This is a genomic window from Streptomyces sp. NPDC089915, assembly GCF_040684675.1.
GTDB lineage: Bacteria > Actinomycetota > Actinomycetes > Streptomycetales > Streptomycetaceae > Streptomyces.
On sequence record NZ_JBFBGN010000017.1, the window covers coordinates 1 to 56,106 of the forward strand.

Here is a 56,106-nt window from a genome sequence, read left to right on the forward strand (position 1 = left end):
CCTCGGCCGACATGTCGGGACCGTCGGCCGAGGACCCCTCGGGGGCGCCCGGGGTGCCGTCCGCCCGCCCGGACTCCGCCGGCTCCTCGGCGGGACGCCGGGCGGCGGCCCAGTCCGCCGCGCGGCGGACCAGGGGTTCCGCAGCGCCCTGCAGGGCGGCTCCGGCGACCTCGCCGAACAGGGCCCCGACCGCGCCGACGGCAGCGCCGCCCAGGATCTCGGCGAGCAGCCGCCGCCAGCTCCCGCCGCCGGCCCCGGCCGGAGCTCCCGGCCCGGCCGCGGAGCCGGGCCACCGCTCGTCCGCCGTTCCGGCGGTCGGGGCGGTGGGGCCGTAGGGGATCGCGGTGGCCGTGAGCTCGTCGATCGCCGTGCCGAACGCGTCGTCGAGTTCCTCGAACCCGTCCAGCCACCCCGGCGCGGACGGCCCGGGATCGAACAGGCGGCCGGTCGCCCAGGCGCACGCGGAGATCACGGACGTGTCTTCGAGCGGTCGGCCCTCGTCGTCCAGGACCAGCGCGAACATCGCGCTCTGGCCCGACAGCACCAGCTCGGTCTGCGGCACGCCGGGGTCGGGATCGGTCCCCGCGGGCAGGACGGAGATCATTGCCTGGCGGAGCAGCTCCAGGTCAAAGACCCCGCAGTAGACCTCGTGCCGCCACATACGTCCGTGGGGTGCCCGCCGCGCCCCCGTCTCCGGGTGCTCCGGAGCCCACGGCAGGAGCGGTGGCACCCGGCCCGGCTCCGGAGTCAGGTCGACCACGTACTCGTCCCTCGGCCCGGAGCGCGCGGCGGGGCGCCGGCGGGGCAGTGCCGGGATGGTCGGCGGACTGAACAGTTCGATCGCGCGCCAGCACTCCAGCAGGGCCTTCCGCCGATGGTCCTGCGCGTGTCCGCTCCGCACCCACTGCCCCCGTGTCGCACGCGCGGCGTGTTGCCGCTCCCCTGAAGATCAGCCGTATCGCTGAATCTACCGGACCGTCAGCAGGGCGTGCCCGGCGCCGGAACGCCTGGACCCTCAGGGCCGGTTCGGGCGACTTGGGCACCGGGCGGGAGGGCTCCCGGGGTGCGGTGGAACTCTCCGGTGGTGCGAGTCGTCGTCCCAGCGGAAGGGGCCGTCAGCGGGCCGGTCCGGTGAGGTGCGCCTTGGCGTCCGGGAAGGAGACGGACGCCTGGAACCGGGCCTTGCGGGCCGCGCGGCGGAAGACCGTGAGGACGGCCGGGCCGGCCAGGCAGACGCAGACGAAATTGGTGACGGCGCGGCCGGTGTCCCAGCCGAGGGAGGTCGCCAGGTCGAAGGCCAGGTAGCGGTGGAACTGCTCGGTGAAGGGGAGGCCCGGGAGGTAGGCGATCGAGCTGTTCGGGTCGAGGGAGAAGGGCCAGAAGGAGAGGTTGAGGAGGAAGCCGAAGAGGTAGCCGGAGGCCGAGCCGTAGGCGGCGAGGAGGGCGACCTCCTTGCGGCCGGTGGCCTTGGGGAGGAAGCCGGCGAGCATGCCGACGAAGGCGCAGCCGAACATCTGGTACGGCATCCAGGGCCCGACCCCGCCGGTGATGAGAGCGGAGGCGAACAGCGAGGTGCAGCCCAGGGTGAAGCCGAAGCCCGGGCCGTAGACCCGGCCGGCCAGGACGAGGATGAAGAACACCGTCTCGATGCCCGCCGTGCCCGCGCCGAGGGGGCGGATGGCGGCGTTGACGGCCGACAGGACCCCCAGCATGGCCAGGGCCTTGGAGTTGATGCCGCCCTCGGCGATCTCGGAGATCACCACGCACAGGACGATCACGAGGAGGACGCCGAAGATGAGCGGCGGGGCGTAGTTCGAACCGAACTTGCCCGGGGCGACGAGGAAGGGCCAGAAGAAGGCGACGACGCCGAGGAAGCCCGCCATGGCGATGACGGTCCCGGCGCGCGCGTTGATGCGGATGGCGGTGGTGCGTGCGGTGGCGGCGGTGGTCATGGGCGCGGGTCCGTCCCGTCGTCGGGGAGGGTGGCCGTCACCTGGGCGACCGTGAGGTAGGGGAGCGGAGCGAGGATCTTCGCGGTCTGGGGGGCGAAGACGGGTGAGGCGACGATGACTTCGGTCGTGGGGCCGTCGGCGACGATGTCGCCCTCGGCCATGACGACCACCCGGTCGGCGGCGCGGGCGACGAACTCCACGTCGTGGGTGGAGATCACCACGGCGCGGCCCTCCGCCGCGAGGCCGTCGACGATGCGGACCAGCTCGCTCTTGGCGCGGTAGTCCAGGCCGCGGGTGGGCTCGTCGAGGAGCAGGACGCGCGGGGCGGCCGAGAGCTGGATGGCGAGGACGAGGGCGAGTTTCTGGCCTTCGGAGAGGTCGCGGGGGTGGGTGGTGTCGGGGATGCCGGGGGCGAGCCGGTCGAGGATGGCGCGGGCGCCGTCTCCGGTGGTGCCGGACTCGGTGTCGGCCTGGTCGAGTTCCTGCTTGACCGATTCGAGGTAGAGGAGGTCGGTGGGCGTCTGAGGGACCAGGCCCACCCGCCGCCGGGCCTCGGCGGCCGGGAGCTTCTTCGGGTCCGCGGGCTTCGTGTCGCCGTCCGCCGGCGCGACGGCCACGGTGCCGGCCTTGCGCGGGCCCGAGCCCTGGAGCGCCCAGAGGAGGGAGGACTTGCCGGAGCCGTTGCGGCCCATGAGCGCGGTGATCTCCCCACCCCGCAGGCCGAGGTCGACCTCCCGTACGGCCGGGACGCCGTGGTACGTCACCGTGACGCCGCGCGCGGTGAGCAGGTGCGGACGGCCGGCCGCCGGAGCGGGTCGTACCGGTGGGGGAGTGACGCCGGCCAGACGGGTGCGCAGGGGCGCGGCGGTGCGGCGGGCGTCGCGGATCGAGAGGGGGAGCGGGGTCCAGCCGGCGGCGCGGCCCAGTTCCACGATGGGGGGTGCGATCGAGGACGTACGGAAGACGTCCGCGGGCGGGCCGGACACCACGCGGCCGTCGCCGGGGAGGTGGATGACGCGGTCGGCGTACTGGACGACGCGCTCCAGCCGGTGTTCGGCGAGGAGGACGGTGACGCCGAGGTCGTGGACGAGGCGGGTGACGGCGGCCAGGACCTCCTCGGCGGCGGTCGGGTCGAGGGCGGAGGTGGGCTCGTCCAGGACCAGGATGCGGGGGTGGGCGGTCAGGACGGAGCCGATGGCCACGCGCTGCTGCTGTCCGCCGGAGAGTTCGTGCAGGGCGCGGTGGCGCAGGTCGGCGAGGCCGAGCAGGTCGAGGGTCTCCTCCACGCGCTTGCGCATGGTGGCGGGCGGGACCGCCAGTTGCTCCATGGCGTAGGCGAGTTCCTCCTCGACCGTGTCGGTGACGAAGCCGTCGAGGGGGTCCTGGCCGACGACGCCGACGACGTCGGCGAGTTCGCGGGGCGGGTGGTCTGCGGTGTCCCGGCCGTCGACCAGGACCCGGCCGTAGAGGGTGCCGCCGGTGAAGTGCGGGACGAGGCCGTTGACGGCGCCGAGGAGGGTGGACTTGCCGACGCCGGTGTGGCCGACGACCAGGCAGAGTTCGCCTTCCTCGACGGTGAGGTCCACGTCGCGCAGGACCGGTTCGGCCGTGTCCTCGTACTGGACGGTGACCTGGTCGAAGTGGATCACTTGGGTTCCTCGGTGCGCTGGGCGGGGGCGGGGGCGGGGAGAGGGGCGGCGGGTCGGGCGGGTGGCGCGGGCGGTGGGGCCAGGAATCCGGCGGTCCCGGCCAGGAGGACGGCCGCGGCCGGTACCAGGGGCAGGGTCGGCCAGCTGAGCGGGTAGATGGACGGGTTGAGCTCGGCGGCGTTGAACCCGACGTTGGCGAAGAGGAGGACGGCGGAGAGGACCCCGCAGCCGGCGACGGCCCATTCGGCGAGGTGCCAGGGGTCGGGCCGGTAGCTGGTCCGGGTGATGCGGCGGCCGCCGAGGCGGAGCCCGGCGAAGCACAGCAGCGCGCCCGCGCCCATCGCGGGCAGGCCGAGCAGCTTGGGGGCGGTGGCGTCGAGGAGTCCGTACGCCCCGGCGCACAGGCCGCACATGCCGAGCAGCATCAGGGCGCCCGTGGCCCGGCGCGAGCGGCGGGTGGCGGTGCCGGCGCGGCCGTAGCCGCGCGAGTCCATGGCCGCGGCCAGGCGAAGGGAGCGCTCCAGGGCGTCTTCGAGGACGGGCACGATGATGCCGCGCAGGGCGCGCAGGCCCTTGGAGCGGCCGGCGCGGAGCCGGCGGGCGCGGTGGACGCGTTGCACGCTCTGGACGAGCTGGGGGGCGACGCTGATGGAGACGGTGACGGCGACGCCGAGTTCGTAGAGGGCGCCGGGCAGGACGCGCAGGGCGCGTTTGGGGTTGGCGAGGGTGTTGGCGGCGCCGATGCAGCACAGCATGCAGGCCAGGCGCAGGCCGTCGGTCGCCGCGGAGAGCAGGGCCTCCAGGGAGACGGGGCCGCCCAGTCGGATGCCGGCGTACCAGTCGGGGGTGGGGATGTGGGGCAGGGAGAAGAGGAAGTGGTCGCGGGGGGTGATGCCGGTGGCGAAGACCGCGCGGAACAGCACCCGGATGGTCACCACGGTGAGGGCCAGGTAGAGGTAGTACTTGAAGCCGCGGGCCCAGGGGGCCTCGGTGCGGCGCATGGTGATGACGTGGCCGAGGACCGCGAGGACGAGGAACAGCAGCAGCGGGTTGTTGGTGCGGCTGACCGCGGTGGCCAGGGCGAGGGCCCAGATCCACCAGGCGACCGGGTGCAGGGTGCGGGGCAGACGGCGGCCGCCCGCGTCCGGCGCGGGGCCGGACGCGGGCGGCTTCACCGGTGCCGCGGGGAGGGTACGGGCCATGCGGCTACTCCGTACGGCGGCGGCGCTTGGCCGCGTACACGGCCGCGCCACCGATCAGGAGGACGAGCGCCCCGGTGGCGACGGCGGGCAGGTACGAGCCCGCGTCGTGTTCGGCGTCGGCGGCGGGAGCCGCCTCCACGACCTGGGGGCCGGGAGCCGGAGCCGCTGCCGCGGGAGCGCCGGCCGGCGGGGTCGGGGCGATGCTCTCGGAGGGGCTCACCGAGGGAGAGGGGCTTCCCGGGGCCGTGGGGCTGGCCGCCGGAGGCAGCGGCGGGGGTGGCGGTGTCGTCGCCGGAGCGGCCGGGGGCGGGTTCTCGGGTTTGGGACCGGTGTTGACGTTCGGCGGGGGCGGCTTGGCGGTGCGGGTGTCCTGCGGTGCGGGCCCGCCGGTGGGCTGCGTGTTGTGGGCGCGCAGCTGGTCGGGGGTGACGGCGGGCTTGCCCTCGGTGCCCTCGACGTTCGTGGCGCCGAAGATCCACAGGTCGACGCCGCCCGGCTCGGGCTTGTAGAGCATGGCGCCGAGCTGGCTGTACTGCCAGGTGTTCTGGCCGGGGTCGGCGTGCCAGTACGACCAGTACGCGGAGGCGGGCGGGGTCAGTACGCAGTCGTCCTGCTGCGGCGTCGGGAACTGCCTGCCGCCCTGGTACCCGCTGTAGCCGATCCGGCAGATGAAGGCGGGGCCGTCGTGGCCGGTGCCGGTGGTGGCCCAGCCGCCCTGGTTGAGGAGCTCGTAGCCCGTGGTGGGGGTGGTGCCGCAGGCACGGTAGACGGGGCCGCCCCAGTGGCTGAAGTCCACGGCCAGGACCACGCCGGACGAGGTGGTGCACTGGCCCATCGGCTGCGGCGCGGCCCCGGCCGGGGCCGCGGTGGCGGCGAAGGCCGCCACCGTCAGCCCCAGCGCGGCGGCCGTGCGTGCCAGTGCCCGCACGATGCGCTCGCGGCTCATGCCCGGCTCCCCGGGGTCGTGCGGCGGCGCTTGGTGGCGCGGGTGAGACCCCAGCCGCCCAGGGTCAGGGCCAGAGCCGCGGCGGCGAGGCCGCCGACCCGGGTTCCGGTGGAGGCGAGAGGGCCGCCACCGGCCGACCCGGACCCGGAGCCGCCCGCGGAGCCCGTGCCGCCGCCGTTCTCGCCCGGCGTCACGATGACGGGCGAGCCGTTGCCGCCGGACGTACCGCCCGAGGTGCCCCCGGACGTGCTGGGGACCGGCTCGGGGGTCGTACCGGTCAGGTCGCGGGCCAGGGTGCCGAAGGAGATCCCGGTGGCACCGCCGACGGCCTGGGTGGAGGCGCGCAGGTCGGAGCCGGCCTGGGCGTCCTTGGCGACGTTGAAGCCGCCGTCGGCGTTCTGCTGGCTGGCCAGGAACTTCCGTGCCTTGGCGATCTGGGCGCCGTACCTGGGCGCGTCCAGGGAGAGCCCCTGGACGGCGAGGGCCGCGGAGTTGACGGAGTTACCGGAGGCGCCGGGGAAGCCGCCGTCCTCCTTCTGCTGGGCCGCGAGCCAGGCGAGCGCCTTGTCGACCGCCGCCCGGGATCCGGCGTCGGGGAGCAGGCCCACGGTCATGGCGGCCATGGCGGTGGAGTCCACCTCGGGGCCGCTGGGCTCGCCGATCAGGCTGACCCAGGCACCCGAGGGGGTCTGGAGGCTCTTGAGGTAGGCGGCGGGCTCGGCCGCGGCGGCCTTCTCGCCGGCGCGCAGCTGGGCCATGACACCGAGGGACTGCTTGAAGACGGAGGTGGCGTATGCGTAGTTGCCCTTGGCCGCGCACTCCTGCGGGGTCGAGGTCTTCGCCTGGCAGACGATCTTGCCGAGCGCGGCGATCAGGTCCTGGCCGCCGAAACTCCGGGGGTCGCGGCCGACGGTCTCGGCGAGCACGGCCGCCTTGCCGATGGAGCCCCCGTTCGCGTACTTCGTGCCGACGAGGGTCCACTCGTGGATCCCGCGCTTCTGGCCGTCCCTGCCGCCCTTGTCCATGAAGTCGACGATGCGGCGCAGGGCGGCGTTGTCCTCGCCGGTGGCGGCGAGGGAGTACGCGCCGTCGATGGTCAGGCCGTAGTCGGCGAAGCCGCTGCCGGGCCGGCTCTCGTAGAAACGGCCCTGCACCAGCCGGGACGGGGCGGTCAGGTACGCGACGCCCTTCTTCGTGTCGGGCCCCTCACCGGCCGGCGGCGTGGTCGGGGGGTCGGTCGGGGCCGGCGGTGCGGCCGGCTTGGCGGTCAGGGCGGCGAGATCGCTGCCGGCGCCCGCGATCGAGGCCGTCGCCGTGGGGTACAGGCGGGATTCGGTGTCGTCCTCGGCGAAGCCGAATCCGCCGGTCGGGAGCTGGCGCTTGGAGAGCCAGGAGACGCCGGCGTCCGCGAAGGCCTCGTCACCGAGGGCGCGCAGCGCCTGCGCGGCCCAGCCGGTGGCGGCCGGGTTGCCGGTCGTCTCGTAGTACACGGAGGGCCATGCCCCGGTCGCCAGCTGGGACCTCTTGAGGTGGTTGCGGGCCTTCTGGAGCACCGTTTCGTGGCCGCCGGCCCGTTCCAGGGCCAGGGCGATCAGGCCGGTGGCACCGGCCTCGCTCTCGCACCCCGGGCTGCCGGGCCGGATGAGGACACTGGTGAATCCACCGTCCTCGCACTGGAGGAGGGTCAGCCGGGCCACGGAGCCGGCCGGGGGCGTCATACCGGCGTTGACCAGGGCGAGGACGGCCATGGCCTGCCCGTCGGCCTGCCCGGTCGTGCGGAAGTCGCCCTTAGTGAAGCAGCCTTCGACCGTCTCGCCGTCGCCGATGTCGCGGGGGCAGGCGTACTTCACCAGGTCGCCGAGCAGGTCGTGGCCGCCGAACGCGCGGGGGTCCTTGCCGGTGGCCTCGGCGACGAGGGCGAGGCGGGCAGCGGCGGTGGCGTCGGGGATGCGGTCCTTCCCGGCCGGGTAGGCGTACGCGTCGGTCTGCGCGGGCGTGGCGAGGAAGTCGGCGATCTTCTTCGCAGCCGGGCTCTTGCGGTCGGCCGCCGCGAGGGCGAACACCGCTTCGGTGGTGAGGAAGTGGTTGGGGGTGGTGGAGCCCTCGTCGACGACGCGTTCCCCGTCCGTCAGCGTCCCGGTGACCCAGCGGGTGGCCGCGGGCACGTCGACCCGGCCGGCCGGGACCTTGGGCGGTGCCGTCGGAACGGTGGGGTCGGGGGTGGTGAAGCCACGGACGTCGTCCGGAGTGAAGGACGGCTTGCCCTTCGTGCCGGCGACGTCGGTGCCGCCGTAGACCCAGGCCTCCACATCACCGGGCTTCGGGTGCCGGGCCATGGCCCCCTGCTGGCTGTAGGACCACTTCCGCTGGCCGGGCGAGGCGGTCCAGTACGACCAGTAGGCGGTCGCCTGCGGAGTGAGGACGCAGGGTTCCCTCTCGGGCGTGGGGTACTGCGTGCCGGTGCCCTTGCCGATGCGGCAGATGAAGGCGGGGCCGTCGTGGACGGTGCCCTCCATGGTGAACCCGGCGGTCCGCAGCAGCTCGTAGCCGGTGGTGGGGGTGGTGTCGCAGCCCTTCTCCAGCTTGCCGCCGAACGGGCCGAAGTCCACGGCGACGAGGGCGCCGGTGGTGGCCGTGCACCGCTCGACCGGGTCGGCCGACGCGGGCACGGCCCCGCCCACGAAGGTCACGCCCGCGGCGAAGGTCAGCAGCGCCGCCGCTGTGAGCGACAACAGCCCCTTGTGCCGCATGCGTTGCTCTGCTTGCTGTGCGGTCCCCACCACGGCCCCTCGTGTCGGCCGGGCGGACCTGTGCGTGGCAAAAGGACTCCCGCGGCCGGCATGGCGGCAGGGAAGGCCGTTTCGAACCACGCCGTAGTCCGCGACGGCGTTTCTCGCTGCAAAAAACCTGGCTCCAGGCATTCCGACTCGCCCGGGCGGTGCCGGGCCTACGGTTGCGGGTCAGCGCCGGATTTCGACCGGCTTCCCCTGGAGCTGAGTGCTTATCAGTCGGAGTGGAACACGCGGATAAAGACACCGTCAAGGTGGTCTGCGTCTCACGCGGAACGGGCTCCCGGCCCCTCGATCGGGGCCGCTCACGGTGGCTGGCGGACCGTTGATCACTCGGGTAGCGTCCTGGGCTGCCACATGGGGGAACCCGGTGCGAATCCGGGGCTGACGCGCAGCGGTGTGGAACGGCAGGGGGCCGTTCCGAGCCCGAATGCCCGTGCGGCATGGCACATCACAAGCCGTACCACGCGTTCGGACGGCCGCCACCGAGCTCCGGGCCGTCCGCCCGCACGAGCTCCGGTCAGGTCGGCGTCCCTCATTCCAGGAGCAGGCCATGTCCCGTCCCCGTACCGCCCGCCGCCTCACGCTCGCGGTGCCCGCCGCGCTCGGCGCCCTCGCCCTCACCACGCTGCCGGCCTTCGCCACCTCCTCGCCCGCACAGATCGCCACGTCCAAGACGAACGGTGTGACCTATCTCAAGTCCCTCCAGGCCGCGGACGGTTCGTACGCCGGGGCCGGACTGTCCAACGAATGGGCGTTCACCGCCTTCGCGGCCACCGGCACGGCGGTCGTCGACGTCCACCCCGGCGGCGACACCACGAAGAACGCGCGCACCGTCTACCGCAACCTGCTCTCGACGGCGGGCTGGCCGCAGGCCTCCCCGGTCGTGACGGACTACGAGCGAGGCACCCTCAACGCCTACGCCGCCGGCATCGACCCGGCCCGCGTCTCCGCCTCCCGCAACCTCATCGCGAACGTCTACTCCTACTGGCAGACCGCCGAGACCGGCTACTTCGGTCCGTCCGGGAACTTCAACGGCACGGTCTTCGCGGCCCTTTCGCTGGGCGGGGCCAAGACCCAGGCCGGCGGTGCGCGCGTGCCGCAGGCGCTGACCGACGCGATGGTCACCCGCATCCGGGCCAACCAGCACGTCGACGGCGGCTGGACCTACAACAAGGCCGAGGGCAACCCGACCGTCCTCAACTCCGCGGGCGACGTGGACATGACCGGCGCGGCCATGGCGGCCCTGTGCGTCTCCGGCGTCGCGAACACCGACACCGACGTCGTCGAGGCGAAGAACTTCCTGAAGAGCAAGCTCGTTTCCGGAAGCGGCGCCTTCAACTCCCTCTACGGAGTCAACACCAGCTCGAACGGCTGGGGCGTGGCCGGCCTCAACGCCTGCGGATTCAACCCGCAGACCGGTGACTTCCTCACCGGCAGCGGCAAGACGCCGATCGACTTCCTCATCGCCAACCAGTACAACCCGGCGGGCGGCTTCAAGTACAAGCCCTCCGACACCAGCGCCAGCGCGTACGCCTCCATCGACGCCCTGCGCGCGGTCGCCGGCGGAGGCTTCACCACCGCCCCGCCCGTCCCCGTCACCCCCGGCGCCCCGCAGTGGGTCGCCCAGTCCACCTTCACCGCCGGCACGGCCACGAAACTGGCACTGACCGTCGACGACGGCGCCGGCGGCCTCAAGGTCTGCTCGGTGGCCTTCACCCCGACCGGGACGACCACCACCCTCGGCGACGTGCTGGCCGCCGCGACAGGCGGCGCCACCCCGTCCGGTTGCGTCACGAGCGTGACCCCCTCGTCGGGGACCGGCACGATCACCGACGTCAACGGCAAGGCCAACAGCGGCTCGAACACCTGGAAGGTCAGCGTCGACGGCTCGGCCTTCGCCGGGGCCCTGCGCGAGAAGGTCATCAGCGTGGGCGACACCATCGCACTGCGGTGGGGTGCCTGACCTGCTCACACCGGCGCGGGGTACGGGCCTTGGGCCCGTACCCCGCCGAAGGGCCTGGCAACGGCCCTTCGGGCCGGATTAGAAAGAGGTCCAGGTGAAGGCGACCTGGTCACCCGCAGCGATCTTGAACTGGCATCCGCCGACCGGGGTCGGGGTGCCGTTGACGGAGATGCTCCAGTAGGCGGAGCCGCCACCGTTCACGTTCTTGATCGTGTCGACGGAGAAATCGTCGAAGGACGCGTACCAGGTGCCGTCCCAGCCGAAGTAGTTGAGGCGGGCGGCGTCGTCGAGGGCGGCGGTCGGGGTGGGCACCTTGGTCGCGTTGGCGCCGCCGTTGGTTCCGTCGCACTTGTGGGTGCCGCCGGTGGCGGTGGTGACGTCGTGGCCCTTGGTCGTGATCTTGCCCTTGAACAGCAGCCCATCGGGGCCCTGGACGGTGAGGTTGACCTTGACGGGCGCGTTCGTGTGGGGCTGGGGGGCGGCCTCGGCGACGGCGGGAGCGCCGGCGAGCGCCAGGCCGAGGGCGACCGTGGTGATCACGGAGCGGCGGGCGGGTATCTGACGCATGGCGCCTTCTTCCTGAGAGGGACGACGGGCCTGCCGCCGACGATCCCCTCAGCCCCACGCGCCCGTCCCCTGCTCGTTCCGCGGGGAACGAGCAGGGGACACCGGCCCGGGGTCGGGGCTTCGCGCTGCAGACCATGACAGTGAGAAGCAGTACGCATCGCACCCCGGGTACTCCGACTCACGGCGCCCTCGGCCCCGTTCACGGTTGCAGGTCAGCGCCGGATTCCCACCGGCTTCCCCCAGCTGTGCACGCATTCGGTTGTGGGCCCCGGTCCTTGAGGGGCCGGAGCAGAACGCATCGTACGGTCTGGAAGGCCGGTGCCGGAAGCCGGTCACGCGAGCGGCTTGCGGTAACGGACGTACTCGTTGCGCCTCCGGAACCCCACGCTCTCGTAAAGATCGTAGGACCGGTGCGGATTCGCCGTGCCCGTGTACAGCCTGGCCGTCGTCGCACCCTGTTCGCGAAGGCTTCGTAGCCCTTCCAGCAGCAGGATCCGGCCGATTCCGAGGCGTCGCCGGTCCGTTCGGACGCTCAGCTCTTCCACCTCGCCCACGGTGGGGTCGTGGCCGCGGAGGGAGCAGAGGGCCACGCCGAGCATGTCCTGCCCGTTCCACGCGGCCCTCCAGCATGCCGGGTCGGCGGCGTCGACGAAGTCCTGGAAGGGCCACTTCTGCGTGAAACCGGTGTCCGCGTACGAATCGACGACCGTCCTCCAGGCCGCGCGGTAGTGGCCGCTCCCGACCGGGCCCGTCCGTATCCCGGCAGGGAGTTCGCCGCCCGGCTCGGGCAACTGCCGCAGATCGCCCAGCTCCAGCTCGACCAGAGTGAAGACGCGCCGGTAGCCGGCTGCGAGCAGAAGCGCCGTGGCGTCCCGCTCGGAGACCATGGCGTTCGCACCGATCACCGCCGCCCGCGCCGTGCCGTGTTCTTCGACGAGCCGGCGGATCCGCCCTTCGGCCCAGCTCAGCATGGCTGAGCCGATGCCCTGGCCGCGATGCTCGGGCAAGAGGTGACCGCGGTGCAGGTACAGCCACGTATCGTCCCGCTCCTGCCACCACCGGATCGTCGAGTAGCCGACGACGCTCCCGTCGCGTACCACCAGGACCTGGTTTTCGGACGGCTCGTCCAGCTTGGCGGAGGCCTCGGCGATCTCGGCCGCTGTCGGGAGCCCTTCCACGACCGAACGGACGTCGACCCCGTCCCGTTCGGCACATCCCAGCCGCACCGCGGCCATGGGGCCGTGGTCCTCGTCGCCCCGATAGGGCCGGAACCCGAAGCCGGCCGGGAGGTCCTGTCCTGGCGTGTCATCCGACATGACCGGAGCATCTCGGACTCCGTCGCCGCGCGCCACCGTCCCACCTCGCGGGCCGGACCGGCTCATTCCCGGCAGCGGTACTTCACCGGGCTCGTCGGCATCAGGTCGTCCGGGGTTGCCGGAGTCCCTGGAGGAGGAGGGCGATCAGGCGTCGGGGGTCGTAGCGGGGGTCGTCGTCGCGTCCGATGCAGAGGTTGCCGATGCCGCGCATCAGCTCGTAGGGCTGCGTGCCGGGCCTGATGTCGCCGGCCGCGACGGCGGCGTCGAGCAGTTGGGCGCAGACGGGCAGCAGGCGGTCGAGGAAGTAGGCGTGCAGCGCGGCGAAGCGGTCGCTGTCGGACTGGAGGGCGTCGGCGAGGCCGTGCTTGGTGACCAGGAAGTCGACGAAGAGGTCGATCCATTGGCGCAGTGCGTCGAGCGGGGAACCGGCATCGGCCGCCAGCTTCGGGCCGGCTTCGGCGCATGCCTCGATCTGGTGCTGGTACACGGCGGTGACGAGGTCCGCCCGGGTCGGGAAGTGGCGGTAGATCGTGGCCATCCCCACTCCCGCCCGGGTCGCGATCCGGCGGATCGGCGCGTCGACGCCGGAGGTGACGAACACCTCGGCGGCGGCAGCGAGCACCGTCTCCCGGTTGCGCTGGGCATCGGCCCGCTTGCCGCGGACCGGCGCATCCCCTCCAGGACCCTCGGCGGCCATCACGTCCTCCTTCGAAACCGGTTGACAAAACGGAGCAGCGCTCCGGATAGTAAGTGGAGCAGTGTTCCGTTTAATCCTAGCCGAAGCCGAACACTCCTGACCGCCTTGCCCGCCAGTCGACGGCAGGAGGCCGGCGGGTGCCCGGCGCCACCGAAGGGGAACCCACCGTGAGCACATCCACCACCGCCGATGCCTTGGGCGCGCCCGTCCCGGTGCTGTCCTTCAGTCCCGTGGTCCTGTCCGTGCCCGGACGTCCCGTGGATCTCCAGGTGCGTGTCTCCGCACCCTCTACCGGCACCAGCCTCCCCGTCATCCTCCTCTCCCACGGCCATGGCCCCTCGAACAACCTCTCCTCGCTCAACGGCTACGCGCCGCTCGCCGACTTCTGGGCGGCACACGGATTCGTCGTCGTCCAGCCCACCCACCTCACCTCCAGGACACTGGCCGGCCTGGTCGCGGACGCCCCCGGAGCGCCCGACTTCTGGCGCTCCCGCGCCGAGGACATGAGCCACGTCCTCGACCGGCTCGACGTGATCGAGAACGCCGTGCCGCAGCTCGCCGGGCGGATCGACCGCACCGAGGTCGCCCTCGCCGGACACTCGCTCGGCGGTTTCACCGCCGCCCTCCTGCTGGGCGCCGGACTCACCGACCCCGAAACGGGCGACCTGGTGCACCTCGTCGAGCCGCGGATCAAGGCGGGCGTACTGCTCGCCCCGCCCGGCAGGGGCGGCGATGTCTTCAACGGACCCATGGCCGCGCAGTGGCCGATCATCGGGGCCGTCGACTTCTCCACCATGACCGCACCCGCGCTGGTCGTCACCGGAGACGAGGACGACCCCCGGCACTTCACGGACATGGGGCCGGACTGGCACGCCGACCCCTACACCCTCGCCCCCGGCCCCAAGACCCTGCTCACCCTCTTCGGCGCGGAGCACGGACTCGGCGGGATCGCCGGATACGACGCCGCCGAGACCACCGACGAAAGCCCCGAGCGGGTCGCCGCCCTCGCCCGGCTCACCACGGCATACCTCCGCACCCGGCTCCACCCCGGCGACCACGCCTGGCAGGCCGCCTGCGAGACACTGACGACCGGACCCGACCCGGTAGGACGAGTCGAATCCAAGTGAGTCCGCTGCCGCGTCGGCCCGAGGGGGCGAAGGGGGCGCCTTACCGGTTGCTCACGAGACCCGGGGAGGGCCGCTTCCCCCCGTCCGCCATCAGAGGGTGGCGGCGCGCAGCACGATCAGGGCGACGGAGGCCACGGTGAGGACCGCCGCCGGAGACGCGCCCTTGTGGTCGCCGACGCGCAGGTGGACGGCGACCGCCCCGGCGAAGTAGAGCGTGAGGCCCATCGCGGCGGCGATTCCGACGGGTCCCCACCAGAGTCCGGCCATCGCACCGGCCGCGCCCGCGATCTGAGCGCCGATCAGGAGAGCCATCACGCTCTGCGGCACTCCGAGGTGGGACATCTGCTCGGTGATGTGCCGGGTGCGCAGAGACTTGGCTCCGGCCGATATCAGGAGAACCGCCGACATGAACACGGTGACGACGGCAAGGGAGACGAACATGGCGGGAACCTCAATCATGCGAGATGCGAGTAAGGAGCGTGCGCACGTCGACGACGATAGGCGGCCGTCAGGTACCTCCAGGTAACCTTCGGGGCATGAGCCTGCGACCTGGAATCGCCTTCCTCGCGGACTGTCCCGCCCTCCTGGCCATGGAGGTCATCTCCAGCAAGTGGTCCGTGGTCACGCTCTTCGCCCTGACCGATGGCCCTTTGCGCCATGGCGAGTTGGTCGAGCTGAGCGGTGGCATCTCGCGGAAGGTGCTGACCCAGACGCTGCGCCGGCTCCAGGCCAACGGGCTCGTCGAGCGGCACGCGTACGCCGAGGCGCCGCCGCGCGTGGAGTACGGCCTGACCGATCTCGGGCGAACCCTGGAGGAGCCCATCAGGATGCTCACCGCATGGGCGCGGGAGAACGGCGAGGCGGTCGTCACCTTCCGGGAGGCGGCCGAGGCGGCCGAGGCGGCCGGGGCCGCCCGGTGACGCCGTACCGTGCGGCCGCCGATCCACGCCCGGCCGCCGCCGTCCGCCGCCTCAGCGACCGCCACGCGCCACTGTCGGCCGCCGGCCCGGACCTCGGCTGATCCGCGCGAAGTCTTCCCCCCCTGATCCCCGTCTGACCGTCCGCCCTCCCCGCCCCGGCCTCGTTGGTGCCGTGACCGGGCACATGACAAGGTGGGGGCGTGAGTGAGGGACGGTCGAGGACACCCCTGTACCTGAAGGTCGCCGCGGACCTGCGCGCGGCCATCGCGGCGGGAGAGTACGGCTCCGGGGCGAAACTGCCCGCGGAGGACGAACTCGGCCGCCGCTACGGTGTGTCCAGGGGGACGGTGCGCCAGGCGCTCGCCGCGCTGCGCGCCGACGGGCTGGTCACCTCCCGGCGCGGTACCCGGCGCGTCGTACTGGGAGCGCCCCGCCTGCACGGCTTCGGCGAGCTGCGCAGCTTCACCCGCTGGGCGCGGTCCCTGGGCGAGGAGCCCGGCGGCCGGGTGGTCGCGCTGAACCGGGTGGAGGCGGACGAGGAGGAGGCGGAGCGGCTCCGGCTGGAATCCGGCGCGTTCGTCTACCGCGTACGGCGGCTGCGCACGCTGTCGGGGACGCCGGTGATGGTGGAGCGGACCACCTACCCGCAGCGGATCGGCGAGCTGGTCGCCGCCATGCCGCTCGACACGGTCTCGCACTCCGAGCAACTGGAGCTCCACGGCGTCCTCTTCGCGGACGCCCGGCACACCATCGACCTCGCGCGGGCGGACGAGGACGACGCGGAGCTCCTCGGGTGCGGGATGGGTGAGGCCCTGCTGCGGGAGCGGCGGCTGTCGACCGACCCGGCCGGGTCGCCGGTCGAATGGTCCCAGGACCGCTACCTGCCCGGCACGGTCGCGTTCACCGTGCAGAGCTCGACGGCGACCTCGGCGCTGGGGCGGCGGCTCGGCCCCTGAGCCCCTCCGCCCCAGCGGCCGACGGCTCAGCGCGCCGGCACCGCTCCGGGGCGCAGCAGGACCTCCAGCAGCGGGCGGAAGTGGGCGAAGTCCGGGGTCGGGAGTTCCGGGTCCTTCGCCTGCTCGTCCCAGCGGCGTACGGCCACGGCGTCCCGTGAGCCCGGGTGGGCCGCGAAGGCGCGCGCCTGTTCCTCCGTCATCGGGCCGCCCTGGACGCGCAGGGTGTGGACGGACGCCTCGGAGAGCAGGTCGAAGTAGCCGGGTTCGACGGTGCAGAGATAGCGCTTCGCGGCGACGTGCAGCCGGACGGGCCCGGTCACCTCGGGGCCGAACCACTGGCCGAGCCAGTCGGCACCGGTGTGGCTGTGCCGGTTGTCGGTCCCGTTCTCCATCAGGTCGCGGCCGGTGACCGCGCCCTGGAAGTGCCCCACGTCGTGCAGCAGTGCCGCGGCCACCAGGTGCGGCGGGGCACCGGCGGCCTCGGCGAGGGCGGCGGCCTGGAGCATGTGCTGGGCCTGGGTGACGGCCTCGCCGAAGTACTCGGCACGGCCCTCGCCCTCGAACAGCCGGGCCAGGACGTCGACGGGGTGCGGGGCGGGAGCGGCGCTCATGCGGTGACCGCCTTCCTGCGGAGTACGGCGAGGGTGGAGGCGAGTCCGTCGATGTCGGCGTAGGTGCCCTGGAGGTGGCGGTCGCCCGATTCGGCGAAGGCCGTACGGGCGTGCAGCAGCCGGGTGTTGTCGAAGATCAGGCAGTCGCCCGGGGCGAGCCGGAACTCCAGCTGGAGCTCCGGGCGCGACAGCAGCTCGCCGAAGCGCCGGTAGGCGGCGTAGAAGGCGTCGAGCTCCTCGGCCGGCCGGCGCAGGGTGCCGATGGAGCGGTTGTTGAAGCGGATCTCCCGGATCCGGCCGGCCGGATCGGTTCCGATCAGCGGCCGGTGGGCGACCAGTGCGGTGCGGTCGTCGGCGAAGGTGAACGGGACCGGTACCCGGGTGAGGACCTCGTACGCCTGCGGGTCCTCGGCCCGGAGCAGGGCGGCGGCGTGGAACCCGTCGACGAGGCCGGAGTCGCCTTCCCGGGCCGCGTTGGACAGGCAGTGCAGCAGCTGGAGGGTGGGGACCGGGTCGCGGTAGGGGTTGTCCGTGTGCGGGGTGATGCGGGCGCCGGTGAAGGCGAGGTTGTTGGGGTCGGCCTCGACGCGGACCTCGAACAGCTCGCCGTAGTTCGTCTCCCGCACGAACCCGAAGGTCCGGGCGACCTCAAGGACCTGCCGGTCGCGGACGGGAACCCCGCGCAGCAGGACGAAGCCGAACCTCATCACGCTCTCCAGCGCGCCGGCGGCGACGGCGGGATCGGCGGTGTACGCGGACCACTCGGCCTCGGGGAACCGGCCCGCGAGCCCCGCCGCGTCCCACAACTCCTTGTCGTCCTCGCCGCGGCCGTCGCCGGGGCCCGCGGGGGAGCCCGGCAGGTGGGCGTCGAGCCAGGTGTCGGCGTAGACGGAGCGGTGGCCGTCGGGGGTCCAGACGACCTCTCGCGCGGGCGCGCCGTCCGCGGTGAGGGTGTCGAGGACGGCGTCCACGGCGAGCCCGGCGGGCAGGTCGGTGATCTGGAACAGCTTCTGGCCGTTGCGGGGGTCCCGGCATTCGGCGCAGGGGCAGTTGTCACGCAGCCACAGCGGTGGCGCGGACGAGAGGGTCGACATGAGCGCGGCTCCATGTTGTACAGACAACTTCTTCCGATGCCGGGGAGCCTCACAAAGCGGGATGACGTCACGGTTACGGGTAGATGGCCTCCCTCCGCTCCGCGCGCGCGGAACCACCGGCCACCTGCCACGGCCGCGCCGGCTCAGGGCAGGGAGGTGCGGTGGAGGCTGATGAGCAGGCGCCAGACACGGCCCGCGATCTCGGCGGGGGAGGCCTCGATGAGGCCGTGCAGCCAGTCGGCGAGCACCCCGGCGAAGGCGGAGGCCACGGCCGAGGCGACCAGGTCGGGCTCCGGCGCGCCGGCCAGGGCCCGTTCGGTCCGGCTCCGCTCGCGCAGGTCCCGGTGGAGGGCGTGGCCGAGCGGTCCGCCGCCGCCGGGGCGGAGCAGTTCCCGGTAGAGCCCGGCGTGCCGGGGGAGGCGGTCGAAGAAGTCGAGCAGGGCGGGCGGCGGGCTCGCCGGGTCGGGGACGCCGCGCCAGGCGTGCAGGGCGTCGACCGCCTCGCGGACGATGTCGGCGCAGGTGTCGACGGCGAGCGCCTCCAGGTCGGCGTAGTGGAGGTAGAACGTGGCCCGGCCGACGCCGGCCCGGCGCGCGACGGCGGAGACGCCGACCTTGTCCAGCGGGCGGTCCGCGCACTCCTCCAGGAGGGCCTGGCGCAGCCTGTCGGGGTGCGTTCGGTGCGGGGGTCCTCCGGCACGCCCGTCACCCGGCCAGCAGGACGGCGCCGAGCGCCAGGGCGCCGGGCAGGGCCTGGGCGATCAGGATGCGCCGGTTGGCGGTGATGCCGCCGTAGACCCCGGCGACCACCACGCAGACGAGGAAGAAGACCCGCGCCCCGAAGCCCGTCGGGTCCCCGGCGCACAGGCCCCACACCAGCCCGGCGGCCAGGAAGCCGTTGTACAGGCCCTGGTTCGCCGCGAGGGGGGCGGTGGCGCGGGCGAGGTCCGCGTCGAACCCGGAGAGCTTCCGGCCGGGCGGCCGCTCCCACAGGAACATCTCCAGCACCAGGAAGTACGCGTGCAGCGCGGCCACCAGGCCCACCAGCACGGTCGCGGTCGTCTCCATCAGCGCAGCCCCACCCTCTCGTCCTGGCGATCGCGCCGTCCGTACGGGGCGCGCCGACCGGGGAAATTTTCTGAACAGGTGACCATAATTTATGGACAGCTGTCCAGGAAGTCAACCGGCCGGTCCGGGAGGTCGGGTGCGCTCAGAGGGTCACTGCAAGCCGGAGACCTTGAAGACCGTGTGGGCCGTCTCCCCGTCGATGTGCCGGGCCAGCTCCCGCAGGGCGGTCGTGCCCTCCCGGAGGGTGCCGCTTCGGGCCGCCGCGCGGCCGTCCGCGTCCAGGAGGTGCCACATCGCCGGATTGCGGGTCAGGACCGCCGGGTCGATCTCGACCCGGTTCCCCCGTGCGTCCCGGAGGACCAGCCGCTGCGCCACCCCGTCGGTCCAGTGGACCGAGACGAGGGAGTCGGTGCGGACCGTGTCCGTGGTCAGCATCCGCCGTGCGCTCAGCTGTCCCGGGCGGACGGAGACCCGCTGCGGCAGCATGATGGCGAAGAGGAGGAAGGCCAGGCCGGTCCACAGGGCGCCGCGCGTCGGATCGAGCCTTCCGGAGGCCGCGTCCACGGCGAACAGGGCCGTGCCCAGGAGGGACGCGACACCGAGGGCCGAGCGCATCTCTCCGGCCCAGTGGAGGTCGTGCGCGCAGGGTCCGGAACGCGCGGCGGCGGAGTCCCGGGCGCCGGGCGCGGCAGGTGTGAAACGTCGTCCCATGAGGACGACGTTAGGGCTGGTGGCGGCGTTGCGGTCGGACCCTGACGCGCCTCTGATGTGCCGGCTACGCCATGTTGACGGGCCGTGCCGGGCGGGGCGGGATGCCGCCGGGGTCAAGCGGTCAGAGCCGCCCGGCGGCCGCATCGGCGTCGACGGGCAGGGACAGGACCATGGTCAGGCCTCCGCCGGGGGTGTCCTCGGCGGTGAGCGTGCCGTCCATCGCCTCGGTGAGTCCTCGGGCCAGGGCCAGGCCGAGGCCGAGTCCGGCGGTGTTGTCCCGGTCGCCGAGGCGCTGGAAGGGCTCGAAGGCGCGTTCGCGGTCGTCGGGGGCGATCCCGGGGCCCCGGTCGGCGATCCTGATCTCGACGCGGCCGGCCAGGGAACTCGCCGTCACCAGCACGGGGCGGTCGGCGGGGGCGTGGCGGACCGCGTTGCCGACCAGGTTCGCCAGTACGCGTTCGAGGAGAGGGGGATCCGCCCGCAGCGCCGGTACCGTCTCCAGGTTCTGCACGTCGACGGCGGGAGCTGCCGCGGGCGGCAGCTCCAGAGACTCCAGGGCGGCCGGCAGGACCTCCTCCAGGGTGGTGGCGCGCAGGGCGAGGGTGAGGGCGCCGGCCTGCAGGCGGCTGAGGTCGAGCAGGTTCTCCACCAGGCGGTTCAGCCGGTTCAGGGACGTCTCGGCGGATTCGAGCAGCTCCGCCCGGTCGCCTTCGGAGAATTCCACGTCCGGGGCGCGCAGTGAGCTGACCGCGGCCAGCGCCCCCGCCAGCGGGGTCCGCAGGTCGTGGCTGACGGCGCGGAGCAGGGCGGTGCGCAGGCGGTCGGCGGCCTTGATGGGTTCGACCTCGGCGGCGGCCTCGGCCAGGCGGGCCCGCTCGACCGCGGCGCCGACGTGCGCGGCGAACGCGGTCAGTACGCGGCGTTCGGAGGAGGGCGGCGTACGGCCGCGCAGGACGAGGAAGGACCCGGATCCGGCGCGGACCACCAGGCCGGGGCCGGCCTCCGTCCGGGTGCCGTCCGTTCCCGGTCCCGTGTCCGGGGGCTCCGACGTCAGATCGACGGTGTCCATGCCGAAGGTCTCCCGGGCACGTTCCAGCAGCGCCGGCACCGCCTGGTCGCCCCGGACGATGCTGCCGGCCAGCGCGGACATGGTCTCCGCCTCGGCGGTGGCCCGGGCGGCGCGGCGCGAGAGCCGCAGGGACCGGTCCGCCGCTGCGGCCACGGTGGCGGCGACGACGGCGAAGACCACCAGTGCCAGCACGCTGTCCGGGTCGCTCATCGTGAACTCGCCTATGGGCGGCATGAACCAGTAGTTGAGGAGCAGCGCGGCGGTCAGCGCCGCGACGAGGGCGGAGGCCACTCCGCCGATGCAGGCCACCCCGACGACGGTCACGAGGAAGAGCAGTGCTTCGCTGGTGAGGTTGAACGTGCCGCGTATCCGGTCGAGGGCGAGGGTGAGCAGCACCGGGAGCACCACACCGGCCACGGGCCCGGCGACGAGCCGGGAGGTGGGGAGCGTGCGGCGGCGGGAGGGCAGCAGCCGGCCGTGGCCCGCCCGTTCGTGCGTGACCATGTGGACGTCGATGTCCCCGGACAGCGCGACCACGGTCTCGCCGATTCCCCGGCCGGTGAGGAAACGTTCAAGCCTGCGGCGCCGGCTGGTACCGAGGACCAGCTGGGTGGCGTTCTCAGCCAGGGCGAACTCCGACAGCGCCGTGGGGACTCCGTCGCCCACGACCGAGTGGTAGCTGCCGCCCAGGTCCTCGACGAGGGCCCGCTGCGCGGCGAGCGCCGCGTGCGAGACCCCGGCGGCGAGGCCGTCGCTGCGCGCGACGTGTACGGCGAGCAGCTCGCCGCCGGCGGACCGGCCGGCGATGCGGGCGGCGCGGCGGATCAGGGTCTCGCCCTCGGGGCCGCCCGTGAGCGCCACCACCACCCGTTCCCGGGTCTCCCAGACCTCCCCGATGCCGTGCTCGACGCGGTACTTGTGCAGGGCCTCGTCCACCCGCCCGACCAGCCACAGCAGGGCCAGTTCCCGCAGCGCGATGAGATTGCCGGGGCGGAAGTAGTTCGCGAGGGAGGCGTCGATCCGTTCCGCGGGATAGATGTTGCCGTGTGCCATCCGGCGGCGCAGTCCCTCGGGGGGTATGTCGACCAGCTCTATCTCGTCGGCGCGGCGCACGAACTCGTCGGGCACCGTCTCGCGCTGCGGCACTCCGGTGATCTTCTCGACGACGTCTCTCAGCGACTCCAGGTGCTGGATGTCGAGCGTCGTGACGACGTCGATCCCGGAGGCCAGGATGTCCTCGACGTCCTGCCAGCGCTTCGGGTGGCGGCCGCCGCCCGGGACGTTGGTGTGGGCGAGCTCGTCGATCAGTACCACCTGCGGGCGCCTGGCCGACAGCGCCCGGCGGTCCAGCTCCGCGTAGGTGCGGCCGCGGTGGACGTGCTCGGCCGGGGGGAGGGCCTCCAGGCCCCTGAGCTTCGCCTCGGTGTGACGGCGCCGGTGGCATTCGACGAAGCCGGCCACCACGTCCGCGCCGCGGGCGGTCCTGCGGTGCGCCTCGTCGAGCATCCGGCACGTCTTGCCGACGCCGGGGGCCGCGCCCAGGAAGACCTTGAGCCTCCCGGGCCGCCGGGCCGGCCCGGCCGTTGCCTCCCGTCCTTCCCCGTCCATGTCCGTCATGATCAGAACTTCTCGGGGAACAGGTACGCCAGGACCAGGTACCCGACCAGGCAGACCGCAATGATGATGCCGACGATGTTCTCCGTACCCACCCGCACCCGACTCCTCCGCGCGTCCTCAACCTCACCAGCGAACAGCAGCGGAGCCGGGAGTGAAACGTCCCTGATGCACTTCTAACGGCTGTCCGGGGGGACTTTGACGGTGTATTGACGGCCGTTGCACCGATAGGGCGAAGGCGGTGCGTTCTCTTGACCCGGAGGAGGCACGGCCGGTGGCGTGGTGGACGTACTCGCGGGTCAGCCGGAACCCGGCCGTCCAGGCCAGCAGCCGGCTGGGCCGGTTGTCGCGCGAGCAGCACCAGCTCGGCGTGCGCCCCCGGGCCCGGATGTCGGCCGCCAGGCCGGCGACGCAGGCCAGCGCGAGGCGTTCGCGGCGGCGGTCCGGCACGGTGACGACGGCGATGTCCTCGTAGGCGCTGCCGAGGAAGTAGGTGCAGGCGACGGAGAGCACCCGGCCCTTGGCGAGTGCGCCCCACGCGTGGCCGGATGCGGCGAGCGCCGTGGGTCCGCCCCAACTGGCGTGCACCCAGGCGTGCTCGGGGTGCAGGCCGGCCAGCGCCGGCCCGTCCGCGGGCGTCAGCCGCCGCACCGTCACGCCGCGCGGGGTCCGGGGCGGGGACACGGATGCCTGGGCCTGGTGGACGTACAGCATCCGTTCCCAGGGGACGACGCGTTCGAAGGCGGAGCCGAGGGCAGGCCAGAAGCGAGCCGGGGCCTCGACGTACCGGTCCGCGAACCGGACCAGGGCGTCCGGTGCGAGCGCGCCCGGGTCGCCGCGCAGCAGCACGTGGTCCGCGCAGCCGACGGCGAGGACGCGGGGCCGGTCGGGGCGGTCGGCCCACCAGCGGCCGGTGCCCGTGGTCAGCGCGTGCTCGGCGAGGGCGCCGGGGCCGGGGGAGCCGGTGGGAAACCAACGGCTGAGGAGGGGAAGCTGCTGCGGACCGATCTCGATCATGAATCGTCTCCAGGCGGTGCACGGGTGCACGGGTGCGCGGACCGGCCGCGCGGTGCGGTCCGGGGAAGGCGGAAACACTGCTCCCGGCCGGGGCGCGACCGGAGGTGCGGTTTCGCGGGCGCCGGACTGACGGGGACAGCGGGCAGTGGTGGGAGCGGCCGCCCGCGTTTCGGGCGGGGCGGGCGGCCGCGGTGTGTGCGGTGCGTCAGCGCACCGGCGGGTGAACGGCGCGCGGGGCCGGGCGCACCGTATGCGGTGGCCGGTCGTCGTGGCGCAGACCGCTGTTCACATCCCCCATTCAACCGCCGTGCAAAGGAGGGCTCAAGGCGGACGACGAGTCCTTGACACGGCTCTGATACCGCCCGCGCCCGATATCACCGGCACGTCAAGAAGTACCGGACCGCCATCAGAGGGCCGTCAACGGGGCGCATCGCCTCCGGGCGGGGCTCGCAGAATCAGCCGTATCCGGGACCGAAGGCAGGGAAAGCCAGCCGGCCGGCCGGTGCGGATCTCACAGGACGTTCGACGGGAAGGCGGCACAGCGATGACGCGGGTGCTGGTGGTGGACGACGAACCGCAGCTTGCGCGGCTGCTGGTCATCAATCTGAAGGCGCGGAAGTACGAAGTGGACTGCGCGCAGGACGGAGGCACGGCCCTGGACGCCGTGGCGGCCCGCCGGCCGGACGTGGTCCTGCTCGACCTCGGGCTCCCCGACATGGACGGGATCGAGGTGATCAGGCGGCTGCGCGTGTGGTCGCAGGTCCCCGTCCTGGTCGTCTCGGCCCGCCACGGCTCGCAGGAGAAGATCGACGCCCTGGACGCCGGCGCCGACGACTACGTCACCAAGCCCTTCAGCATGGACGAACTGCTGGCCCGGCTGAAGGCCGTCGGCCGCCGCGTGTCGGTGCGGGAACCGGGCGCCGCGGACGAAGAGGTGGTCGAGACGGAGGAGTTCACCATCGACCTGCTGGCGAAGAAGGCCAGGCGAAGAGGGCAGGGCGTCAGGCTCACGCCGACGGAATGGCACGTGCTGGAGATCCTGATCCGCAACCGGGGCCGTCTCGTCAGCCAGCGGCGGCTGCTCCAGGAGGTGTGGGGCTCCTCCTACGGCACGCAGACCAACTACCTGCGGGTGTACATGGCCCACCTGCGGCGGAAGCTGGAAGCCGACCCCTCGCGCCCACGCCATCTCATCACCGCCCCCGGCATGGGGTACCGCTTCGAGGCGTGAGGACCTTGACGTCCTCCGAGCCGTACCGCCGGATCACGGGCACTCCTTGCCGGGGCATGGGAGTGGGGCGGCCCTTCGGAGGGCCGCCCCACGGGGTGGGTCGCCGGTCAGCAGTTGGGCTTGCCGCCGTGGTTGGAGCCCTTCTTGCGGCGGGCCCTCTTCTTGCGTGCGCGCTTGGACATGTCCGTGGAGCCCTTCAGGCGGTGTGGCCGACGAGGAGGTCGGCGAGTTTGTTGAGGCGCTTGACGGTGCGGTCCTCGGTGGCGGCGGGGGCCGGGGCGACGCGCTCGGAGCGGTCGTAGTAGGCGCCGTTGACGATCTCGGTGGCCGGGTCGCAGAGCCGTACGACGTGCCGTGCACCCTCTGCCGCCGGGGCGCCCGCGTGCCCGTACAGCGGGAGGAGGCCGGTCTCGCAGACGCCGGGGTCGACGGAGACGGCGGTGACGCGCGGGTCGGCGGCGAAGACGGTCAGCGCGAGCTGCGACTGGGCGTACGCGGCGAGGCGGGAGTAGCGCCGCACGCGCTGCGGGTCGTTCCACTGGATGGCGCCGGAACGGTGCAGCGCGGAGGAGACGTTGACGACGCGCCCGCCGGGGTCGCCGGCGAGGGCGGACTCCAGGAGGTCGGTGAGGAGGTAGTGGGCCAGGAAGTTGACCTGGAAGGCGATCTCGTTGCCGTCGGCGGTCAGCGTGTGGCGCTCGGGCGCGGCGATGGCCGCGTTGTTGACGAGTACGTCCAGGCGCGGGTGGTCGCGCACGACGGCGTGGGCGAGGTTCTCGACCTCCTCCAGGCGGGTGAAGTCGGCGGCGAGCGGCCGGAGCCGGGCGCCGTTGACCCCGGCGGTCGCGATCAGCCGGTCGGCGGCCGCCTGGGCCTCCTCCGGCGTGCGGCCGTGCAGGAGAACGGTGGCGCCGAGCTCGGCGAGCCGGCGCGCGGTCTCGTAGCCGATGCCTGAGGAGGCTCCGGTGACGAGGACGGTACGGCCGGACAGGGATGAGGACATGGCGGATTCCCGGGAGAAGGCATGCCTGACGTGCCCGGTGCCCCGGCGTGAGAGGGGGCAGCATGGGATCAGGTCATACGGTGAAGGTGAGGGTGATGATGCGTATGGAGCCTGCGGCAGCGCCCTTCAAGCGGGCGGCGGCAGCCGGTACGCGCAGGACGCGCGGCCGACGTCAGAGGGCCGGGCGGACAGCGGGCGCCGTCGGCCGCACCGGATTCGGTGGCCGGTCGTCGTAGCGCGGACCGCTGTTCATGGCGCAATCCCAGCGCATCGCGGACGCGGAGGCAAGCGCTCGAAGGCTTCTTGACGGCCTTCTGACGACCATTCGTCAGGGCCGCATCAAAGATCGGCTTCCGTGCGGAAGGAACCCGTCAAGGCGAGCTGCCGCAGCCGTCGGCGGGTCGCAGACTGGTGGGGCGACGGAGCCGGAAGACGGTCCGGCGGCACGCGGCTGGTGGCGGTGACCTGAACACCGCCCGGAGCGGCGCGGGGCCCCGCCGTGGGGGTGGGGACCTGTGCGACCGCGTGCCGGTCACCCGTCGTACGACACATGAGCCGTCCGGCTCTCCGGTGTGGGGATACCGGGGCCGGACGGCTCGCGTGCGTCGGTCGGCCGCCTCGACGTCAGGTCACCGCGGACGTCGGCAGCTCCGGCGATACCGGAGGGCCGTCGCCCGCCATGGGGAGGGTGAGGACCATGGTGAGGCCGCCGCCCGGGGTGTCCTCCGCCGCGAGGGTGCCTCCGATGGCCTCGGTGAAGCCGCGGGCGACGGCGAGGCCCAGACCGACGCCGGCCCCGCGCGGGGCGTCGCCGTGGCGCTGGAAGGGCTCGAAGATACGGTTCTTGGCCTCGTCGGGGACGCCCGGGCCCCGGTCGACGACCCGGAGCTCCACGCGGCTCCCCAGGGCGCTCGCGGAGACGTTGACGGGCTGGCCGTGGGGGCTGTACTTGACGGCGTTCTCGACGATGTTGGCGACGGCCCGTTCCAGCAGGCCCCGGTCCACGGCGACCATCGGGAGCGTCTCCGGGATGTCCAGGTCCACGCTGTCCTCCGGTACGCCGCCCAGGGCCATGGGGACGACCTCGTCGAGGTCGGTCTCCCGGATGAGCGGGACGACGGTGCCGGTGTTCAGCCGGGACATGTCGAGGAGGTTGCCGATCAGGGCGGCGAGGCGGTCGGCGCCGTCCTCGATGCCTTCGAGCAGCTCGGCCTTGTCCTCCTCGGACCATTCGACGTCGTCGGAGCGCAGTGAGGTGACGGACGCCTTGATGCCGGCGAGCGGGGTGCGCAGGTCGTGGCTGACGGCGGCGAGCAGGGCGGTGCGGATGCGGTTCGCCTCGGCGAGCTCGCGCGACTTCTCCGCCTCGTCCACGAGGCGCTGGCGGTCGAGGACGACGGCCGCCTGGGCGGCGAAGGCGCCGAGGACGCGGCGGTCCTCGGCGGGCAGGACCCGGCCGGTCAGGGCGAGTGCCATGTCGTCGCCTATGGGGAGGTCGACGTCGGCGTCCTCGGGCCGGCTGACGGGGCCGGTGCCGACGGAGGCCGCCGTCGTCCACGGCTCGACCTCACTGGTGCGTTCCAGGAGGACGACCGACTGCATGGCGAAGGTCTCGCGCAGTCGTTCGAGCAGGGCGTCGAGGGAGTCCTCGCCGCGCAGCACGTTGCCGGCGAGGAAGGAGAGGATCTCGGACTCGGCGCGCAGGCGGGCGGCCTGGTGGGTGCGCCGGGCGGCGAGGTCGACCACGGAGGCCACCGACACCGCCACGCCCACGAAGATCGCGATGGCCACGATGTTCTTGGGGTCGGAGATGGTGAACTCGTGCAGCGGCGGGGTGAAGTAGTAGTTCAGCAGCAGGGACCCGAACGCCGCCGAGGCCAGCGCGGGGAGGAGCCCGCCGAACAGCGCCGCCGCCACGGTGAACGTGAGGAAGAGCAGCATGTCGTTGGCGAGCCCGAGCTCGGGGACGAGCTGGTTCAGCAGCACGGCGAGCACGGCCGGGCCGGCGATGCCAGCGATCCAGCCCCAGATGATGCGGGAGCGGCCGAGCCGCGCGCCGCGGGCCGCCGGCAGGGGGCGGCGGCCCTTGGCGGCCTCGTCGTGGGTGACGATGTGGACGTCGAGGTCGGGGCCGGATTCCCGGGCGACGGTGGCGCTGACACCGGGCCGGAAGACGGACTGCCAGGAGCGCCGGCGGCTGACGCCCAGCACGATCTGCGTGGCGTTGCAGCCGCGGGCGAACTCCAGCAGGGCGTCGGGGACGTCGTCGCCTATGACGTGGTGGAAGGTGCCCCCGAGGTCCTCCACCAGGGTCCGCTGGACGGCGAGTTCCTTGGGCGAGGCGGAGGTGAGGCCGTCGCTGGCGGCGATGTAGACGGCGAGGACCTCGCCGCCGGCGCCCTTCTCCGCGAGGCGGGCGGCGCGGCGGATGAGCGTACGGCCCTCGGCGCCGCCGGTGATGCCGACGACGATGCGCTCGCGGGCCTGCCAGGTGGAGCGGATGTCGTGCTCGCCCCGGTACTGCTGGAGGTACTCGTCGACCCGGTCGGCCACCCACAGCAGCGCCAGCTCGCGCAGCGCGGTCAGGTTGCCGGGCCGGAAGTAGTTCGACAGGGCCGCGTCGACCTTGTCGGGCTTGTAGACGTTGCCGTGGGCCATGCGCCTGCGCAGCGCCTGCGGGGACATGTCGACCAGTTCGATCTGGTCCGCCCGCCGGGCGACCTCGTCGGGGACGGTCTCCCGCTGGCGGACCCCGGTGATCGTCTCGACGACGTCGCCCAGCGATTCCAGGTGCTGGATGTTGACCGTCGAGACGACGTCGATGCCCGCCTGGAGGAGCTCCTCGACGTCCTGCCAGCGCTTGGCGTTGCGGGAGCCGGGGACGTTGGTGTGCGCGAGCTCGTCGACCAGGGCGACGGCGGGTCGGCGGGCCAGGATCGCGTCGACGTCCATTTCGGTGAACGTCGAGCCGCGGTAGTCCAGTTCGGCCCGCTCGATGAGTTCGAGGCCGTGCAGCATGACCTCGGTCCGCGGCCGGTTGTGGTGCTCGACGAAGCCGACGACGCAGTCGGTGCCCCGCTCGACCCTGCGGTGGGCCTCGGAGAGCATCGCGTACGTCTTGCCGACGCCCGGTGCCGCGCCGAGGTAGATGCGGAGCTTGCCGCGTCCCATGTTCAGACTCTTCTTCTGTGTCGACGGTCGGGCGGACGATCAGGGTTCGAAGCGGTATCCCATGCCCGGTTCGGTGATCAGGTACCGGGGGTGAGAAGGGTCCGGTTCCAGTTTGCGCCGTAGCTGGGCCATGTAGACGCGCAGGTAGTTGGTGTTCTCCCCGTACGTCGGGCCCCAGACCTCCAGCAGCAGCCGAGCCTGTGTGATCAGTCGGCCCGGGTGGGTGATGAGGATCTCCAGCAGGTGCCACTCGGTCGGAGTCAGGCGTACGGTGCGGTCTCCGCGCCGTACCTTCCGTGCGACGAGGTCGACGGTGAACTCGTCGGTCGTCACGGCGGCGACCTCGTCGGGCCGAGACGCCGACGGGGCCTCCTGCCTTCGGGCGGCCGCGCGCAGCCGGGCGAGGAGCTCGTCCATGCTGAACGGTTTCGTCACGTAGTCGTCGGCGCCCGCGTCCAGCGCCCGGATCTTGTCCTCCGAAGTGTGCCGGGCGGAGAGGACCAGGATGGGCACGCGGCTCCAGCCGCGGACGTTCCTGATCACGTCGACGCCGTCCATGTCGGGCAGCCCCAGGTCCAGCACTATGACGTCCGGCCTGCGGGCTGCCGCCAGCCGCAGGGCAGAGCCGCCGTCGGGAGCCTCTTCGACCTCGAATTTGCGCGCCTGGAGGTTGATCTTGAGTGCGCGGACGAGCTGGGGATCGTCCTCCACCACCAGCACCCGGGTCATCGGTAAGCAGCCTTTCCTTCGTTCACGGGCACGGTGAGGAGCCGGCGGGGCGCTCGGGCACCCTCCCAGCGTCGGCTGGGGGAGTTCCGCGCCCCGCCGGCTCCCGTTCCGTGCGATGGGGAGCATCAGCTCTTGGTCAGTGCCTTGAGGGCGGTGTTCAGTTCGAGGACGTTGACACGGGGCTCGCCCATGAAGCCGAGGGTCCGGCCGGTGGTGTGGTCCCCGACGAGCTTCTCGACCTGCTTGACGTCGAGCTTGTTCCGCTCGGCGACCCGGCGGACCTGGAGCTCGGCGTACTCCGGAGAGATGTTCGGGTCGAGGCCGGAGCCGGAGGAGGTGACGGCGTCGGCCGGTACGTCCTGCGGCCTGACCTTGTAGGAGGCGGTGGAGTTGTCCGCGATGACCGCCTCCTTGGCGGCGACGACCTGGGCGCAGAGGGTGCCCTCCTCGGCGGCCTCGGTGCACTTGCCGTTCACGGCCCCGTTGTCCGCGGAGCGGTTGGTGGCGCCGGAGAGGAGCAGCGAGTACTGGGTGTTGACCGAGTTGGCGCCGAGGCCGTTGGAGGGGCGGGGCTGGAACCACTTCAGGTCCGGCTTGGCGGCCTCCTCGGGGTCGTTCGGGTCCTTCTTGGGCAGGTTGTAGGTCTGCCCGATGAGGGACGAGCCGACGACGTTGCCGCTCTTGTCCTTGATTTCGGAGCCGTTGGCCTTGTCGTTGAAGAGCGCCTGGGCGATCCCGGTGACGGCGAGCGGGTAGAGCACGCCGCACACGACGGTCAGGACGAGCAGTGCCCGGAGCCCGGCGCCGAGCAGGCGCGCGGTGTTGCCTACAGAGTTGTTCATGTCGTCTCAGCCGATTCCGGGGATGAGGGTGATGAGGAGGTCGATGAGCTTGATGCCGATGAACGGGGCGATGAGACCGCCCACGCCGTACAGCCCCAGGTTGCGGCGGAGCATCTTGTCGGCGCTGGTGGGCTTGTACTGCACGCCCTTGAGGGCGAGCGGCACGAGGGCGATGATGATGAGCGCGTTGAAGATGACGGCGGAGAGGATCGCGGACTCGGGGGAGTGCAGGCCCATGATGTTGAGCTTGTCCAGGCCCGGGTAGACCACGGCGAACATGGCCGGGATGATCGCGAAGTACTTCGCCACGTCGTTGGCGATGGAGAAGGTGGTGAGCGCGCCCCGGGTGATCAGGAGCTGCTTGCCGATCTCCACGATCTCGATGAGCTTGGTCGGGTTGGAGTCCAGGTCGACCATGTTCCCGGCCTCCTTGGCGGCCGAGGTGCCCGTGTTCATCGCGACGCCGACGTCGGCCTGGGCCAGGGCGGGGGCGTCGTTCGTGCCGTCGCCCGTCATGGCGACGAGCTTGCCGCCGGCCTGCTCCCGCTTGATGAGGGCCATCTTGTCCTCGGGCGTGGCCTCGGCGAGGAAGTCGTCGACACCGGCCTCCTCGGCGATGGCCTTCGCGGTCAGCGGGTTGTCGCCCGTGATCATGACGGTCTTGATGCCCATGCGGCGCAGCTCGTCGAACCGCTCCCGCATGCCCTCCTTGACCACGTCCTTGAGGTGGATGACACCCAGGACGCGTGCGCCCTTCTCGTCCTTGACGGCGACGAGCAGGGGCGTACCGCCCGCTTCCGAGATCTTGTTCGCGAGGAGGTCGGCGTCGTCGGCGACCTCGCCGCCCTGCTCCTCGACCCAGGTGATGACCGAGCCGGCCGCGCCCTTGCGGGTCTGCCTGCCGTCGACGTCCACGCCCGACATACGGGTCTGGGCGGTGAACTCGATCCAGGTGGCGTGCGCCAGCTCGCCCTGGTGACGCTCGCGGAGCCCGTACTTCTCCTTCGCCAGGACGACGATGGAACGGCCCTCGGGCGTCTCGTCGGCCAGCGAGGACAGCTGGGCGGCGTCCGCCAGCTCGGCCTCGGTGACGCCCTTGACGGGGACGAACTCGGAGGCCTGGCGGTTGCCGAGGGTGATGGTGCCGGTCTTGTCGAGCAGCAGCGTGGACACGTCACCGGCGGCCTCGACGGCGCGGCCGGACATGGCCAGGACGTTGCGCTGGACCAGGCGGTCCATGCCGGCGATGCCGATCGCCGAGAGCAGGGCGCCGATGGTGGTCGGGATCAGGCAGACCAGGAGCGCGGTGAGCACGATCATGGACTGCTCGGCGCCCGCGTAGATCGCGAAGGGCTGGAGGGTGACGACGGCGAGCAGGAAGACGATGGTGAGGGACGCCAGAAGGATGTTCAGCGCGATCTCGTTGGGCGTCTTCTGCCGGGCGGCGCCCTCGACGAGGGCGATCATCCGGTCGATGAAGGTCTCGCCGGGCTTCGTCGTGATCTTGATGACGATCCGGTCGGACAGGACCTTCGTACCGCCGGTGACGGCGGAGCGGTCGCCGCCGGACTCGCGGATGACGGGGGCGGACTCGCCGGTGATGGCGGATTCGTCGACGGACGCGACGCCTTCGACGACGTCTCCGTCGCCGGGGATGACGTCGCCGGCCTCGCAGACCACCCGGTCGCCGATCTTCAGCTCGGTGCCCGCCACGGACTCCTCGCTGCCGTCCGCGGTGAGACGGCGGGCCACGGAGTCGGTCTTGGCCTTGCGCAGGGTGTCCGCCTGCGCCTTGCCGCGGCCCTCGGCGACGGCTTCGGCGAGGTTGGCGAAGATCGTGGTCAGCCACAGCCAGGCGGTGATGGCCCAGCCGAACCAGTCCGTCGGGTCCTTGACGGCCAAGGCGGTCGTGACGACCGACCCGACGAGGACCACGAACATGACCGGCGACTTGATCATGATGCGCGGGTCGAGCTTGCGGATCGCGTCGGGGAAGGACTTGACCAGCTGCTTGGGGTCGAAGAGGCCGCCGCCAACGCGGCCGGCGGGCGGCTTGTGGCCCGTGGGCAGGTCCTCGTGCGGAGCACGGGTCGGGGTGGCGGTGCTCATGATGCGAGCCCTTCGGCGAGCGGCCCCAGCGCGAGCGCGGGGAAGTAGGTCAGACCGGTGACGATGAGGATCGTGCCGACGAGCAGGCCCGTGTAGAGCGGCTTGTCGGTGCGCAGGGTGCCCGCGGTCTCGGGGACGGGCTTCTGCTCGGCGAGCGAGCCGGCGAGCGCGAGGACGAACACCATCGGGAGGAAGCGGCCGAGGAGCATGGCGAGGCCGATCGTGGTGTTGTACCACTGGGTGTCGGCGTTCAGGCCGCCGAAGGCGGAGCCGTTGTTGTTGGCGCCCGAGGTGTAGGCGTAGAGGACCTCGGAGAAGCCGTGCGCGCCGGAGTTGAGCATCGAGTGCGGCGGGGTCGGCAGGGCCATCGCGGCGGCGGTGAAGCAGAGCACGAGGGCCGGGGTGATGAGGATGTAGCAGGCGGCGAGCTTGATCTCGCGGGTGCCGATCTTCTTGCCCAGGTACTCGGGGGTGCGGCCGACCATCAGGCCGGCGATGAACACCGCGATGATCGCCATGACGAGCATGCCGTACAGGCCGGAGCCGACACCGCCGGGCGCGATCTCGCCGAGCTGCATGCCCAGCAGCTGGATCCCGCCGCCCAGTCCGGTGTAGGAGGAGTGGAAGGAGTTGACCGCGCCGGTCGAGGTGAGCGTGGTGGCGACCGAGAAGATCGCGGAGGCGCCGACGCCGAAGCGGGTCTCCTTGCCCTCCATCGCCCCGCCGGCGGCCTGGAGTGCCGGGCCGTGGTGGGCGAACTCGGTCCACATCATCAGCGCGGTGAACCCGAGCCAGATCGTCGCCATCGTGGCGAGGATCGCGTAGCCCTGGCGCAGGCTTCCGACCATGCGGCCGAAGGTGCGGGTCAGCGCGAAGGGGATGACCAGGATCAGGAAGATCTCGAAGAGGTTCGAGAAGGGGGTCGGGTTCTCGAAGGGGTGGGCGGAGTTGGCGTTGAAGTAGCCGCCGCCGTTCGTCCCGAGCTCCTTGATGACCTCCTGCGAGGCCACCGCCCCGCCGTTCCACTGCTGGGTACCGCCCGTGAACTGGCCGACCTCGTGGATTCCGGCGAAGTTCTGGATCGCCCCGCAGGCGACCAGGACCAGGGCCCCGACGATCGAGATCGGGATCAGGATGCGGACGGTGCCGCGGACCAGGTCGGCCCAGAAGTTGCCGAGTTCACCGGTGCGGGAGCGCGCGAAGCCCCGTACGAGGGCGACCGCGACGGCCATGCCGACGGCGGCGGAGACGAAGTTCTGCACCGCCAGCCCGCCCGTCTGCACGACGTGGCCCATGGCCTGCTCACCGGCGTACGACTGCCAGTTCGTGTTCGCCACGAAGGAGGCCGCGGTGTTGAAGGCCTGGTCCGGGTCGATCGCGGAGAAGCCGAGCGAGCCGGGCAGGACGCCCTGGGCGCGCTGGAGGGCGTAGAGGAACAGGACGCTGACCGCGGAGAAGGCGAGGACGCCGCGCAGGTAGGCGGGCCAGCGCATCTCGGCGGACGGGTTGGCGCCGATGGCCTTGTAGATCCACTTCTCCGGCTTGTAGTGCTTCTGGGAGGAGTAGACCTTGGCCATGTAGTCGCCCAGGGGGCGGTAGGCCAGCGCGAGCGCGGCCAGTAGTGCGAGGAGCTGGAGCACACCAGCGAGAACGGGACTCATCGGTGGCTAGAACCTCTCCGGCTTGACGAGGGCGAGGACGAGGTAGCCCAGGAGGGCGACGGCCACGAGCAGGCCGACGATGTTCTCGGCAGTCACAGCTTGGTCACCCCCTTGGCGATGAGAGCCACCAGCGCGAAGACCGCGACTGTGGTGACGACGAAGGCCAGATCGGCCATCGCGAGCTCCTGAGTGAAGTGGGAAGTAATGAATCGGCCAGATGGCCGATGACGAGATAACCGTGTCTTCATCCCGGCGTTAAGACGCCTTGACGGGCTACATACGGGCGCAGGGGAACTCTTAACGCCACCCTGACGGGCAGGGGCGGGGAAGGCCCGGTCAGCCCGGGTGGGCCAGGCCGGCCGTGTCCAGGGCGGAGCCGGCCTGTGCGGCCAGTGCGACGGCCACCAGGCGGTTCTGTTCCGGGGGCGGCGGGCCGGGGAGGGGGTCCAGCAGGTAGCGGCCGTAGTAGTGGCCGCCGCCGACGACCCGCAGCTCGGTCTCGCCGTCCGGCCAGTCGGCGTACTCCGTGATCCGGTCCGGGCGGCGCAGCCAGAGGCCGCCGTCGTGTTCCAGGCGCGGCAGGCCGCCCATCAGGGTTCCGTATTCGAAGCGGCAGCCGCGCAGCCCGAGCAGGCCGACGAGCTCCCTGCGCACGTACTCGACGACCGCCTCCGGCGAGCGGCCGTCCTCGGCCAGCCGGACGGTGCCCTGGAGGCTCGCCATCTGAGCGGCGCCGGTGGTCACGGTGGTCCGCAGCCGGCGGGCGCGTACCGACAGCTGGGAGACGATCAGGCCGACGACGAGCAGCAGGACCGCCGTCCCGACGTCCTCGCGGCCGGTGATCGTGAACCGCTGGTAGGGCACGGTCAGGAAGAAGTCGAACCAGGCGGCCGCCGACAGCGCGGCCACCGCTCCGGCGGTCCGCGTACCGACGGCGGCCACCGCGACCACCGCGACGACGAGGATCAGGGCCGCGTTCGTCGACGAAAGGTCTCCGCGGAAGGGCACGAGCGCGAGCGCCGTGAGGAAGGGGGCCACGAGCGCCGCGAGCAGGGCGGCGGCGTCGTGGAGCCGGTATCCGGACATCTGGGGCCTCCTGTCCGTTCGCTTCAACCCTGCGCCCCGCCGCAGGCGCGGGCACCCGCTCCCGCGGGTCTTGACGCACCTCATACGGCGCTCCCGCTCCGGCATCAAGAGCGCGTGAGGACTGGCGCGGCGGCCGTATGGACAACGTCAAGGACCCTGGCGATCCGGCCATGGAATTCCCGACGCTGTCCTCGCTTTGTCCAACGGAGGAACAGCGAGAGATGTCCATAGACATGGGAAAGACCGGCACCGCAGGGCAGACTCCGGGCACGGAGGAGCCGCCTGACACCCGTATCCCCTCAGCGGCGGCAGAGGACCGCCACCGGCTGACGGCCCTCCAGGGGCTGGCCGCGCTGTCCCTGGACGCGATGGCGTCCGTGGCGTACGGGCCGGAGTCCATCGTGCTGGTCCTGGGCGCGGCCGGCGCCTACGGCCTCGGCTTCACCCTGCCGGTGACGGTGGCGATCGCCGCGCTGCTGGCCGTCCTGGTGGCCTCGTACCGGCAGGTCATCGCCGCCTTCCCGGACGGCGGCGGCTCCTACGCGGTCGCCAGACGGCACCTGGGCCGGCGTACGAGCCTGGTCGCCGCCGCCTCGCTGATCCTGGACTACGTCCTGAACGTCGCGGTGTCCGTCACGGCCGGCGTGGCCGCCCTGACCTCCGCCTTCCCCGAGCTGTACGGGGAGCGGGTGTGGATCTGCCTGGGCGTCCTGGTCCTGGTCACCGCGGTGAACCTGCGCGGGGTCGTGGAGTCCGCCAAGGCGTTCCTCGTGCCCACCGCCGTCTTCGTCGGGTCGATCCTCGCGATGGTCGTCGTCGGGCTCTTCCGCGACGCCCCCGTCAGCACCGCGTCCGCCACCGGGCATGCCTCCGCGCTCGGCGAGGGGGCGACCGCCGTCGGCGCGCTCCTGCTGCTGAAGGCCTTCGCCGCCGGCTGCTCCGCCCTGACCGGGGTCGAGGCCGTCGCCAACGCCGTTCCGTCCTTCCGCGCCCCGGCCGCCCGCCGGGCCCAGCGCACCGAGGTCGCCCTCGGCGCCCTGCTCGGCGTGATGCTGATCGGCCTGTCGGTCCTGATCGGGCGCTTCCACCTCCAGCCCGTCGAGGGCGTCACCGTCCTCGCGCAGCTCGCGGACGCCTCCTTCGGGCACAACGCCGCTTTCTACGTGGTCCAGTTCGCCACCGTGGTGCTGCTCGCGCTCGCCGCGAACACCTCCTTCGGCGGGCTGCCCGTGCTGATGAGCCTGCTGGCCCGCGACAACCACCTGCCGCACGTGTTCGCCCTCAAGGCCGACCGGCAGGTCCACCGCCACGGCGTGGTCTGGCTGGCACTCGTCTCCGCCGTCCTGCTCGTCTTCTCCGGCGGCGACACCAACACCCTCGTCCCGCTCTTCGCCATCGGCGTCTTCATCGGCTTCACCATCTGCCAGGTCGGCATGGTCCGGCACTGGTACGGGCGGCGGCCGCGCGGCTGGCGGGCGAAGGCGGCGCTCAACGGCTTCGGCGCCCTGCTGACCGGTGTCTCGGCCGTCGTGGTCACGGCCACCAAGTTCACCGAGGGCGCCTGGCTGATCGTCGTCGCGCTGCCGCTGCTCGTCCTCGGCTTCGAGAAGGTCCACCGGGCCTACACGGAGATCGGCGAACGCCTGGAGCTCGGCCGGATCCCGCAGGCGCCGCACCGGTCCCGCTCCCTGGTCGTGGTCCCCGTCTCCGGCCTGTCCCGCCTGACCAGCCAGGCCCTCACCGCCGCCCGCTCGCTCGGCGACGAGGTCCTCGCCGTGACCGTCACCCACCCGTCCCCCGAGGACCGCCAGGCGGCCGAAGCCCTGCGACGCGACTGGGAGTTGTGGAAGCCCGGTGTCGAACTGATCGAGCTCTCCTCGGAGACCCGCTCGCTCGGCCGCCCGCTGTCGGCGTACGTACGGCAGCTGGCGCGGGCCCACCCCGACTCCCAGGTGACCGTGCTCATCCCGGAGACCGAACCCGCCCGCCTGTGGCAGCGGCTGCTCCAGAACCAGCGCGGCTCCGTCGTCGCCCACGCCGTCCGCCGCGACACCGAAGCCGTGATCTGCCGGCTGCGCTTCCGGATCACGGCCGACGCGCGCTGACGCGCCTCTGACGGCGGTTTGACGCGTCCCGTACGCCGCCGTCAAAGAGCCGCCAATTCCCGCGCCCACATGCGCGCATCCGGTGAAACGGGCAGTAGTTTCCTGCCTGTTGCGCTGCCGGGGACCTGCAAACCACTCACATGACGGCCGAGGGGGTCCATGGAGGTGGTCCCCGGCAGCGACACCCCTCTCCCGCACCTGGCCACCAGCCGCCAGGGCCACCACGCCTCGAACCCATTCAGAAGGTATTCATGCCTCCTGCCGCCGCGCAGCACGTTCCTCCGGGTCTCGGGACTCCTCCGCGAACCCCGTCCCACCGGCCCTCCCGGAAACGCTCCGGCCGGGTGAACGTCGTGGACCCCGACCTCCTGGCCGCCTCCGTGCGAGAGGCCGTCGGCAAACTCCATCCGCGCGAACTGGTCAAGAAGCCGGTGCTGTTCGTCGTCGCCGTCGGATCCGTGCTGACCACCCTCTCGGCGCTCGTCCACCCGTCCGTCTTCACCTGGGTGATCAGCGTCTGGCTCTGGCTGACCGTCCTGTTCGCCAACCTGGCCGAGGCCGTCGCCGAAGGCCGGGGCCGCGCCCAGGCCGAGTCGCTGCGCAAGGCGCGTACGGACACGGTCGCCGTGCGGCTGACCCACTGGACGTACGGGGCGAACCTGCGACGGGCCGAGACCGAGGTGGTCACTCCCGCCGAACTCCAGCCCTTCGACTTCGTGCTCGTCGAGGCCGGCGAGCTGATCCCGGCCGACGGCGACGTGGTCGACGGGGCCGCGATGGTCGACGAGTCGGCCGTCACCGGCGAATCGGCACCCGTTCTGAGGGAATCCGGCGGCGACCGCTCCGGCGTCACCGGCGGTACGACCGTGCTGTCCGACTCGATCGTCGTACGGGTCACCTCGCGCCCGGGGCACAGCTTCATCGACCGGATGATCGCCCTGGTCGAAGGGGCCACCCGGCAGAAGACGCCCAACGAGATCGCACTGAACATCCTGCTGGCCGCCCTGACCATCATCTTCGTCCTCGTGGTCGTCTCCATCCAGCCGATGGCCGACTACGCGCACGCCGCGCAGTCCACGACCGTCCTGGTGGCCCTCCTCGTCACCCTCATCCCCACCACGATCGGCGCCCTCCTGTCGGCCATCGGCATCGCGGGCATGGACCGGCTCGTCCAGCGCAACGTCATCGCCATGAGCGGCCGCGCCGTCGAGGCCGCCGGAGACGTGAACACCCTGCTGCTCGACAAGACCGGCACCATCACCCTCGGCAACCGCGAGGCCGTGGCCTTCATCCCCCTGCCGGGCGTCGACCAGCTCAAGCTGGCGGACGCCGCCCAGCTGTCCTCGCTCGCCGACGAGACGCCCGAGGGGCGGTCCGTCGTGGCCCTCGCCCATCGGTACGGACTGCGGCCGGCCACCGCGGCGGACCTCAGCAACCCGCGGTTCACCGAGTTCAGCGCCCGGACCCGGATGAGCGGCGTCAACCTGAGCTGGGCGGGCGGCGCCGGCTGCGCGATCCGCAAGGGTGCGACCGTCCAGGTCTGCGACTGGGTGGCGATGCGCGGCGGCACCGTACCGGCGGAGGCGGTGGCCTGGTCGGCCAACGTGTCCGAGTCCGGGGGCACACCCCTGCTGGTGGCGGTCCACGACTGGGACGGGCCGCGGGTGCTCGGCATCATCCACCTCAAGGACGTGGTCAAGGACGGCATCCGGGAGCGGTTCGAGGAGCTGCGCCGGATGGGGATCCGCACGGTCATGGTCACCGGCGACAACGAGCTGACCGCCCGCGCCATCGCCGCCGAGGCCGGGGTCGACGAGTACCTGGCGGAGGCCACGCCCGAGGACAAGATGGCCCTCATCAAGCGGGAGCAGGCCGGCGGCAAGCTCGTCGCCATGACGGGCGACGGCACGAACGACGCCCCCGCCCTGGCCCAGGCCGACGTCGGCGTCGCGATGAACACGGGCACTTCGGCCGCCAAAGAGGCCGGGAACATGGTCGACCTCGACTCCAACCCGACGAAACTCATCGACATCGTCGAGATCGGCAAGCAGCTCCTCATCACCCGCGGAGCCCTGACCACCTTCTCCATCACCAACGACGTGGCGAAGTACTTCGCGATCATCCCCGCGATGTTCGCCACGGCCTACCCGGGCCTCGAAGCCCTCAACGTCATGGGCCTGAGCAGCCCCCGGTCCGCGATCACCTCGGCGATCATCTTCAACGCGCTGATCATCGTCGCCCTCATCCCGCTCGCCCTGCGCGGAGTCCGCTACCGGCCCGCCTCCGCCCACGACCTGCTGCGCCGCAACCTCGGCGTCTACGGCCTGGGCGGGCTGGTCCTGCCGTTCGTCGGGATCAAGCTGATCGACCTGCTGGTCTCGCTCATCCCCGGCATGGAGTGAGGTCCACGGCCCTCTGCCTCCGAACGGAGGGCGCTCCGTAGGCCATCAGAAGGAAGGGCGTTAAGAGGGCGTCAGGATTCCATCAGACGAGGCTATAGACGTATTGGCTGCGTTCTCGCTGCGTACGCTGGCCCAGCCGTCGACTCCGATGGCTGAATCCACACCGTACGACGGGAGCGCCCGACCATGGCCACCCCTGCCCGCTCCTCGCGCCTGCGCGCGTGGATGCTGGAAGGCTTGACCGCCCAGACCAGCTCACCCGCCGCCAAGGAAGCCGCGGCCCAGCCGCACGGCCGGCCGTGGTGGCGGGTCATGTGCCTGACGGGCCTCGACTACTTCTCCACCCTGGGCTACCAGCCCGGCATCGCCTTCCTCGCCGCCGGCCTGCTGTCGCCGCTGGCGACCATCGTGCTGGTGCTCCTCACCCTCTTCGGCGCACTGCCCGTCTACCGGCGGGTGGCCGAGGAGAGCCCGCACGGCGAGGGCTCCATCGCCATGCTGGAGAAGCTGCTGTCGTTCTGGAAGGGCAAGCTGTTCGTCCTGACCCTGCTCGGGTTCGCGGCGACCGACTTCCTGATCACCATCACCCTGTCGGCGGCGGACGCGACCGCGCACATGGTGGAGAACCCGCACCTCACCAGCACTCTGCACGGCCATGAGGTCCTGATCACCCTGATCCTGATCGCGCTGCTCGGGGCGGTCTTCCTCAAGGGGTTCAGCGAGGCCATCGGCGTCGCCGTGGTCCTGGTCTCCACCTACCTCGCCCTGAACGTCGTCGTCGTGGCGGTCGGGCTGTGGAACGTGTTCACCGAGACGCACGTCATCACCGACTGGACGAGCGCGCTGACCGCCGAGCACGGCAACCCCTTCATGATGATCGCCATCGCGCTCGTCGTGTTCCCGAAGCTCGCGCTCGGCCTCTCCGGCTTCGAGACCGGTGTGGCGGTCATGCCGCACGTCCAGGGCGATCCCGCGGACACGGAGGAGAAGCCCGCCGGCCGGATCCGCGGTGCCAAGAAGCTGCTCACCACGGCCGCCGTGATCATGAGCGTCTTCCTGATCTGCTCCAGCCTCATCACCACCCTGCTGATCCCGGCGGCCAAGTTCCAGCCGGGCGGCGAGGCGAACGGCCGCGCCCTCGCGTACCTCGCCCACGAATACCTGGGCTCCAGCTTCGGCACGGTCTACGACGTCTCGACGATCTGCATCCTGTGGTTCGCGGGCGCCTCGGCCATGGCCGGCCTGCTCAACCTGATGCCGCGCTACCTGCCCCGTTACGGCATGGCCCCGCACTGGGCCCGCGCCCTGCGCCCGATGGTGATCGTCTTCACGCTGATCGCCTTCCTGGTGACCTGGCTCTTCAACGCGGACGTCGACGCCCAGGGCGGCGCCTACGCCACCGGCGTCCTCGTCCTGATCACCTCGGCGGCCGTCGCCGTGACCATCGCCGCCCGCCGGGCGGGGGAGCGGGGCTGGACCATCGGCTTCGGGATCATCTCCGCCGTCTTCATCTACACCACCGCGATCAACGTCGCCGAGCGCCCCGACGGTGTGAAGATCGGCGCCTGCTTCATCGGCGGCATCATGGCCCTGTCGCTCCTCTCGCGCCTCGCGCGGGTCTTCGAGCTGCGCGTCACGGACATCGAGTTCGACGACATGGCGCAGCGGTTCATCCGCGACACCGCCAACCGCACGATCCGGTTCGTCGCCAACGAGCCCGACAGCCGGGACTTCGAGGAGTACCGGCAGAAGAAGGCGCAGATCCGCGAGGACAACGACATCCCGGCCGAGGACGACGTCGTGTTCGTCGAGGTCACGGTCCTGGACGCCTCCGAGTTCGAATCCGGGATGCGGGTGCGCGGCGAGGTGCTCCACGGCCGCTACCGGGTCCTGACCCTGGAGAGCTCCAGCATCCCCAACGCCCTCGCCGCCCTCCTGCTGCACGTCCGCGACGAGACCGGCCAGCGGCCCCACATCTACTTCGAGTGGACCGAGGGCAACCCGATGGCCAACTTCTTCCGGTTCTTCCTCTTCGGCCAGGGCGAGGTCGCCCCCGTCACCCGCGAGGTCATCCGCGAGGCCGAACCGGACCGCTCCCGCCGCCCCCACGTCCACGCCGGCTGACGGCCGGCACGACGGGCGCCGGGCGTCAGCAACGCGTCAGAATCACCGCACACCGCGTCAGGGGACCGTCAGCGATCCGCCCCCGGAACGCATCCCTGCCGTTGGATGAGCCTCCCGGACGGATCGACGAGGGAGGAAGCATGCCGCAGGTGGTCGTAGGCATAGGTGAGGGCCTGGGCGGCCTCGGGGCCCTTCACCGGGCCGCTGCCGAGGCCCGGCTGCGGCGGGTGGAGCTGTGCGCGGTACTGGCGTGGCAGGCCCCGGACGGCGGACCGGGCAGCCGCACCTCCTGCGGGGTGCCGGTATCGGCGCTGTGCCGGTCGGCCGCGGCGGACCGGCTGCGCGAGGTGCTCGGCAGCGCGTTCGGCGCCGGGACCCCGGCCCTCACCGTCACGGGCCTCACCGTGCGGGGCACGGCGGGGGCCGCGCTCGTCGACGTCGCGCGCGACCCGGACGACCTGCTCGTGGTGGGCTCGGGCCCCCGCGGACCGCTGCGCCGCCTGCTCCGCCCCTCGGTGACCCGCTACGTCCTCGCGCACGCCGCCTGCCCCGTCCTGACCGTGCCCCCGTCCCCGCTCCGGGCCGCGTACGAGGCGGCCCACCGCCGCAACTCCTGGCGGCTGCCGCTCGACGCCCGGGAACTCACCTGACACCGCGGGCGGTGAGAGGTTCGGACGCCGGTCAGGCCGCGACGAGTTCCTGTTCGCGGTCCGGTGCCTTGACCTTGGGCTTCCTGTTCGGCAGCGAGAGCCGGAAGACCTTGTGCCACGCGGAGAACACCTGCTTGGGCAGCGGCCCGGTGACGTACTCCAGCTCGTACTTCTCGAACAGCGCGCGCACCTTCACCGCGACCTCGGCGTACCGGTTGCTCGGCAGGTCCGGGAACAGGTGGTGCTCGATCTGGTGCGACAGGTTGCCGGTCATGAAGTGCATGGCCCTGCTGCCGCTGATGTTCGCCGAGCCCATCATCTGGCGCAGGTACCACTCTCCGCGGGTCTCGCCCTTGATCGACCGGCGTTCGAAGACCTGCACGCCCTCGGGGAAGTGCCCGCACATGATCACCGAGTGGGACCAGATGTTGCGGACCAGGTTCGCGGTGAAGGTGGCGGCGAGCGTGGTGAGGAAGGACGGGCCCGACAGCAGCGGGTGGATCACGTAGTCCTTGAGCACCTGCTTGCGGATCTTGCGGCCCACGGCCTTGGCCCGCGCGCGGAACTCCGGGTTCTTGCGGCGGCGCTTGCTCAGGTTCTTGCCGAGTTCCAGGTCGTACGCGGCGATGCCGTACTCGAAGAAGCAGGCGTTGACGAAGTTCCACAGCGGCTGGCCGAGGTGGAACGGCTGCCACCGCTGGTCCTCGTCGACGCGCATGATGCCGTAGCCGAGGTCGTTGTCCTTGCCGATCACGTTGGTGTACGTGTGGTGCAGCTCGTTGTGCGAGTGCTTCCACTGGTCGGCCGGCGAGACGTGGTCCCACTCCCAGGTGGTGGAGTGGATCTTCGGGTCCCGCATCCAGTCCCACTGGCCGTGCAGGATGTTGTGGCCGATCTCCATGTTGTCCATGATCTTCGCCACGGACAGCCCGGCGGTGCCGATCAGCCACGCGGGCGGGAAGAAGGAGAACAGCAGCACGCCCCTGCTGACCAGCTCGAGCTTGCGCTGCGCCGAGATTACCTTGCGGATGTAGGCGGCGTCCTTCTCGCCCCGGCTGGCGATCACCTCATCGCGGATCGCGTCCAGCTCGCGCCCGAGCTCCTCGATCTGCTCCGCGGTCAGGTGGGCGGTGGGGTCGATGGCGGTCAAGGTGCTCCTACCGTTCGATGGTGCAAGGGCCCGCCGCGGCGGACACGCAGGTCTGGATGAGGACGCCCGGCTCGGCCTCGGTGATCTCGCCGGTGCGCAGGTCGCGGACGGCGCCCGCGGTGAGCGGAGTGACGCAGCCGAAGCAGATGCCCATCCGGCACCCGGACGGCATGAGCACGCCGGCCTCCTCGCCGGCGTCCAGCAGCGGCGTGGCGCCGTCCGCGTCGACGGTCCTGCCGGTGGTGCCGAAGGTGATCTCGCCGCCGTCGCCGGTGACGACGATGCCGGGGCGGAAGCGTTCGGTGTGCAGGCGCTCGGGGACGCCGCGCTCGTTCCAGAGCTCCTCGGCGGCGTCGAGCAGGCCCGCGGGCCCGCAGGCCCAGGTCTCGCGCTCGGCCCAGTCGGGCACCAGCTCGTCGAGACGGGCGATGTCGAGCACGCCGTCCGTGTCGGTGTGCACCTCGGTCAGCCGCAGCTTCCCCTCCGCCACCAGGCCGTGCAGTTCGCCGCGGAAGATCACGTCCTGTGGCCGTGGAGCGCTGTGGACCATGACGACGTCGTCGAACCCGTTGTCGCGCAGCATGCCCATCACGGGCGTGATCCCGCTGCCGGCCGTCAGGTAGAGCACCTTGGCGGGCTTGGCCTCCGGCAGCACGAAGTCACCCGTCGCCTGGTCGAGCTGCACCAGCGTGCCCGGTTTCGCGCTGCGGACCAGGTGGTTGCTGACCTTGCCGTCCGGGATCGCCTTCACGGTGATCGTGATGCGGCCGTCCCGGCGGTCGGTCGGCGAGGTGAGGGAGTAGGCGCGCCACAGGCGCCTCCCGTCGACGTCGACCCCGATCCGCACGTACTGGCCGGCCGTGTGCCCGCGCCAGCCGCGTCCCGGCCTGATCACGACGGTCGCGGCGTCAGCCGTCTCGGGGTGCACGGCCTCGATGCGCCCGCGCAGGTCGGCGCCCGCACGCAGCGGGCTGACCAGGTCGAGGTAATCCGACGGCAGCAGCGGCGTCGTGACCATCTCCAGCAGTTTCCAAGCCCCACTGCGGAGGGCTGCACTCGTCATGGCTCAAGCTTGATGCGCCTCAAGGCGTAAAGTCCTGACCGTAGGACGTAAATCTGCTCGGCCGAATTGTTCGCAGGGAATGAAATATGAGCCATCCAATCCGGAGGGTCACCGAACCGCCCCTTGACGCGACGACGGTCACCGCACTTCGGGCCGCGCTGAGGACCACCGCCGACGAGGTCGTCCAGGCGATCATCGACGAGGTCCCGCCCTATGCCAACGCCCTTTCCGGCCGCATGGGCGTCACCATCCGCCGGGCCGTCCGCACCGCCCTGGGGAACTACCTGGACCTCGCGAGCGGGAACGCCACGGGCGGCGACGCCGGTGACGCGGCCTACGAGCTGGGCCGCGGCGAGGTGCGCGACGGCCGTTCGATGGACGCCCTGCTCAGCGCCTACCGCGTCGGCGCCCGCGTGGCCTGGCGGTGCCTGGCGGCGGGTGCCGTACCCGCGGGTCTGCCCGCCGCCGAGGTCGCCAAGTTCGCCGAGCTGACCTTCGCCTACATCGACGAGCTCTCCGCCGCGAGCGCCGCGGGCCACGCCGACGAGCTGGCCGCCCGGGGCCGGGAGCACGAGCGCCACCTGGAACACCTGGCCCGCGACCTCCTCGCCGGCGCGAGCCCGGACGTGCTGCTGGCCTCCGTCCAACGGGCCGGGTGGCAGCCTCCGGTCTCGCTGACCGCGGTCCTGCTGCCCGCCGCCCACGCCCGGCCCGCCTACCGCACGCTCGACCCGGGCACCCTCGTCCTCGACGATCTGCCGGACGCCTCCGGTGTGCTGCTCGTCCCCGATGCCGACCGGCCGCACCTCCTGCGGCAGCTGACCGACCGCGCCGCCGTGGTCGGCCCGGCCCGGCCATGGACCCGTGCGTCCGCCTCGTACGCACGAGCCGCACGCGCGCGCTCCCTCTCCTCCGACATCCGCGACACCGAGGAACACCTGCCCGAGCTGGTGCTGAGCGCCGACGCGGACGCGTTCGCGGACCTGCGCGCCCGAGCCCTCGCACCGTTGCGGACCCTGCCGGTCGCGACGGCCCGGCGTCTGGAGGAGACGCTGCGGGCGTGGCTGCTGCACCAGGGCAGGCGGGACGAGGCGGCGGCGGCCCTGTTCGTCCATCCCCAGACCGTCCGGTACCGGATGTCGCAGCTGCGGGACCTGTTCCCGGACCTCGCATCGCCACACCGGGTCCTCGAACTGACACTGGCGGTCGGCCTCCGGGCCGGCTGAGCGGGACGGGGCCACCGGCACGGCCGATGCGGCAGGACCCTCGTTCCTAGGGCACCGGCCGGTACCGGTGGACCTCGCCGCAGAAACCGGCCCGGTCCGTCCCCGCGCCAGGGGCGGGAAGGCGGGTCACCGAGGCGTCGGCCAGGTGCGCCGGGGCTCCGGCGGCGGCCGCCTCGGCGCGTTCGGCGAGCCGGTGCACGGCACGGGCCGGGCCGTCGGCGACCAGTCGCGGCCAGTCGGCCGCCCGGGGCCGGACCAGCGCGGCGGCGCGGTCGTAGAAGGCGAGCAGGGCCGCCCGCCCGTGGTCCGGACCGTGCTGCCACGCCGCGGTGAGGGCGGTGAAGCCGGACACGGCCCGGTCCCTGCGGGCCCGGACGGCGTCGGGGGCGTCGGCGTCGGCCATGGCCTCGTAGCGCTGCGCGTCGGCGAGGTCCTCGTCCGGGAAGGTGAAGACGACGTCGCCCCGTTCGTTGAGGTGGCTGTTCTCCATGATCACGAGGATCTTGAGGTCGTCGCCGGGGTCGGAGACCAGCCGGTGGAGGGTTCCGGGATCGAAGGTGACGGCGGCGTGCGGGCGGAGCTCGACCCTCTCGAAGCCGGACGGGGTGAGGAACTCGGCGGCTCCGCTGCCTTCGAGCACGACGTACATCTCGGTGCAGGCGAGGTGGACGTGCGGGGTTCCGCCGCACTGTCCGTCGGGGGCCCGGCTGGAGTACACCCGCACGTGGGACACACCCACTCCGGCGGGCGGGCCGGGCACGGGCCCGGCTCCGGTGGGGAAGGGGGCCGGGTGAGCGGGTACTGCTGTGGTCATGTCGTGACTCCCAGGGTCAGGGGCAGGGGATCGTGGGCGGCCGCGGTGGCCGGGACGGGCCGGCTGCTCCAGGCGTGCAGCAGGGCGAGCTGGTCGAGAGCCGCCCCGGGTGGGGCCGGGTTGGGGCCGCGGCCCCGGAAGTGGGCGAGGGCGCGGCTCAGATGGCGGCTGAGGCCGTCGTCCCGTATGACGTGCCGTTCCGCCGCGACCGGGGAGCCCTCGGCCCGAACGGTGACCGTGCCGTGGTTCCGGGGGAGTCCGGGGATCGGCTCGAAGGCCCCGATGACCTCCTGGACACGTCCGTGCGGGTCGGTGCCCACGACGGACATCGCCCGGTAGCGGGTACCGGAGCCGGGACCGATGCCCGACGACGCGAGTTCCGGTCCGTCCGGCCGGAGGCCGGGGTGTCCGATCCGCCCGGTCATCGAGCTGTACAGCAGCACCTCGCAGCCCGGCGCGTCCGCGCGCGTGCGGTAGCGGACCTCGACGCCGTCCTGCGTGGGGCCGGCCCAGGGCGCCGCCGCTCCGTGGAACCCGACCTCGGCCGGACCGTCCGGCGCCAGGTCGAGGCCGAGCCGTCGCCCCAGCGCTTCGACGGCCGCCACGAGATGTGGCCCCTCGTAGCCCAGCGCCCCCAAGTCGCGGTCCTGGAAACGCCCCCGGCGGACGTCGTGGGCGCGGTGCTTGCTCATCTCCACCGTCACCCGGCGCGGCACCAGGCCCAGCCGCGCCGAGGCATCGGCCACGTGCTCCAGCACGGCTGAGGACAGGTAGTGCTCCCCGACCACGACACGGCCCCGGTGGGCGGCGAGCAGCGCGCGCACGGCCGGCACGTCGCCGGGGGCACAGAGCGGCTTCTCGATCAGGACGTTCGCCCTCGTGTCGCGGGCGCACACCTCGGCCAGCAGGGCGCCATGGGCCTCGGTCGGGACGCAGACGTCCCAGAGGTCCGGACGTAAGCGGGCGGCCTCGGCCATCGACAGGACCGGTGGATCAGCCGCCGGCCGGCCTGCCGCGGCCAACCGGGGGTCGACCACACCCACCACCCGCACGCCCAGTGCCGCGAGCTTCGCATGGTGCAGGGCACCCATGTGCCCGTATCCGATCACTACACAACGGAGTGTCATGGGCGGCCACCTTAACGATTCTTCAGGAGCCTCCCGAACCGGAAGGGAGACCACCTTGAGGGCACGTATGCAAGATCAGCCACTCTCGGGAGGGCGCTGCCGGACGACTGCCGGGAGTGATCGTTCCCGTCCACGGCAGGGGGGATCCGTACGCCTCACGCCCGCAGCGTTGGGGCGGCGCCGACATGACCGAAAATCATTCACTCATTCGAGTGTGTGGGCGGGGCGGGTCGGCGCGGGCCGGATCTGCGCGCCTGGAAGTCCCTTATATGACGCCGCGTATGACGGGAAGGCCGTGCCGGGAGAGTCCGGCGTTCGCCGTACCCCCGTGCCGCCCCCGCGTGGTTCGCGTGTTCCGCCGAGGGGAAGGGATGCCGTCAGGTCTGGTGGAGGGGGTCCGCTGTGAGTTCCGGTCTCGGGGCCGTGCCGTTGGCCCCCGGGTACGTTCCGCTCCTCGGGCACACGGCCGCGATGCTGCGTGACCGGCCGGGGTTCCTCGCCTCGCCCGGGCAGGGGGACCTCGTGAGGCTGAGGTTCGGGCCGCAGACCATGGTCCTGGTCCGTGACCCCGATCTCGTGCAGCAGGTGCTGCGCGACGACCGGACCTTCGACAAGGGCGGCCCGTTCTTCGACCGGGCCCGGGAGGTCGTGGGGGACGGGCTGGCGACCTGTCCTCATGAGCGGCACCGCAGACAGCGCCGGCTGTGCCAGCCGGCGTTCCGTCCCGGCCGGCTGCCCGACTACACGGAGGCCGTCACGGCGGCGGCCCGTGAGGAGACGGCCGCGTGGAACGACGGGGACGTCATCGACGTCGCCCGGGTGATGCCGGCCCTCGCCAGCCGGGCGCTGGCACGGACGATGTTCAGCAGCCGCCTGCCGGCGCACACCACCCGGCAGATCAACGAGGACATCGCCACCCTGCTGGGCAGCGTCATCCGGCGCATGCTGACCCCCGCCCCCTTCGACCGCGCGCCGACCCCGGGCCACCTGCGCTACGAGCGTGCCCGCAGGCGCCTGCGGCAGACGGTGTCCGGCGTCGTCGCCGGCCGGCGGGCCGACGGCACCGACGACCCCGACCTGCTCTCGGCGCTGCTGTCGGCGGCCGATCCGGAGACCGGTGGGGACGGTCCCGTCTCACTGACCGACGAGGAGGTCGCCGACCAGCTCATCACGTTCTTCATCGCCGGGACCGAGACCACCGCCGGCCTGATGTCCTGGATGCTCTACGAACTCGCCCGCCACCCCGGGATCCAGGAGCACCTGCACGCCCACACCGCCGGCGTGCTGCGCGGCCGGCCGCCGCGGGCGGCGGACCTGCCCGCCCTGAGCTATGCCGAACAGGTGGTCGACGAGGCCCTGAGGCTGCACTCGCCCGTCTGGCTGTTCACCCGCACCGTCACCACCGAAACCCGGCTCGGCGGCGTCCGGCTTCCGGCCGGGACCGCGATCGCGATCAGTCCGTACACGGTCCACTGGAACCCCGATCTCCACCCCCGCCCCCGGGAGTTCGACCCCGGCCGGTGGAAGACCCCGCGCACCGATCGCGGTGCCCACGTCCCCTTCGGGGCGGGCCCGCGCCGGTGCATCGGCGACCGGTTCGCCGTCCAGGAGACCGTCGCCGTCCTCTCCGTGCTGATCAGCTCCTGGCGGTTCACCCCGGTCACCGAACGGCCCGTCAAGGTGGCCCTGTCCGCCTCGTACGGACCGCGCACGCTCCGCCTCCGCGTCCACGCCCGAGGGCCTGGCCACGTCGGCGGTCCCGAGTAGCCCCTGCCCACCGGCCCCCAGGGAGCTGTCGCGATGGTGAGCCCGCCGAACACCCCCTCCTCTTCCCCCGACGTCCCGACGCCCTCGCGCAGGGCGGCGGGGGGCCGGACCGCCGGCGGCCCGACGGTGGTCCGGTCGGTGCTGCGGGAGCCGTGGCTGAGCTGGCAGTTCATCAAGAACGATCCCTGGGGCGGCCTCTACCCCGGTGTCGTCTTCGCCCTCGCCGTCGCGGTCCGCCACCACCAGCCGGCGGGCCGCCTCGCCGTGACCGCGGTGACGGCGACCGTCTACTTCTGGCTCTACCTCTACACCTTCTGCCTCACCAACCAGCTCGCCGGGCTCCGCGAGGACCGCCTCAACAAGCCCTTCCGCCCCCTGGTGCGGAAATCGGTCACCGCGCGCGGGGCCCTGACGCGCACCGCGGTCGCCTTCGTCCTGTTCCCCCTCGTCGGATGGGCGGCGGGGGTGTGGCAATGGGCGCTGCTCTGGCAGGCCATGACCCTCCTGCACAACCTCGGGGGCTCCCGGTACTGGATCGTCAAGAACGCCGTCATCGGCTGTGGCGTCCTTCCCATGCTCGGCGCCGCCTGGCAGATGACCGCCCCCCTGACCCCCGGCGCATGGCGGTGGATGCTCACCCTCGCCGTCGTGGTCTTCCTCCTCATCTCCGTCCAGGACCTGCGCGACCTGCGCGGAGACGCCGCCACCGGCCGCAGGACCTTCCCCCTGGCCTTCGGGGAGGTCTTCTCACGCCGTTTCCTCTGTGCGGGCTTCGCCCTCCTGCCGCTGGTCACCCACTTCCTCCTCGTCCGGGCGGCCACCCCGGCGGCCTGGTGCGCGGAAGCGGTCGCGGCGGCCCTCTGCTGGACCACCGCCCGCCGCGTCCTCGACCGCCGCGGCCCGGCCTACGACCACGGCACCTACCGCCTGTTCGAGTACTGGTACACCGCTGTCCTCGCCACCGCCTTCGTCGCCCTCTGATCCCGCTCATCCCCGGCACGGGACGAGCCCCACCGCCCCCCGTTTCCCGGCGCCCGTGACCGTCCGGCTCGAGTGTCGCTGGCGTCGGGCCGCAACACCCCGGTGAGTCTGGAAGGGTTGGCCCGGCGCAAAACCTGCGCCGGAACGCGTACCACCTCCGTCGACCGGGAGAGAAGCATGACCATCAAGGACATCGGGCCGGAACCTCAGAGCTTCGACCTCGAAAAGGCGACGCTGGAGAACAGCAACTACCGCTCGGTCGCCTGGTCCGGCAAGTACCTTCAGCTGACCCTCATGTCGATCCCGGTGGGCGAGGACATCGGCCTGGAGGCGCACCCGGAGACCGACCAGTTCCTCCGGCTCGACGCGGGCCGCGGCCGCGTTCAGATGGGCAGTGCGAAGGACCGCCTCGACTTCGAGCAGGAGGTCGAGGACGGCTGGGCGGTCTTCGTGCCCGCCGGCACCTGGCACAACGTCACCAACACCGGCGACGAGCCCATGCGGCTCTACGCCGTCTACGCCCCGGTCCACCACGCCCCGGACAAGATCCACGAGACCTTCGCCGACGCCGAGCGCGACGAGGACTCGGGCAACGACGAACCCCCGGCCTGGTCGGTCCAGCCCACCCGCCACCCCGCGGACAAGCACGCCTGACCACCGGCGGGGGCGGTCCTCCCCGCCGGCCCGGGGGAACGAACCGGCCCCAGGTCGCCGACCTGGGGCTTCCGGGCGGGCCTCCCCGCCCCGCTCTCGGTCAGGGGCCCCAGACGAACGTCGCGCAGTCCGCGCACTCCTCGAGGTAGCGGTGGCGGCACTCGACGGTGTGCCGGAGGAAGGCGATCGCCTGCCGTCGGCTGTGGACCTCGCTCTCCAGCGCGGCGATCTTCGCGCGCACGACCTCCTGCGCGGCGGACTTCCTCGGGGACATCGCCGCCGTGACCTCCGGCAGGGAGAGCCCGACCCGGCGCAGCTTCAGCACGGTTCGGGCCTGCTCCAGGACCTCGTCGTCGTAGAGGCGGTAGCCGTTCGCGTCCCGGCGCACCGTGAGCGCTCCGACGTGCTCCCAGTGCCGCAGGACGTGCGCTTCGACTCCCAGCCGCGCGGCCGCCTCGCCGATCGTCATCGCCATTGCGCCGCCCTTGCCTTGATGTCGACCTGAACCCCTAGCGTCCCCAGCATGCCTGACACCCCCTCCATCCCGCCCGTCCCCGCTCGCTCCCGGACCGTCCTGGTCACCGGCGCGACGGGCAACCTCGGCCGTGAGCTCCTCGCCCGGCTGCACGCGCGCCCGGCGGCCGTACGGCGCCTCGACCGCCGTCCTGTCGGCCCGCGACCCGGCGTCGAGTCGGTGCGGGGCGATCTGACCGACGGCGGTTCCGTCCGTGCGGCGCTCGACGGTGTCGACACCGTCTTCCTCATCTGGCCGCTCCTCGACACCGCCCCCGCCGGGCCCCTGATCGCGGAACTCGCCGCGGCGGCACCGCGCGTCGTCTACCTGTCCTCGACCGCGATCGACGACGACGCGGTGCGCCAGAGCGACCCGATCGTGCAGGTGCACGCGGACATGGAACGCCTGCTCCGTGACGCCGGCCTGCGTCCCACCGTGCTGCGCAGCGACACGCTGGCGTCCAACACCCTTGGATGGGCGGCGCAGTTGCGCGCGGGCGACGTGGTCAGGGGTCCGGACACGGCCCGCACCGCGGTCGTCGACGAGGGGGACGTGGCGGCCGCGGCGGTAGAGGTGCTCCTCCGGCGCGGGGACGACGCGGACCGCACCCCCTACCTGCTGACGGGGCCCGAGCCGCTCGGCAGGGCCGACCAGGTCGCGATCCTCGGTGCCGCCCTCGGGCGGGAGTTGCGTTTCGAGCCGGTGCCCGCGGATGCCGCGCGCGCACGCATGCTCGCGGACGGCCGTCCCGAGCGGCTGGTCGACGCCCTCGTCACGGCGTCGCTACGGAGACCGGAGTCACGGCTCGTGACCGACCACGTCGAGCGCCTGACCGGGATGCCGGCCCGCTCCTTCGCGCAGTGGGCCGTCGGCCACGGGGCCGAGTTCGGCCGGCGGCCATGACCGCCCCGCCGCCCCCGCCCCGCCGTGCGGCCGTGGTGGTCCCCGGGGACCAGGTCCAAAGCCGTAGCCCGTCTGCGCCTCGGGCCTGATCCCGCCGCGCGGGGAGACTGCGTAACGTGCTGCCCGAATCGGGATCGTCCGCCTCAGGGGAGAAGACATGAGCACCGCCGCACCGGTATCGCTGGTCACGGGTGGCAACAGGGGCATCGGCCGTGAAACCGCGCGCCAGCTGGCGGGACTCGGGCACACCGTCCTGCTCTCGGCCCGCCGTCCGGAAGACGCCGAACGGGCCGTCGCCGAGCTGGCCTCCGGAGCGCCCGGCACCCTGCTGCCGTGCCGGCTGGACGTGACCGACGCCGAGGACGTCCGCACCCTGGCCCGTCGGGTGGAAGAGGAGTTCGGGCGCCTCGACGTCCTCGTCAACAACGCGGCCGTCAACTACGACACCGCCCGCCGGGCGGTCTCCGTCGACCTCGACGAGGTCCGCCGGACGCTGGAGACCAACCTCTTCGGAGCCTGGCGGACCGCGCAGGCCTTCCTGCCGCTGCTGCGCCGTTCCGCTCACCCCCGTGTGGTGAACGTGTCCAGCGAATCCGGGTCCCTGGAACACATGTCGGGCGGCACCCCCGCCTACGGGGTCTCGAAGGCCGCCCTCAACGCCGTGACCCGCAAGCTCGCCGACGAACTGCGCGCCGAGGGGATCCTGGTGAACTGCGTCTGCCCGGGGTGGATCGCGACCGACATGGGCGGCCCGGGCGGCGACCCCGTCGACCAGGGCGCCGCCGGCGTCGTCTGGGCCGCCACCCTGCCCGACTCCGGTCCCACCGGCGGCTTCTTCCGCGAGGGCGAACCGCTGGCCTGGTAGGGCGACGCCCGCCGCCTCAGCTCCCGTACCGGCCGAACCCGGACGTCCGCCACTGCCGGCCGTCGGGCAGGATCGCGAGGCCCTCGTAGCCGTCGAGGGCCTCAAGCCACTCCCGGGCGCCGTGGCCGCGGGCGAACGCGGCCGTCGCGTAGGCGTCGGTCATGGTCAGGCGCGGGCCGATCACCGTGAGGGAGGCGAACGCGGTGACGGGGGCGCCGTCGTGCGGGTCGAGGATGTGGGCGCCGCGTTCGGCCGTGCCGGAGGTGGCGACGGCGAGGTCCTCCCGGACGGTGACGACGGTGGCGAGCCGGCCCGGGTGCAGGGGGTGGGCGATGCCGATGCGCCAGGGGGCCGACCGGGGGCCCGGAACGCGGAGTTGGAGGTCGCCGCCGCCATTGACGCAGGTGTGGCGGGCGCCGGCCTCGTACAGGAGCTCCGACGCGGCTTCGGCGGCCCAGCCCTTGACGAGCCCGGACGGGTCGAGGGTGCCGGCGGGCGTGATGCTGAAGTAGCCCTCGCTGTCGTGGACGGCCCGCGCGCACAGGCTCAGGACCTCGTGGACCTCGGGCGGGCAGTCGCCGAGGCGGATCTCGCCGCGGTCGAGCCGGCTGACGTGGCTGTCGGGCCGGTAGGTGGAGAACACGGCGTCGACCCGGTGGAGAAGGCGCACGGCCTCGGCGAGGGCGCGCCGGATGGCGGGGGTGGGCCGGTCGCGGACGTCGAAGGAGAAGACGGTGCCCATGACGTGCTCGACGTGGCGCAGCCCCTCCGCATGGCGCGGCCCCTCCGCCGGCCGTGCCGTGTGCGGGGCCCGGTCCGCGCGGGTCGGGTCCGCGCGGGTCGGGTCAGAGCGGGTCGGGTCAGGGCGGGTCGGTTCATACACCGGCTTCGTCCAGGGCGCTCTGCAGGGACCGGATGTAGCCCTCGCTGGTGTAGCTCGCGCCGGACACGGCGTCGATCGAGGCGCTCTGCGCGCCGAGCGCCTCCTCGGTCAGCCGGGGCACGGCCCGGGCGGCTATCTCCCGGTCGCGGCCCCGCTCGGAGGGCACCTGCAGGACGTGGACGGCGGTGATGTGCCCCTGGGCGAGGGTGACGGACACCTGTACCGGTCCGTACCGGGTGTCGACGACGTCCCCGGTGAACTCGCCGGTACGGGTGCCGGAGGCGGCGCCGCCCGGAGCCGAGGCGGCGGGCCTGGGAGCGGAGACGGCGGAGACGACGGGGGGATGGCCCTGGTGGGGCTTGAGGGCGAGCAGCAGGACCACCCCCGCGGTGGTCGACAGGGTGGTGGCGGCGACGCGGCGCACGGCGGGTCTCCTCGGGTTTCGGGCCGCGCTCAGAGCGCGAAGGACTCGTGGTGGATGCGGCGGGCGGGCACACCGGCGTCGCGCAGGGCGGAGCGGGCCGCCTCGGTCATGCCGGGCGGTCCGCACAGGTACACGTCCCGTTCTCCGAGGTCGGGCACGTACGTGAGCAGCGCCTCGGCCGTCAGCGGCATGCGGTGGGCGGCCGGTTCGTCGACGGAGTACAGGACGCGGGCACCGCGGGCCGCCGCGACGGCGTCCAGCTCGCCGCGCAGCGCGAGGTCCTCGGGACGGCGGGCACGGTAGATCAGGGTGACGTCACCGGGCAGGGTCTCCAGCAGGGTCCGCAGCGGGGTGATGCCGACGCCCCCGCCCAGCAGCAGCGTCCTGCCCGTGGTGCGGCGGTCCGCGGTGAAGCCGCCGTACGGGCCTTCGGCCCAGACGCGGGTGCCGGGGGCCAGCCGGGCGACGGCGGCGCTGTGGCCGCCGACGGCCTTGACCGTGATGCGCAGGGAGCGGCCGTCGGCGGGGGCGGAGAGCGAGTAGGGGTTGGCGGCCCACCACAGGCCCGGAGCCAGGAAGCGCCAGCGGAAGAACTGCCCGGGCCGGGCGCCGAGCTCGTCCAGGCGCTCGCCGGTGAGGTACACGGACACGACACCGGGCGCCTCGCGGCGGACCGCGGCGACACGGAGGCGGTGGCGCATCCCGCCGCGGACGGGCACGGCGAACCGGAACCACAGGAGCAGCGCGGCCACACCGAGGTACAGGGCGTACCAGGCCAGCCGGGCCGGGCGGTCGCCGACGAAGTCGGCACCGTCGGAGAGCTGGTGCCCGAAGACCAGGAAGACCGCCAGGTACGTCGCGAAGTGGAGGTGGTGCCAGGTCTCGTAGCCCATCCTGCGGCGGGCGGCGCGGGCGGAGAGGACGCCGGTGCCCACGAGGAGGAGGAAGCCGGCGGTGCCCTTCAGCAGGTCCGGGTAGTGCAGGACCAGCGTGGTGGCCTGGCTCACCGGATCCGTGTGCGCGCTGACGGCGTAGCCCCCGATGACCAGCAGGGTGTGGGCCAGGGCGAGGGAGAGGGCGTAGCGCCCGCCCATGGCGTGCCAGCGGGCCAGCCGGTCGGTGCCCACACCGCGGTCGAGGATGGGGACGCGGGCCATCAGGGCCAGCAGGACCGCGCAGGCGTACCCGGCGAGGAGGCCGGTGATCCGGCCGCCGTCGGTCAGCCAGCCCGCCGGGCCGACGACGGAGGTGGTGTCGGCCCACCACAGGCCGAGGACGCCCGCGGCCCCGGCCCAGACGAGGACCTGGGCGGCCACGGGTATCCAGGCCGTACGCGGCGGCGCCGCGTGCG

General features: G+C 72.5%; 47 protein-coding genes, 2 pseudogenes and 3 riboswitches (1 of these 52 only partly in view). Of the genes and pseudogenes, 15 read left to right on the forward strand and 34 right to left on the reverse strand.

The window, feature by feature from the left end; all coding sequences use genetic code 11:
* From AB0O29_RS07995 to AB0O29_RS08020, 6 genes and pseudogenes are all read right to left on the reverse strand, one after another.
* A pseudogene (locus AB0O29_RS07995) lies at positions 1 to 901 on the reverse strand (hypothetical protein); the annotation flags it as partial.
* Between the two features lie 214 nt (positions 902 to 1,115).
* Entirely contained in the window at positions 1,116 to 1,952 is an 837-nt protein-coding gene (locus tag AB0O29_RS08000) for an ECF transporter S component (protein WP_365147820.1), read from the reverse strand.
* Complete coding sequence (locus AB0O29_RS08005) at positions 1,949 to 3,601, reverse strand: ATP-binding cassette domain-containing protein (protein WP_365147823.1); 1,653 nt, start codon at positions 3,599 to 3,601, stop codon at positions 1,949 to 1,951. Before AB0O29_RS08005 ends, AB0O29_RS08000 begins: the two co-directional genes overlap by 4 nt.
* Positions 3,598 to 4,803 (reverse strand): energy-coupling factor transporter transmembrane component T, encoded by a 1,206-nt coding sequence (locus AB0O29_RS08010; RefSeq protein WP_365147826.1) that lies wholly within the window; start codon positions 4,801 to 4,803, stop codon positions 3,598 to 3,600. The genes AB0O29_RS08005 and AB0O29_RS08010 overlap by 4 nt, the downstream gene beginning before the upstream one ends.
* Before the next feature lie 4 nt (positions 4,804 to 4,807).
* Positions 4,808 to 5,749: a hypothetical protein gene (locus tag AB0O29_RS08015; protein ID WP_365147829.1), complete on the reverse strand. Its 942-nt coding sequence runs from the start codon at positions 5,747 to 5,749 to the stop codon at positions 4,808 to 4,810.
* Positions 5,746 to 8,529, reverse strand: a complete 2,784-nt coding sequence (locus tag AB0O29_RS08020; protein ID WP_365147832.1) for a prenyltransferase/squalene oxidase repeat-containing protein — start codon at positions 8,527 to 8,529, stop codon at positions 5,746 to 5,748. The genes AB0O29_RS08015 and AB0O29_RS08020 overlap by 4 nt, the downstream gene beginning before the upstream one ends.
* Before the next feature lie 114 nt (positions 8,530 to 8,643).
* Positions 8,644 to 8,785, reverse strand: a riboswitch (cobalamin riboswitch).
* A 71-nt stretch (positions 8,786 to 8,856) separates the two neighbouring features.
* A riboswitch (cobalamin riboswitch) is annotated at positions 8,857 to 8,995 on the forward strand.
* Positions 8,996 to 9,091: 96 nt separating this feature from the next.
* Here AB0O29_RS08020 and AB0O29_RS08025 point away from each other — a divergent pair.
* Positions 9,092 to 10,504, forward strand: coding sequence for a hypothetical protein (locus AB0O29_RS08025; RefSeq protein WP_365147835.1), 1,413 nt, complete (start codon positions 9,092 to 9,094; stop codon positions 10,502 to 10,504).
* 78 nt (positions 10,505 to 10,582) lie between these two features.
* Here AB0O29_RS08025 and AB0O29_RS08030 read toward each other — a convergent pair whose 3' ends face one another.
* The 3 genes from AB0O29_RS08030 to AB0O29_RS08040 all read right to left on the reverse strand — a co-directional run bounded on the left by AB0O29_RS08030 (position 10,583) and on the right by AB0O29_RS08040 (position 13,084).
* Positions 10,583 to 11,071 (reverse strand): DUF4430 domain-containing protein, encoded by a 489-nt coding sequence (locus AB0O29_RS08030; RefSeq protein ID WP_365147838.1) that lies wholly within the window; start codon positions 11,069 to 11,071, stop codon positions 10,583 to 10,585.
* Positions 11,072 to 11,237: 166 nt separating this feature from the next.
* A riboswitch (cobalamin riboswitch) is annotated at positions 11,238 to 11,311 on the reverse strand.
* Positions 11,312 to 11,403: 92 nt separating this feature from the next.
* Complete coding sequence (locus AB0O29_RS08035; RefSeq protein ID WP_365147841.1) at positions 11,404 to 12,387, reverse strand: GNAT family N-acetyltransferase; 984 nt, start codon at positions 12,385 to 12,387, stop codon at positions 11,404 to 11,406.
* A gap of 100 nt (positions 12,388 to 12,487) precedes the next feature.
* Positions 12,488 to 13,084: a TetR/AcrR family transcriptional regulator gene (locus AB0O29_RS08040; RefSeq protein ID WP_365147844.1), complete on the reverse strand. Its 597-nt coding sequence runs from the start codon at positions 13,082 to 13,084 to the stop codon at positions 12,488 to 12,490.
* Between the two features lie 167 nt (positions 13,085 to 13,251).
* Here AB0O29_RS08040 and AB0O29_RS08045 point away from each other — a divergent pair, with 167 nt between their 5' ends.
* A complete protein-coding gene (locus AB0O29_RS08045; protein WP_365147847.1) occupies positions 13,252 to 14,211 on the forward strand; it encodes a chlorophyllase in 960 nt (319 codons plus the stop codon).
* 90 nt (positions 14,212 to 14,301) lie between these two features.
* Here the strand turns inward: AB0O29_RS08045 and AB0O29_RS08050 are convergent, their stop codons facing one another.
* A complete protein-coding gene (locus AB0O29_RS08050) occupies positions 14,302 to 14,652 on the reverse strand; it encodes a DoxX family protein (protein ID WP_365147850.1) in 351 nt (116 codons plus the stop codon).
* A 95-nt stretch (positions 14,653 to 14,747) separates the two neighbouring features.
* Here AB0O29_RS08050 and AB0O29_RS08055 point away from each other — a divergent pair, with 95 nt between their 5' ends.
* The gene (locus AB0O29_RS08055; protein WP_365147853.1) at positions 14,748 to 15,131 is read left to right on the forward strand and encodes a helix-turn-helix domain-containing protein; all 384 of its coding nucleotides are present in this window, start codon (positions 14,748 to 14,750) and stop codon (positions 15,129 to 15,131) included.
* A 200-nt stretch (positions 15,132 to 15,331) separates the two neighbouring features.
* Positions 15,332 to 16,087, forward strand: coding sequence for a GntR family transcriptional regulator (locus AB0O29_RS08060; RefSeq protein WP_365147856.1), 756 nt, complete (start codon positions 15,332 to 15,334; stop codon positions 16,085 to 16,087).
* Between the two features lie 26 nt (positions 16,088 to 16,113).
* Here AB0O29_RS08060 and AB0O29_RS08065 read toward each other — a convergent pair whose 3' ends face one another.
* From AB0O29_RS08065 to AB0O29_RS08100, 8 genes and pseudogenes are all read right to left on the reverse strand, one after another.
* Complete coding sequence (locus AB0O29_RS08065) at positions 16,114 to 16,698, reverse strand: phosphonate degradation HD-domain oxygenase (protein WP_365147859.1); 585 nt, start codon at positions 16,696 to 16,698, stop codon at positions 16,114 to 16,116.
* Positions 16,695 to 17,792 (reverse strand): TauD/TfdA family dioxygenase, encoded by a 1,098-nt coding sequence (locus AB0O29_RS08070; RefSeq protein ID WP_365147862.1) that lies wholly within the window; start codon positions 17,790 to 17,792, stop codon positions 16,695 to 16,697. Before AB0O29_RS08070 ends, AB0O29_RS08065 begins: the two co-directional genes overlap by 4 nt.
* A gap of 143 nt (positions 17,793 to 17,935) precedes the next feature.
* A pseudogene (locus tag AB0O29_RS08075) lies at positions 17,936 to 18,492 on the reverse strand (TetR/AcrR family transcriptional regulator).
* A gap of 5 nt (positions 18,493 to 18,497) precedes the next feature.
* A complete protein-coding gene (locus AB0O29_RS08080; protein WP_365147865.1) occupies positions 18,498 to 18,860 on the reverse strand; it encodes a DUF1304 domain-containing protein in 363 nt (120 codons plus the stop codon).
* Between the two features lie 150 nt (positions 18,861 to 19,010).
* Positions 19,011 to 19,571 carry a hypothetical protein gene (locus AB0O29_RS08085; RefSeq protein WP_365147868.1) on the reverse strand — a complete coding sequence of 187 codons (561 nt, stop codon included), beginning with the start codon at positions 19,569 to 19,571 and terminating at the stop codon, positions 19,011 to 19,013.
* Positions 19,572 to 19,692: 121 nt separating this feature from the next.
* The gene (locus AB0O29_RS08090) at positions 19,693 to 22,248 is read right to left on the reverse strand and encodes an ATP-binding protein (protein ID WP_365148015.1); all 2,556 of its coding nucleotides are present in this window, start codon (positions 22,246 to 22,248) and stop codon (positions 19,693 to 19,695) included.
* Between the two features lie 11 nt (positions 22,249 to 22,259).
* Positions 22,260 to 22,349 carry a K(+)-transporting ATPase subunit F gene (gene kdpF, locus AB0O29_RS08095; RefSeq protein ID WP_365147871.1) on the reverse strand — a complete coding sequence of 30 codons (90 nt, stop codon included), beginning with the start codon at positions 22,347 to 22,349 and terminating at the stop codon, positions 22,260 to 22,262.
* Positions 22,350 to 22,380: 31 nt separating this feature from the next.
* The gene (locus AB0O29_RS08100) at positions 22,381 to 23,271 is read right to left on the reverse strand and encodes a GNAT family N-acetyltransferase (RefSeq protein ID WP_365147874.1); all 891 of its coding nucleotides are present in this window, start codon (positions 23,269 to 23,271) and stop codon (positions 22,381 to 22,383) included.
* A gap of 544 nt (positions 23,272 to 23,815) precedes the next feature.
* Between AB0O29_RS08100 and AB0O29_RS08105 the strand changes: the two genes are divergently transcribed.
* The gene (locus AB0O29_RS08105) at positions 23,816 to 24,502 is read left to right on the forward strand and encodes a response regulator transcription factor (RefSeq protein ID WP_365147877.1); all 687 of its coding nucleotides are present in this window, start codon (positions 23,816 to 23,818) and stop codon (positions 24,500 to 24,502) included.
* Between the two features lie 196 nt (positions 24,503 to 24,698).
* Here the strand turns inward: AB0O29_RS08105 and AB0O29_RS08110 are convergent, their stop codons facing one another.
* The 8 genes from AB0O29_RS08110 to AB0O29_RS08145 form a co-directional block, all read right to left on the reverse strand.
* A complete protein-coding gene (locus AB0O29_RS08110) occupies positions 24,699 to 25,505 on the reverse strand; it encodes an SDR family NAD(P)-dependent oxidoreductase (protein ID WP_365147880.1) in 807 nt (268 codons plus the stop codon).
* Positions 25,506 to 26,129: 624 nt separating this feature from the next.
* Complete coding sequence (locus tag AB0O29_RS08115) at positions 26,130 to 28,676, reverse strand: sensor histidine kinase KdpD (RefSeq protein ID WP_365147883.1); 2,547 nt, start codon at positions 28,674 to 28,676, stop codon at positions 26,130 to 26,132.
* Positions 28,677 to 28,715: 39 nt separating this feature from the next.
* Complete coding sequence (locus AB0O29_RS08120) at positions 28,716 to 29,405, reverse strand: response regulator (RefSeq protein WP_365147886.1); 690 nt, start codon at positions 29,403 to 29,405, stop codon at positions 28,716 to 28,718.
* Between the two features lie 125 nt (positions 29,406 to 29,530).
* Positions 29,531 to 30,247 (reverse strand): potassium-transporting ATPase subunit C, encoded by a 717-nt coding sequence (locus AB0O29_RS08125; protein ID WP_365147889.1) that lies wholly within the window; start codon positions 30,245 to 30,247, stop codon positions 29,531 to 29,533.
* A gap of 6 nt (positions 30,248 to 30,253) precedes the next feature.
* Positions 30,254 to 32,356, reverse strand: a complete 2,103-nt coding sequence (gene kdpB / locus AB0O29_RS08130; RefSeq protein ID WP_365147892.1) for a potassium-transporting ATPase subunit KdpB — start codon at positions 32,354 to 32,356, stop codon at positions 30,254 to 30,256.
* Positions 32,353 to 34,017, reverse strand: a complete 1,665-nt coding sequence (gene kdpA, locus AB0O29_RS08135) for a potassium-transporting ATPase subunit KdpA (protein WP_365147895.1) — start codon at positions 34,015 to 34,017, stop codon at positions 32,353 to 32,355. Before kdpA ends, kdpB (AB0O29_RS08130) begins: the two co-directional genes overlap by 4 nt.
* 6 nt (positions 34,018 to 34,023) lie before the next feature.
* The gene (kdpF, locus tag AB0O29_RS08140) at positions 34,024 to 34,113 is read right to left on the reverse strand and encodes a K(+)-transporting ATPase subunit F (protein WP_266387857.1); all 90 of its coding nucleotides are present in this window, start codon (positions 34,111 to 34,113) and stop codon (positions 34,024 to 34,026) included.
* Positions 34,114 to 34,353: 240 nt separating this feature from the next.
* A complete protein-coding gene (locus AB0O29_RS08145) occupies positions 34,354 to 35,103 on the reverse strand; it encodes a DUF4118 domain-containing protein (RefSeq protein ID WP_365147899.1) in 750 nt (249 codons plus the stop codon).
* 221 nt (positions 35,104 to 35,324) lie between these two features.
* Here AB0O29_RS08145 and AB0O29_RS08150 point away from each other — a divergent pair, with 221 nt between their 5' ends.
* From AB0O29_RS08150 to AB0O29_RS08165, 4 genes are all read left to right on the forward strand, one after another.
* Positions 35,325 to 37,208 (forward strand): APC family permease, encoded by a 1,884-nt coding sequence (locus AB0O29_RS08150; protein WP_365147902.1) that lies wholly within the window; start codon positions 35,325 to 35,327, stop codon positions 37,206 to 37,208.
* Positions 37,209 to 37,459: 251 nt separating this feature from the next.
* Positions 37,460 to 39,610 carry a potassium-transporting ATPase subunit KdpB gene (gene kdpB / locus AB0O29_RS08155; RefSeq protein ID WP_365147905.1) on the forward strand — a complete coding sequence of 717 codons (2,151 nt, stop codon included), beginning with the start codon at positions 37,460 to 37,462 and terminating at the stop codon, positions 39,608 to 39,610.
* 186 nt (positions 39,611 to 39,796) lie between these two features.
* On the forward strand, positions 39,797 to 41,734 hold the full coding sequence (locus AB0O29_RS08160; RefSeq protein WP_365147908.1) for an amino acid transporter: 1,938 nt from the start codon (positions 39,797 to 39,799) through the stop codon (positions 41,732 to 41,734).
* Positions 41,735 to 41,874: 140 nt separating this feature from the next.
* On the forward strand, positions 41,875 to 42,384 hold the full coding sequence (locus tag AB0O29_RS08165) for a universal stress protein (protein ID WP_365147912.1): 510 nt from the start codon (positions 41,875 to 41,877) through the stop codon (positions 42,382 to 42,384).
* Between the two features lie 31 nt (positions 42,385 to 42,415).
* Here the strand turns inward: AB0O29_RS08165 and AB0O29_RS08170 are convergent, their stop codons facing one another.
* Positions 42,416 to 43,534, reverse strand: coding sequence for an acyl-CoA desaturase (locus AB0O29_RS08170; RefSeq protein WP_365147914.1), 1,119 nt, complete (start codon positions 43,532 to 43,534; stop codon positions 42,416 to 42,418).
* Positions 43,535 to 43,541: 7 nt separating this feature from the next.
* Positions 43,542 to 44,597: a ferredoxin reductase gene (locus AB0O29_RS08175; RefSeq protein ID WP_365147916.1), complete on the reverse strand. Its 1,056-nt coding sequence runs from the start codon at positions 44,595 to 44,597 to the stop codon at positions 43,542 to 43,544.
* A gap of 86 nt (positions 44,598 to 44,683) precedes the next feature.
* Here AB0O29_RS08175 and AB0O29_RS08180 point away from each other — a divergent pair, with 86 nt between their 5' ends.
* Entirely contained in the window at positions 44,684 to 45,823 is a 1,140-nt protein-coding gene (locus AB0O29_RS08180; RefSeq protein WP_365147919.1) for a helix-turn-helix domain-containing protein, read from the forward strand.
* Positions 45,824 to 45,869: 46 nt separating this feature from the next.
* Here the strand turns inward: AB0O29_RS08180 and AB0O29_RS08185 are convergent, their stop codons facing one another.
* Together AB0O29_RS08185 and AB0O29_RS08190 are read right to left on the reverse strand one after the other, a co-directional pair.
* Positions 45,870 to 46,637 (reverse strand): cupin, encoded by a 768-nt coding sequence (locus AB0O29_RS08185; RefSeq protein ID WP_365147922.1) that lies wholly within the window; start codon positions 46,635 to 46,637, stop codon positions 45,870 to 45,872.
* Complete coding sequence (locus tag AB0O29_RS08190) at positions 46,634 to 47,764, reverse strand: Gfo/Idh/MocA family oxidoreductase (RefSeq protein WP_365147925.1); 1,131 nt, start codon at positions 47,762 to 47,764, stop codon at positions 46,634 to 46,636. Before AB0O29_RS08190 ends, AB0O29_RS08185 begins: the two co-directional genes overlap by 4 nt.
* A gap of 402 nt (positions 47,765 to 48,166) precedes the next feature.
* On the opposite strand from AB0O29_RS08190, the gene AB0O29_RS08195 reads away from it, so the two are divergent.
* From AB0O29_RS08195 to AB0O29_RS08205, 3 genes are all read left to right on the forward strand, one after another.
* Positions 48,167 to 49,531, forward strand: a complete 1,365-nt coding sequence (locus tag AB0O29_RS08195) for a cytochrome P450 (protein WP_365147928.1) — start codon at positions 48,167 to 48,169, stop codon at positions 49,529 to 49,531.
* A 33-nt stretch (positions 49,532 to 49,564) separates the two neighbouring features.
* Positions 49,565 to 50,512 carry a UbiA family prenyltransferase gene (locus AB0O29_RS08200; RefSeq protein WP_365147931.1) on the forward strand — a complete coding sequence of 316 codons (948 nt, stop codon included), beginning with the start codon at positions 49,565 to 49,567 and terminating at the stop codon, positions 50,510 to 50,512.
* A gap of 177 nt (positions 50,513 to 50,689) precedes the next feature.
* Positions 50,690 to 51,166, forward strand: coding sequence for a cupin domain-containing protein (locus AB0O29_RS08205; RefSeq protein WP_365147933.1), 477 nt, complete (start codon positions 50,690 to 50,692; stop codon positions 51,164 to 51,166).
* A 100-nt stretch (positions 51,167 to 51,266) separates the two neighbouring features.
* Here the strand turns inward: AB0O29_RS08205 and AB0O29_RS08210 are convergent, their stop codons facing one another.
* Complete coding sequence (locus AB0O29_RS08210; RefSeq protein ID WP_365147936.1) at positions 51,267 to 51,641, reverse strand: MerR family transcriptional regulator; 375 nt, start codon at positions 51,639 to 51,641, stop codon at positions 51,267 to 51,269.
* 48 nt (positions 51,642 to 51,689) lie between these two features.
* Between AB0O29_RS08210 and AB0O29_RS08215 the strand changes: the two genes are divergently transcribed.
* A complete protein-coding gene (locus AB0O29_RS08215) occupies positions 51,690 to 52,583 on the forward strand; it encodes an NAD(P)H-binding protein (RefSeq protein WP_365147939.1) in 894 nt (297 codons plus the stop codon).
* A 157-nt stretch (positions 52,584 to 52,740) separates the two neighbouring features.
* Positions 52,741 to 53,448, forward strand: coding sequence for an SDR family oxidoreductase (locus tag AB0O29_RS08220; RefSeq protein WP_365147942.1), 708 nt, complete (start codon positions 52,741 to 52,743; stop codon positions 53,446 to 53,448).
* A 16-nt stretch (positions 53,449 to 53,464) separates the two neighbouring features.
* On the opposite strand, the gene AB0O29_RS08225 is transcribed toward AB0O29_RS08220, so the two are convergent.
* The 3 genes from AB0O29_RS08225 to AB0O29_RS08235 form a co-directional block, all read right to left on the reverse strand.
* Positions 53,465 to 54,190, reverse strand: coding sequence for an FAD:protein FMN transferase (locus AB0O29_RS08225; protein WP_365148018.1), 726 nt, complete (start codon positions 54,188 to 54,190; stop codon positions 53,465 to 53,467).
* A 133-nt stretch (positions 54,191 to 54,323) separates the two neighbouring features.
* Positions 54,324 to 54,755, reverse strand: coding sequence for an FMN-binding protein (locus tag AB0O29_RS08230; RefSeq protein WP_365147945.1), 432 nt, complete (start codon positions 54,753 to 54,755; stop codon positions 54,324 to 54,326).
* Between the two features lie 29 nt (positions 54,756 to 54,784).
* Positions 54,785 to 56,106 carry the 3' portion of a ferric reductase-like transmembrane domain-containing protein gene (locus AB0O29_RS08235; protein ID WP_365147948.1) on the reverse strand. The gene runs 43 nt beyond the window's last position, so the window shows 1,322 of its 1,365 coding nt (coding positions 44–1,365); the start codon falls outside the window, past its right edge — the gene reads right to left on this strand; its stop codon occupies positions 54,785 to 54,787.

Excerpts from the sequence above, each read along its gene's own strand:
- AB0O29_RS08000 (WP_365147820.1), bottom strand. The coding sequence starts at position 1,952 with ATGACCACCGCCGCCACCGCACGCACCACCGCCATCCGCATCAACGCG.
- AB0O29_RS08010 (WP_365147826.1), bottom strand. The coding sequence starts at position 4,803 with ATGGCCCGTACCCTCCCCGCGGCACCGGTGAAGCCGCCCGCGTCCGGC.
- AB0O29_RS08015 (WP_365147829.1), bottom strand. The coding sequence starts at position 5,749 with ATGAGCCGCGAGCGCATCGTGCGGGCACTGGCACGCACGGCCGCCGCG.
- AB0O29_RS08025 (WP_365147835.1), top strand. The coding sequence starts at position 9,092 with ATGTCCCGTCCCCGTACCGCCCGCCGCCTCACGCTCGCGGTGCCCGCC.
- AB0O29_RS08030 (WP_365147838.1), bottom strand. The coding sequence starts at position 11,071 with ATGCGTCAGATACCCGCCCGCCGCTCCGTGATCACCACGGTCGCCCTC.
- AB0O29_RS08035 (WP_365147841.1), bottom strand. The coding sequence starts at position 12,387 with ATGTCGGATGACACGCCAGGACAGGACCTCCCGGCCGGCTTCGGGTTC.
- AB0O29_RS08040 (WP_365147844.1), bottom strand. The coding sequence starts at position 13,084 with ATGGCCGCCGAGGGTCCTGGAGGGGATGCGCCGGTCCGCGGCAAGCGG.
- AB0O29_RS08050 (WP_365147850.1), bottom strand. The coding sequence starts at position 14,652 with ATGTTCGTCTCCCTTGCCGTCGTCACCGTGTTCATGTCGGCGGTTCTC.
- AB0O29_RS08055 (WP_365147853.1), top strand. The coding sequence starts at position 14,748 with ATGAGCCTGCGACCTGGAATCGCCTTCCTCGCGGACTGTCCCGCCCTC.
- AB0O29_RS08065 (WP_365147859.1), bottom strand. The coding sequence starts at position 16,698 with ATGAGCGCCGCTCCCGCCCCGCACCCCGTCGACGTCCTGGCCCGGCTG.
- AB0O29_RS08070 (WP_365147862.1), bottom strand. The coding sequence starts at position 17,792 with ATGTCGACCCTCTCGTCCGCGCCACCGCTGTGGCTGCGTGACAACTGC.
- AB0O29_RS08080 (WP_365147865.1), bottom strand. The coding sequence starts at position 18,860 with ATGGAGACGACCGCGACCGTGCTGGTGGGCCTGGTGGCCGCGCTGCAC.
- AB0O29_RS08085 (WP_365147868.1), bottom strand. The coding sequence starts at position 19,571 with ATGGGACGACGTTTCACACCTGCCGCGCCCGGCGCCCGGGACTCCGCC.
- AB0O29_RS08090 (WP_365148015.1), bottom strand. The coding sequence starts at position 22,248 with ATGGACGGGGAAGGACGGGAGGCAACGGCCGGGCCGGCCCGGCGGCCC.
- AB0O29_RS08100 (WP_365147874.1), bottom strand. The coding sequence starts at position 23,271 with ATGATCGAGATCGGTCCGCAGCAGCTTCCCCTCCTCAGCCGTTGGTTT.
- AB0O29_RS08105 (WP_365147877.1), top strand. The coding sequence starts at position 23,816 with ATGACGCGGGTGCTGGTGGTGGACGACGAACCGCAGCTTGCGCGGCTG.
- AB0O29_RS08110 (WP_365147880.1), bottom strand. The coding sequence starts at position 25,505 with ATGTCCTCATCCCTGTCCGGCCGTACCGTCCTCGTCACCGGAGCCTCC.
- AB0O29_RS08115 (WP_365147883.1), bottom strand. The coding sequence starts at position 28,676 with ATGGGACGCGGCAAGCTCCGCATCTACCTCGGCGCGGCACCGGGCGTC.
- AB0O29_RS08120 (WP_365147886.1), bottom strand. The coding sequence starts at position 29,405 with ATGACCCGGGTGCTGGTGGTGGAGGACGATCCCCAGCTCGTCCGCGCA.
- AB0O29_RS08125 (WP_365147889.1), bottom strand. The coding sequence starts at position 30,247 with ATGAACAACTCTGTAGGCAACACCGCGCGCCTGCTCGGCGCCGGGCTC.
- kdpB (WP_365147892.1), bottom strand. The coding sequence starts at position 32,356 with ATGAGCACCGCCACCCCGACCCGTGCTCCGCACGAGGACCTGCCCACG.
- kdpA (WP_365147895.1), bottom strand. The coding sequence starts at position 34,017 with ATGAGTCCCGTTCTCGCTGGTGTGCTCCAGCTCCTCGCACTACTGGCC.
- AB0O29_RS08145 (WP_365147899.1), bottom strand. The coding sequence starts at position 35,103 with ATGTCCGGATACCGGCTCCACGACGCCGCCGCCCTGCTCGCGGCGCTC.
- AB0O29_RS08150 (WP_365147902.1), top strand. The coding sequence starts at position 35,325 with ATGTCCATAGACATGGGAAAGACCGGCACCGCAGGGCAGACTCCGGGC.
- kdpB (WP_365147905.1), top strand. The coding sequence starts at position 37,460 with ATGCCTCCTGCCGCCGCGCAGCACGTTCCTCCGGGTCTCGGGACTCCT.
- AB0O29_RS08160 (WP_365147908.1), top strand. The coding sequence starts at position 39,797 with ATGGCCACCCCTGCCCGCTCCTCGCGCCTGCGCGCGTGGATGCTGGAA.
- AB0O29_RS08165 (WP_365147912.1), top strand. The coding sequence starts at position 41,875 with ATGCCGCAGGTGGTCGTAGGCATAGGTGAGGGCCTGGGCGGCCTCGGG.
- AB0O29_RS08175 (WP_365147916.1), bottom strand. The coding sequence starts at position 44,597 with ATGACGAGTGCAGCCCTCCGCAGTGGGGCTTGGAAACTGCTGGAGATG.
- AB0O29_RS08180 (WP_365147919.1), top strand. The coding sequence starts at position 44,684 with ATGAGCCATCCAATCCGGAGGGTCACCGAACCGCCCCTTGACGCGACG.
- AB0O29_RS08185 (WP_365147922.1), bottom strand. The coding sequence starts at position 46,637 with ATGACCACAGCAGTACCCGCTCACCCGGCCCCCTTCCCCACCGGAGCC.
- AB0O29_RS08190 (WP_365147925.1), bottom strand. The coding sequence starts at position 47,764 with ATGACACTCCGTTGTGTAGTGATCGGATACGGGCACATGGGTGCCCTG.
- AB0O29_RS08200 (WP_365147931.1), top strand. The coding sequence starts at position 49,565 with ATGGTGAGCCCGCCGAACACCCCCTCCTCTTCCCCCGACGTCCCGACG.
- AB0O29_RS08205 (WP_365147933.1), top strand. The coding sequence starts at position 50,690 with ATGACCATCAAGGACATCGGGCCGGAACCTCAGAGCTTCGACCTCGAA.
- AB0O29_RS08210 (WP_365147936.1), bottom strand. The coding sequence starts at position 51,641 with ATGGCGATGACGATCGGCGAGGCGGCCGCGCGGCTGGGAGTCGAAGCG.
- AB0O29_RS08215 (WP_365147939.1), top strand. The coding sequence starts at position 51,690 with ATGCCTGACACCCCCTCCATCCCGCCCGTCCCCGCTCGCTCCCGGACC.
- AB0O29_RS08220 (WP_365147942.1), top strand. The coding sequence starts at position 52,741 with ATGAGCACCGCCGCACCGGTATCGCTGGTCACGGGTGGCAACAGGGGC.
- AB0O29_RS08225 (WP_365148018.1), bottom strand. The coding sequence starts at position 54,190 with ATGGGCACCGTCTTCTCCTTCGACGTCCGCGACCGGCCCACCCCCGCC.